Source organism: Umezawaea sp. NPDC059074 (genome assembly GCF_042738955.1).
In the GTDB taxonomy this organism is placed as follows: domain Bacteria; phylum Actinomycetota; class Actinomycetes; order Mycobacteriales; family Pseudonocardiaceae; genus Umezawaea.
This window is the reverse complement of sequence record NZ_JBHYHC010000016.1, coordinates 1-57,671: the sequence shown is the minus strand read 5'-3', so window position 1 is coordinate 57,671 and position 57,671 is coordinate 1. Positions and strand designations below refer to the sequence as shown.

The 57,671-nt window shown below is 73.4% G+C and carries 3 protein-coding genes (1 of these 3 running past the window's edge); all 3 read right to left on the bottom strand.

Features of this window, described 5'->3' with window-relative positions; genetic code table 11:
- On the bottom strand, nt 1-21,072 hold the 5' portion of the coding sequence (locus tag ACFWW9_RS10630; protein WP_390374378.1) for a type I polyketide synthase. The gene continues 621 nt to the left of window position 1, outside the view; only the first 21,072 of its 21,693 coding nucleotides appear in the window; the start codon lies at nt 21,070-21,072; its stop codon lies off the left edge, out of view.
- A 22-nt stretch (nt 21,073-21,094) separates the two neighbouring features.
- The gene (locus tag ACFWW9_RS10625) at nt 21,095-35,881 is read right to left on the bottom strand and encodes a type I polyketide synthase (protein WP_390374376.1); all 14,787 of its coding nucleotides are present in this window, start codon (nt 35,879-35,881) and stop codon (nt 21,095-21,097) included.
- Between the two features lie 182 nt (nt 35,882-36,063).
- Complete coding sequence (locus ACFWW9_RS10620; protein ID WP_390374374.1) at nt 36,064-57,570, bottom strand: type I polyketide synthase; 21,507 nt, start codon at nt 57,568-57,570, stop codon at nt 36,064-36,066.
- Nucleotides 57,571-57,671 lie beyond the last annotated feature (101 nt).

The following is a 57,671-nucleotide window of genomic DNA, read 5'->3' as shown; positions in this document are numbered from 1 at the left end:
CTCGATGTCGACCACGGTCACCGTGGTCTCGCCGGAGCGGATGGCCTTCTCCAGGGCGTTGAGCGTGAGGGCGGGCGACATCGCGATCAGGCCGCGGCGGCGCAGGTGCTCCTCGGTGTCACCGACCGTCGCCATGCCGCTCTCGGCCCACGGACCCCACGAGACCGAGGTCGCGACCAGTCCCCGTGCCCGGCGGGACTCCGCCAGGCCGTCGAGGAACGCGCTGGCCGCCGAGTAGGCCGACTGGCCACCCGAACCCCAGGTGCCCGCGATGGACGAGAACACCACGAAGGCGTCCAGGTCCGCGTCGACCAGCAGCTCGTCCAGCAGGACCGCGCCCGCGACCTTCGCGGACAGGACGTCGTCGAACGTGCCCAGGTCGTGGTCCGCGATGGCCCCGTAGTGGTCCGCACCGGCCGCGTGGACCACGGCGTTCGGCGGGAACTCGGTGAGCAGGCCCGACAGCGACTCGCGGTCGGCCACGTCGCACGCGGCGATGGTGACCTTCGTGCCCAACGCCTCCAACTCGGCGGCGAGCTCGGCCGCGCCGGGGGCGCTGGGGCCACGTCGGGACGTGAGCACCAGGTGCTCCGCGCCCTCGGTGGCCAGCCAGCGGGCGACCCTCGTGCCCAGGGCACCGGTACCGCCGGTGACCAGGACCGTGCCGCGCGGCGACCAGTCGGACAGGCCGGTCGCGGCCGGTGCGTGCACCAGCCGTCGGCCGAACACGCCGGACGAGCGGACGGCGACCTGGTCCTCGGAGCCGACGAGCACGGCCGCGATCCGGTCGAGCGCCTTGTCGGTCAGCTTCTCCGGCAGGTCGACCAGGCCACCCCAGCGCTCGGGGTGCTCCAGGCCGATCACGTAGCCGGTGCCCCAGATCGTGGACTGCGCCGGGTCGACGACGCCGTCGGACCGGCCGGTCGACACCGCGCCGCGGGTCGCGACCCACAGCGGGGCCTCGATCCCGGCGTCACCGAGGGCCTGCACGGTCAGCACGGTCGTGGTGGCCGTGGTCCCGAGGGCCAGCACGCCCTCGGCGGGACCGTCGGTCATCGCCTTCTCCAGCAGGGTGGTCAGACCCACGCGGTCGACGTCGGCGTCCCACTCGACCGGCACGACCTCCACGCCACGGGCGCTCAGGCCCGCCAGCACGGCGTGCTCGGCCTGCCCGGCGGGCACGACGGCCAGCCAGCGGCCGGACGCGCCGGTCTTCTCGGGTGTGACGGACTTCCACTCGACCTGGTAGCGCCAGCCCTCCATGGTGGCGTTCTCGCCGCGCTGCCTGCGCCACGACGCCAGCACCGGCAGGGCGTCGCCGAACGGCGTGGACGGGTCGATGTCCGTGCCGAGCGACGCCAGGTCCTCGCTGTCGACCGCCGCCCAGAACTGGGCGTCGACCTCGCTGACCTCGGTGGACGCGGTCGTGGTCGGCCACGGCTGCGAGTCGAGCCAGAAGTGCTGGTGCTGGAACGCGTAGGTGGGCAGGTCGACCCGCCGCGCGGCGGTCCCGGCGAAGAACGCCGCCCAGTCGACCGCGTTGCCGCGGGCGTGGACCCGACCGAGGGCCGTCAGCAGGGTGCGGACCTCGTCCCGGTCCTTGCGCAGCGACGGGATCAGCACGGCGTCGGTGACGCTGTCGGCCCCCATCGCGGTGAGCACGCCGTCCGGGCCCAACTCCAGGAACGTCTTCACGCCCTGGCCTTCGAGGGTGGTCACGGTGTCGGCGAACCGCACCGCGTCCCGCACGTGCCGCACCCAGTGCTCCGGGTCCGTCACGTCGCCGAGCATCGGGATGGTCGGCTGGCTGTACGTCAGCCCGGAGACGATGGTCCGGAACTCGTCCAGCATCGGCTCCATCAGCGGCGAGTGGAACGCGTGGGACACGCTGAGCCGCTTGGACTTCCGGTCGGGGAACGCCCCGACGACCAGCTGCACGGCGTCTTCCGCGCCTGCGACGACGATCGACGTGGGTCCGTTGATCGCCGCGATGGACACGGCCTCGGTGAGCAGGGGCAGCACTTCTTCCTCGGTGGCCTGCAACGCCACCATCGCGCCACCGGCGGGCAACGCCTGCATGAGGCGACCGCGTTCGCCGACCAGCGTGGCCGCGTCCTCCAGGGACAGGACACCGGCCACGTGGGCGGCGGCGATCTCGCCGATGGAGTGGCCGCCCAGGTAGTCGGGCTTCACGCCCCACGACTCGAAGAGGCGGTAGAGCGCCACCTCGACCGCGAAGATCGCGGGCTGGGTGAACTCCGTGCGGTTGAGGGTCTCCTCGTCGTCGACCCGGACGTCGACCAGCGCGGCGATCTCGTCGAACGCCTTGGCGAACACCGGGAACGCGGCGTGCAGCTCGCGGCCCATGCCGACCCGCTGCGAGCCCTGGCCGGTGAACAGCACCGCCAGCTTGCCCTCGACGACGGCGTCACCGGCGGACACGGTCGCGAGACCGTTGAGCAGCTCGTCCTTCTCCCCCGCCACCACGACGGCGCGGTGGGTGAGACCGGATCGGCTGGTGAGCAACGAGTACGCCAGGTCGGTCAGGTCGACGTCGGTCGACGCCACGTGCTCGCGCAGCCGTTCCGCCTGCTCCTTCAAGGCTTCCGACGACTTCGCCGCCAGCACCACGGGCAGGGCGGGCAGCGTCGTCGTGGCCGTCTCGACCACGACCTCGGCCACCGGCGCCTGCTCGATGATGGCGTGGGCGTTGGTGCCGCTCATGCCGAACGACGAGATGGCGGCCCGGCGCGGACGCCCGGTCTCCGGCCAGGAAGCGGCCTCCGTCAGCAGCTCGACGGACCCGGAGGTCCAGTCGATCTGCGGCGACGGCTCGTCCACGTGCAGCGTCTTCGGGGCGACGCCGTGCTGGAGGGCCAGCACCATCTTGATGATGCCGGAGACACCGGACGCGGCCTGCGTGTGGCCGATGTTGGACTTCAGGGAACCCAGCAGCAGCGGGGTCTCCCGGTTCTGGCCGTAGGTCGACAGGATCGCCTGCGCCTCGATCGGGTCGCCGAGCTTCGTGCCGGTGCCGTGGGCCTCCACGACATCGACGTCCGAAGTGGACAGTCCGGCGGCCGCGAGGGCCTGGCGGATCACCCTTTGCTGCGACGGGCCGTTCGGGGCCGTGAGGCCGTTCGAGGCACCGTCCTGGTTGATGGCGCTGCCGCGGATGACGGCGAGCACCTCGTGGCCGTTGCGCTGGGCGTCGGAGAGGCGTTCGACGACGAGCATGCCGACGCCCTCGCCCCAGGCCGTGCCGTCGGCCGCCGCGGCGAACGACTTGCACGTGCCGTCGACGGCCAGACCGCGCTGGCGGCTGAAGTCGATGAACGCGCCGGGCGTGGACATCATCGAAGCGCCACCGGCCAACGCGAGGTCGCACTCACCGGCCCGCAACGCCTGCGCCGCGAGGTGAATCGCGACCAGGGACGCGGAGCACGCCGTGTCGACCGTGACGGCCGGGCCTTCCAGCCCGAACGTGTAGGACAGGCGACCGGAGACGACGCTCGCCGCCAGGCCGGTGCCGAGGTAGCCCTCGATGCCGGGCGGCAGCTCGAACGTCTGCATCGCGTAGTCCTGGCCGTTCGTGCCGGTGAAGACGCCGGTCCGGCTGCCGCGCAACGACTCGGGGTCGATGCCCGCGCGTTCCATGGCCTCCCAGGACGTTTCCAGCAGCATGCGCTGCTGCGGGTCCATGGCCAGGGCTTCCCTCGGGTTGATCCCGAAGAACGCCGGGTCGAACTCGCCCGCGTCGTGCAGGAACCCGCCTCGGGTCACGTACGAGGTGCCCTCGTGGTCGGGGTCCGGGTCGAACAGGGTCGCCAGGTCCCAGCCGCGGTTGGTCGGGAAGTCCGAGATGGCGTCGCTGCCCGAGGTGACCAGCTCCCAGAGCTGTTCGGGCGTCTCGATCCCGCCCGGCAGCCGCAGGCCCATGCCCACGATCGCGATGGGCTCGTTGGTGAAGCCCGAGGCGACCGCGGTCAACGCCTCCGGCCTGCTGCCGACCAGCTCCTCGCGCAGGAACGCGGTGAGCGTGGCCAGGTTCGGGTAGTCGAACACCAGCGTCGCGGGCAGTCGCAGGCCGGTGACCTCGTTGAGCTTGCCGCGCAGTTCCACGGCCGTGAGCGAGTCGAAGCCGAGTTCGCGGAACGCGACCCCGAGTTCGACGGCCTGCGGCGAGGCGTAGCCGAGCACGTCGGCGACCTGCTGGCGGACCAAGTCCACCAGCAGCGACCGCTGCTCGGCCTCGGCCAGCCCGGTGAGCTTCGCGACGAGACCGGTGTCGTTGGCCGCGGCCGGGGTCTCCAGTGCCGCCACCACGTCCGGCAGCGCGCTGAGCAGCGGGCTCGGGCGGGCGGCGGTGAACGCCGGGGCGAAGCGGGTCCAGTCGACGTCGGCGACGACGACCGTGGCCTCCCCGAGCCCGACGGCCCGGCGCAGGGCGGCGAGCGCCTGCTCCGGCGCCAGCGCGGGCAGTCCGCGACGGCTGAGCGCGTCCCGGCCCTCCTGGGTCATCGCACCCCCGGCCCACGGGCCCCACGCCACCGAGGTGGCGGCGAGCCCGGCGGCGCGACGGCGTTCGGCCAGCGCGTCGAGGTAGGCGTCGGACGCGGCGTACGCGCCCTGGCGGCCGGAACCCCAGACACCGGAGGTGGAGGAGAAGAGGACGAACGCGTCCACGTCGCCGACCAGCGCGTCCAGGTTCGCCGCGCCTTCCACGCGGGCGGCCATGACGTAGGCCAGTTCGTCGGCGTCCATGTCCGCCAGCGCCGTGTCCTGGCCGACGCCCGCGAGGTGCACGACGGCGTTCGGCGGGTACTCGGCGATCACGGCGGCCAGCGCGTCGCGGTCGGTCACGTCGCACGGGACGACCGTCGCGCCGGGGACCTCTCCCCCGCCGCGGCTGACCAGCACGACCCGCTCGGCCCCGGCTTCGGTGAGCCACGCGGTGACGTGGCGGCCGATGGCGCCCGTGCCGCCGGTCACCAGGACCGTGCCGCGCGGCGTCCAGTCGGAGCCGGTCCCGGCGGGGGCCGGGACGAGCCTGCGGGCGTGGACGACCGAGCCGCGCACGGCGACCTGGTCCTCCGTGCCGCCCAGGAGCGCGGCGATCCGGTCGAACGCCCTGGCGTCGAGCGTGTCGGGCAGGTCGACCAGGCCGCCCCAGCGGTCGGAGTGCTCCAGCGCGGCGACCCGGCCGAAGCCCCACACCTGTGCGGCGATCGGGTCGGCGACGGCGTCGGCCGGGCCGGTCGCGACAGCTCCGCGGGTGGCGATCCACAGCTTCGCGGTGTGGGTCTTGACCAGGTCGAGCGCCTCGGTCACGTCGTTGGTCGAGGCCAGCACGCCGTCGAACGGTCCTTCGGCGACGACGTCGACACCGCGCGCCGCCAGGCCTTCGGCCACGGCGGGATCGGTGACCAGCCAGCGGCCGGGCACGACACCGGACGGGGTGACCGGCGACCAGTCGATCCGGTAGCGCTTGCCGTCCACCGCGGGGGCCTTGCTCGGGCTCGGGTCGAGCCAGAAGCGGTCGCGCTGGAACGCGTAGGTCGGCAGGTCCACCTTCCGCGCGCCGGAGCGGGCGAAGGAGGCGGCCCAGTCGACCTTGATCCCGCGGACGTGCAGCGCGGCGAGGGCGCGGACCAGAGTCGGGACCTCGGCGCGGTCCTTGCGCTGCGCCGCGATCAGCACCGCGTCGGTGACGCTGTCCTGCGCCATCGCGGTGAGCACGCCGTCCGGGCCCAGCTCGAGGAACGTGCTGACGCCCTTGGCTTCCAGGGACTTCACGGTGTCGGCGAACCGGACCGCGTCCCGGACGTGCCGCACCCAGTACTCCGGGTTCGTCACGTCGCCGGGCATCGGGATCCTCGGCGCGGAGAACGTGAGTGCGGAGACCACCTCGCGGAAGTCGTCCAGCATCGGGTCCATCAACGGCGAGTGGAACGCGTGCGACACGCTGAGCCGCTTGGACTTCCGGTCGGTGAAGTGCTCCAGCACCTCCTCGACGCCCGCACCGGCGATGACGACGGCGTTCGGGCCGTTGACCGCGGCGATGGAGACCGTGTCGGTGAGGTGCGGCAGCACCTCCGCCTCGGTGGCCTGCAAGGCGACCATCGCGCCACCGGCCGGGAGCGCCTGCATCAGGCGACCGCGAGCGGAGACGAGCGTGGCCGCGTCGGCCAGCGAGAGGACCCCGGCCACGTGGGCCGCGGCGATCTCGCCGATGGAGTGCCCGCCCACGTGGTCCGGCCGCACGCCCCAGGCTTCCAGGGTGCGGAACAGCGCGACCTCGATGGCGAACAGCGCGGGCTGCGTGTACTCGGTGCGGTCCAACGCTTCCGCGTCGCCGAACACGACGTCGCGGAGCGGGCGGTCCAGGTCGAGCTGTGCGCAGACGGCGTCGAACGCGTCGGCGAAGACGGGCACCGTCTCGTACAGCTCACGGCCCATGCCGAGGCGCTGCGAACCCTGACCGGTGAACAGGAACGCCAGTCCACCGTCAGCGGCGGTGCCCCGAACCAGGTTCGGGTTCGTGCCGCCGTCACGGGCGGCGGTCAGGGCGGCGATGGCCGAGTCGCGGTCGTCGCCGAGCACGACCAGGCGGTGCGCAAGGGTGGCGCGGGTCGTGGCCAGCGAGAACGCCACGTCGGTCGAGTCCGCGTCGGTCCACTCCAGCTGCTCGCCGATCCGTCCGGCCTGCTCGGCCAGCGCGGCGGCGTTCTTGGCCGACAGCACGAACGGCGTGACCGCCGGAGCGATCGGTGCGGTGGTGGTGATGTCGGCTTCCGGCGCCTGCTCGATGATCGTGTGGGCGTTGGTGCCGCTGATGCCGAAGGACGACACCGCCGCACGGCGCGGGCGGCCGGTCTCGGGCCACGCCACCTGCGAGGTGACCAGCTCGACCGCTCCGGCCGACCAGTCGATCGCGGGCGACGGCTCGTCCACGTGCAGGGTCTTCGGGACCTGGCCGTGGCGCATCGCCATGACCATCTTGATGATCCCCGCGACGCCCGCCGCGGCCTGCGTGTGGCCGATGTTGGACTTCACCGACCCCAGCAGCAGCGGTTCCCCGCGGTCCTGGCCGTAGGTGGCCAGCAGCGCCTGCGCCTCGATCGGGTCGCCGAGCGAGGTGCCGGTGCCGTGGGCCTCCACGACGTCGATGTCCGAAGTGGACAGACCGGCCGACGCGAGCGCCTTGCGGATGACCCGCTGCTGCGACGGCCCGTTGGGGGCGGTCAGGCCGTTGGAAGCGCCGTCCTGGTTCACGGCCGAGCCGCGCACCAGGGCGAGCACCTGGTGGCCGTTGCGCTGGGCGTCGGAGAGCCGCTCGACGAGCAGCATGCCGACACCCTCACCCCAGCCCGTGCCGTCGGCCGCGGCCGCGAACGACTTGATCCGGCCGTCGGTCGCGAGCCCGCGCTGGCGGGAGAAGTCGATGAACGTGCCGGGCGTGGACATGATCGTCACACCACCGGCGAGCGCCAGGTCGCAGTCCCCGTTGCGCAACGCCTGAACGGCCAGGTGCAGGGCCACCAGCGACGAGGAGCACGCGGTGTCGACCGTGACGGCCGGGCCCTCCAGGCCGAACGTGTAGGAGATGCGGCCGGACGCGATGGCCGCGGAGTTGCCGGTGCCGAGGTGGCCCTCGACGCCGTCCGGGATGTCCTCCAGCAGCGCCAGGTAGTCCTGGCCGTTGCTGCCCGCGAACACGCCGGTCTGGCTGCCGCGCACCGTGACCGGGTCGATCCCGGCCCGCTCGAACGCCTCCCACGAGGTCTCCAGCAGCAACCGCTGCTGCGGGTCCATCGCGGTGGCCTCGCGGGGGCTGATCCCGAAGAACGCGGGGTCGAACCTCGTGGCCCCGTCGAGGAACGCGCCTTCACGGGCGTAGGTCGTGCCCTGGTGGTCGGGGTCGTCGTGGAAGAGGGTCGACAGGTCCCAGCCGCGGTCGGTCGGGAACGGCGTGACCGCGTCACCACCGGCCAGCACCAGGTCCCACAGCTGCTCGGGCGAGGTGATGCCCCCCGCGAACCGGCAGCTCATGGCGACGATGGCGATGGGCTCGTCGGCGTTGACCGCAGCCGTGACCTCGGCGACCTCGACCTGCGAGCCCAGCAGCTCGGTGCGCAGGTGGTTCGCCAGCGTGACGGCGTTGGGGTAGTCGAACACCAGCGTCGCGGGCAGTCGCAGCCCGGTGGCGGTGTTGAGGGTGTTGCGCAGTTCCACGGCCGTGAGCGAGTCGAAGCCGAGTTCCTGGAACGCCCGGTCCTTGTCGACCGCGTCGGACGAGCTGTGGCCGAGCACCGAGGCGACCTGGTCGCGGACGACGTCGACCAGCAGCGCGTGCTGCTCGGCCTCGGACAGCCCGACGAGTCGGGCGGCCAGCTCGGACACCGCGCCGGTCTCGGCGGGGCTGTCGTCGGCGAGCGCCTCGCGCACCTCCGGCAGGTCGCCGATGAACGCGCTGGGCCGGGCGAGCGTGAACGCGGGCGTGAACTTCTCCCATTCCATGTCCACGACGGTCACGGTCGGCTCGCCGGAGCGGATGGCCCGCTCCAGCGCGGTCAGGGTGAGGGCGGGCGGCATCGTGACGAGACCGCGCTTGCGCAGGTGCGCCTCGGTGTCGCCGACGGTCGCCATGCCGCTCTCGGCCCACGGGCCCCACGAGACAGACGTGGCCACGAGGCCGCGCGCCCGGCGGGACTCCGCGAGGCCGTCGAGGAACGCGCTGGCGGCGGAGTAGGCGGACTGGCCACCGGAACCCCACGTGCCGGCGATGGACGAGAACACCACGAACGCGTCCAGGTCCGCATCGGCCAGCAGCTCGTCCAGCAGCACCGCGCCGGACACCTTGCCGGACAGCACCTCGTCGAAGATCGCGAGGTCGTGGTCGGCGATGCCCATCGTGTAGTCGGCACCGGCCGCGTGCACCACGGCGTTCGGCGGGAACTCGGTCAGCAGGGCGGACAGCGCGTCCCGGTCGGCCACGTCGCACGCGGCGATCGTGACCCGCGCGCCCAGTTCCTCCAGCTCGTGGGCGAGGTCCGCCGCGCCGGGCGCGTCGAGGCCGCGGCGGGACGTGAGCACCAGGTGCTCCGCGCCGCCGGTCGCGAGCCAGCGGGCGACCTTGCCGCCCAGCGCGCCGGTGCCGCCGGTGACGAGCACCGTGCCGCTCGGGGACCAGTCGGCGAGCTTGTCGCCCAGCGGGGCGTGGACGAGGCGGCGGCCGAAGACGCCGGACGAGCGCAGCGCGACCTGGTCCTCGTCGCCGGTGAGCACGCCGACCAGCCGGTCGAACAGGCGGGTGTCGAGGGTGTCGGGCAGGTCGACCAGGCCACCCCAGCGGTCGGGGTGCTCCAGGCCGATCACGTAGCCGAGGCCCCAGACCTCGGTCTGGGACGGGACGACCACGCCGTCGGACCGGCCGGTCGACACCGCGCCGCGGGTCGCGATCCACAGCGGGGCCATGACCCCGGCGTCGCCGAGCGCCTGCACCACCACGACGGACGCGGTGGTCGTGCCGACGAGCGCGACCAGCGACAGCACGCCGTCGACCTGGCCGAGGTCGGCGAACGCCGTGGCCAGGGTGGCGCGGTCGGCGAACTCGACCGGCACGACCTCGGCGCCGCGGGCGGTGAGGCCGTCGGTGATCTCGGTGGTGTCGAAGCCGTCCGGGACGACGAGCGCCCAGCGGCCGGTGAGCGTCGGGGCGCCCAGGTCGGTCAGCGGCAGCCAGGAGACCCGGTAGCGCCAGCCGTCGATCTTGGTGTGCGCCCGGCGGGCCTTGCGCCACGACGACAGCGCGGGCAGCACCTCGCCCAGCACGCTCTCGTCCAGGGCCAGGGTGGTGCCGACGAGGCTGAAGTCCTCGCGCTCCACCGCTTCCCAGAACTTGGCCTCCGCCTCGTCGACGTCACCGCCTCCGCTGGTCGGGAAGCCCTGCGTCTCCAGCCAGAACCGCTGCCGCTGGAAGGCGTAGGTCGGCAGCTCGACGCGCCGCGCGCCCGTTCCGGCGAAGAACGCGTCCCAGTCGACGCGGACGCCGCGGTTGTGCAGGGCGGCGAGGGCCGACGTGAGCACGGCGGCTTCCGGCCGGTCCTTGCGCCGGCCCGCCACGAGCACGGCGTCGGTGACGCTGTCCTGGCCCATCGCGGTGAGCACACCGTCCGGGCCCAGTTCCAGGAACGTGCTGACGCCCTTGGCCTCCAGGGTCTTGACCGCGTCGGAGAACCGCACGGCGTCGCGGACGTGGCGGACCCAGTACTCCGGGTCGGTCACCTCGCCCAGCAGCGGGATCGTCGGCTCGCTGAAGGTCAGGTCCGCGACCACGGCCCGGAACTCGTCCAGCATCGGCTCCATCAGCGGCGAGTGGAACGCGTGCGACACGCTGAGCCGCTTGGACTTCCGGTCGGCGAAGTGCGCCAGCACCCGCTCGACCGCGTCCTCGGCTCCGGCGACGACGACGGCGTTCGGCCCGTTGACCGCCGCAATGGAAACAGTGTTATCAATCAGCGGGAGGACTTCGTCCTCGGTGGCCTGGAGCGCGACCATCGCGCCACCGGCCGGAAGCGCCTGCATGAGGCGACCGCGTTCCGAAACAAGCCGGGCGGCGTCCTCCAGCGACAGCACCCCGGCCACGTGGGCCGCGGCGATCTCGCCGATCGAGTGGCCGCCGACGAAGTCGGGCTTCACGCCCCACGACTCGACCAGCCGGTACAGCGCCACTTCCAGGGCGAAGATCGCGGGCTGCGCGAACTCCGTGCGGTCCAGCGTCTCCTGGTCGTCGATCCGCAGGTCGACCAGCGCGGCGATCTCGTCGAACGCCGTCGCGAACACCGGGAACGCGGCGTGCAGCTCACGCCCCATGCCCGCGCGCTGCGAGCCCTGGCCGGTGAACAGGACGGCGAGCTTGCCGTCGGTCACGGCGTCGAGCCCACGGCCTTCGCTGATCGCGGTCAGGCCGCGCACCAGCTCGTCGTGGTCGCTCGCGACCACGGCCGCGCGGTGCGGCATCGGCGTCCGGCCGGTGGCGGAGAACGCCAGGTCGGTCAGGGACACCGCCGGGTCCACGGTCAGCAGCGCGGCGGCCTGGCCCTTGAGGGCGTCGGCCGACTTGGCCGACAGCACCACCGGCACGACCGGCAGTTCAGCCGTCTGACCCGCGACAACGGCGTTGGGCGCTTCCTCGATGATCAGGTGGGCGTTGGTGCCGCTCATGCCGAACGCCGACACCGCGGCCCGGCGGACGCGACCCGTCTCGGGCCACGCCTGGGCCTCGGTCAGCAGTTCGACCGAGCCCGAGGTCCAGTCGATGTGCGGCGAGGGCTCGTCGACGTGCAGGGTCTTGGGCATGATCCCGTTGCGGATCGCCATGACCATCTTGATGACGCCGGAAACGCCCGCCGCGGCCTGCGTGTGGCCGATGTTGGACTTGAGCGAGCCGAGCCGCAACGGGATCTCGCGGTCGCGGCCGTAGGTGGAGAGGAGCGCCTGCGCCTCGATCGGGTCGCCCAGCTTGGTGCCGGTGCCGTGCGCCTCGACCAGGTCGACGTCCTGAGTGGACAGTCCGGCGTTCGCGAGGGCCTGGCGGATGACCCGCTGCTGCGACGGGCCGTTCGGGGCCGTGAGGCCGTTGGAAGCGCCGTCCTGGTTGACGGCGGAGCCGCGGATGACCGCGAGGACCTGGTGGCCGTTGCGCTGGGCGTCCGACAGCCGCTCGACGAGCAGGATGCCGACACCCTCACCCCAGCCGGTGCCGTCCGCGGCGGCCGCGAAGGACTTGCACCGCCCGTCGACCGCGAGGCCGCGCTGGCGGGAGAAGTCGATGAACGCGCCGGGCGTGGACATCATCGACGCGCCACCGGCCAACGCCAGGTCGCACTCACCGGCCCGCAACGCCTGCACAGCGAGGTGAATGGCAACGAGCGAGGCCGAGCACGCCGTGTCGACGGTGACGGCAGGGCCTTCCAGCCCGAAGGTGTAGGAGATGCGGCCGGACACGACGCTGGCCGCGAGACCCGTGCCCAGGTAGCCCTCGATGCCGGGCGGCAGCTCGTAGGTCGAAGCCGCGTAGTCCTGGCCGTTGGTGCCGGTGAACACGCCGGTCTTGCTGCCGCGCAACGACTCCGGGTCGATCCCGGCCCGTTCCACGGCCTCCCACGAGGTCTCCAGCAGCATCCGCTGCTGCGGGTCCATGGCCAGGGCCTCGCGCGGGTTGATGCCGAAGAACCCGGCGTCGAACTCGGCGGCCTGGTGCAGGAACGCGCCCTCGCGCGAGTAGGACGTGCCCTCGTGGTCGGGGTCCGGGTCGTACAGGTTCTCCAGGTCCCAGCCGCGGTCGGTCGGCCAGCCGCCCACGGCGTCCGTGCCGGTGAACACCAACCGCCACAGGTCTTCCGGGGTCTGGACGTCGCCGGGCAGCCGGACGCCCATGCCGACGATGGCGATCGGCTCGTCGAACGCGCCACCGGCGGCGACCGCGGCGGCCACCTCCGGCGCGCTGCCGAACAGCTCGTCCCGCAGGTTCGCGGCGAGCGCGGCGAGGTTGGGGTAGTCGAAGACGAGCGTGGCGGGCAGCCGGAGCCCGGTGGCCTCGGCGAGCTTCGTGCGGAGTTCCACGGCGGTCAGCGAGTCGAAGCCCAGGTCGCGGAAGGCGATGCCGGGGTCGACCGAGTCGGCGGACGTGTAGCCGAGCACCAGGGCGACCTGCTCGCGCACGAGGTCGACCAGCGCGGCCTCCTGCTCGGCGGTCGCCCGACCGGCCAGGGTGTCCGTCAGGTCGGTCTCGGTGGTCTCCTCTGCGGGCTTGAGCGCCGCGACGACCTCGGGCAGGTCGCCGAGCAGCGGGCTCGGCCGGGTCGCGGTGAACGCCGGGGCGAACCGGGCCCAGTCGACGTCGGCGACGACGAGCGTGGACCGGGGGCCCGCGACGGCCTTGCCGAGCGCGGCGAGGGCCGAGGCCGGGGCGAGCGGCGTGACGCCGCGGCGGCGCATCAGGTCCGCCCACTCGGCGTCCCCACCGGCCCACGGGCCCCACGAGAGCGACAGCGCCGCGAGGCCGCGGGCCCGCCGCGACTCGGCGAGGGCGTCGAGGAAGGCGTCACCGGCGGCGTAGCCGCCCTGCCTGCTCGAGCCCCAGACGCCGGACGTCGAGGAGAACAGCACGAACGCGTCGACGTCGCCGACCAGTTCGTCCAGCAGGCGAGCGCCCTCGACCCGAGCCGAGCGGACGTCGGCGAGCAGGTCGAGGTCGGTCTCGGTGATCGAGGCGTCCTGCCCGATGCCCGCCAGGTGCAGCACGGCGGTCGGCGGGAACTCCGCGACCAGCGCTTCCAGCGCGGCGCGGTCGGTCACGTCGCACGCGGCGACCGTGACCCGCGCGCCGAGTCCTTCGAGGTCGGCGACCAGCTCGGGAGCCGCGACGCCGTGCCGGGACGTGAGCACCAGGTGCTCCGCGCCCTCGGTCGCGAGCCAGCGGGCCACGTGGCCGCCCAGCACGCCGGTGCCGCCGGTGACGAGCACCGTGCCGGTCGGCTTCCAGGTCTCGGAGCCGGTGGCGGGAGCGTGGTCGAGGCGGCGGGCGAAGAGACCCGTCCCGCGCACGGCGACCTGGTCCTCGGTGCCGACGAGCGCGATGGCCAGCCGGTCGAGCACGCGGTCGTCCAGGGTCCCCGGCAGGTCGACCAGGCCACCCCAGCGGTCGGGGTGCTCCAGCGCGGCGACCCGACCGAAGCCCCACACCTGGGCGGCGTCGGGGTTCGCGGGCTGACCGTCGAGCGAGACGGCCTCACGGGTGAGAGCCCACAGCGGGGCGGTGGTGCGCTGGACCAGCAGCAGGGTCGACTCGACCCCGCCAGCGGACAAGACGCCGTCGAACTCCTGGTCCGGCAGGTCGGCGACGTCGTCGATCGCCGTCACGTCCAGGCCCCGATCGGCCAGTCCGGTGGCGACCTCCTGATCGCCGACGACCAGCCACCGGCCGTAGGCCATGGCGGTGCCCGGCTTCGCGACCGGCTGCCAGGTGACGCGGTAGCCCGCGGTCTCCTTCGGCTTCGCCGGGGTCACGTCGAACCAGTAGCGCTCCCGCTGGAACGCGTAGGTGGGCAGGTCGATCCGGCGGGCACCGGTGCCCGCGTAGAAGGCGGTCCAGTCCACCGGGACGCCGCGGACGTGCAGGGCTCCGACCGCGCGGAGCAGGGTCGTGACCTCGTCGCGGTCCTTGCGCTGCGCCGCGACCAGTGCCGCGCCGGACACGCTGTCCGCGGCCATCGCGGTCAGCACCCCGTCCGGGCCCAGCTCCAGGAACGTGCTGACGCCCTTGCCCTCCAGGGTCGTCACGGTCTCGGCGAACCGGACCGCACCGCGCACGTGCCGCACCCAGTACTCCGGGTCCGTCACGTCGCCCAGTAGCGGGATCTTCGGCTCGGCGAAGGTCAACCCCGTGACCACGGCCCGGAAGTCGTCCAGCATCGGGTCCATCAGCGGCGAGTGGAACGCGTGCGACACGCTGAGCCGCTTGGACTTCCGGTCCGTGAAGTGCGCCAGCACCGCGGCCACGGCGTCCTCGGCCCCGGCGACGACGAGCGAGGTCGGCCCGTTGATCGCGGCGATGGACACCAGGTCCGTGAGGTGCGGCGCGACCTCGTCCTCGGTGGCCTGCAACGCGACCATCGCGCCACCGGCGGGCAGCGCCTGCATGAGACGACCGCGAGCCGTCACCAGCGTGGCGGCGTCGGCCAGCGTGAACACCCCGGCGACGTGCGCCGCGGCGATCTCGCCGATCGAGTGGCCCGCCACGAAGTCTGGGCGGACGCCCCACGCTTCGACGAGCCGGAAGAGAGCGACCTCCTGGGCGAACAGCGCGGGCTGCGTGTACTCGGTGCGGTCCAACGCCTCCGCGTCGCCGAACACCACGTCCCGCAGCGGGCGATCCAGGTCGAGCTGCGCGCAGACGGCGTCGAACGCGTCGGCGAACACCGGGAACGCCTCGTACAGCTCGCGGCCCATGCCGAGTCGCTGCGAACCCTGGCCGGTGAACAGGAACGCCGACCGGCCCTCGGCCGCGACACCCCTCTCCCCCGTGCCGTTCGCGACGGCGTCCAAGCCCGCGAGGAGTTCGTCGTGGTCCCGCGCGACGATCGTGGCGCGGTGGTCGAGCTGCGCTCGCGTGGTGGCCAGCGAGAACCCGAGGTCGGTCAGGTCGACACCGTCCACAACGGACTTCAGCTTCGCGGCCTGGTCCCGCAGGGCGGCGGCGGTCTTGCCGGACAGCACCACCGGCACGGCCGCCGGCGGAACCCGCCGGGCGACCGGCGCTTCCAGTTCCGGAGCCTGCTCGATGACCGCGTGGGCGTTGGTGCCGCTGAAGCCGAACGACGACACGGCGGCCCGGCGCGGCTGACCGGTCTGCGGCCACTCGCGGGTCTCGGTCACCAGCTCGACCGACCCGGCGTCCCACTCGACCTGCGGGGACGGCGCGTCGACGTGCAGGGTCTTGGGCACCAGGCCGTGGCGCATGGCCATGACCATCTTGATCACGCCACCGACGCCGGACGCCGACTGGGTGTGGCCGATGTTGGACTTGAGCGAGCCGAGCAGCAGCGGCCGTTCGCGGTCCTGTCCGTAGGTGGCCAGCAGTGCCTGGGCCTCGATCGGGTCGCCCAGCGCGGTGCCGGTGCCGTGCGCCTCCACGACGTCGACCTCGGCCGGGGTGAGCCCGGCGTTGCCGAGCGCGTGGCGGATGACCCGCTGCTGCGACGGACCGTTCGGGGCGGTGAGGCCGTTGGAAGCGCCGTCCTGGTTCACGGCCGTGCCGCGCACGACGGCGAGGATCTCGTGGCCGTTGCGCTGCGCGTCGGACAGCCGCTCCACGAGCAGCATGCCGACGCCCTCGCCCCAGCCGGTGCCGTCGGCCGCCGCGGCGAACGCCTTGCAGCGCCCGTCCACGGCCAGACCGCGCTGGCGGGAGAAGTCGATGAACGTGCCGGGCGTGGCCATGACCGTGACGCCACCGGCCAGCGCCAGGTCGCAGTCACCGCTGCGCAGCGCCTGCACGGCGAGGTGAAGGGCCACCAGCGACGACGAGCAGGCGGTGTCGACCGTGACGGCCGGGCCCTCCAGGCCGAAGGTGTACGACACGCGGCCGGAGACGACGCTGGCCGCGTTGCCGGTGCCGAGGTGGCCTTCGAGACCGTCCGGCACCTCCTCCAGCAGCGCGAGGTAGTCGTGGTTGTTGGTGCCCGCGAAGACGCCGGTCCTGCTGCCGCGCAACGAGGTCGGGTCGATCCCGGCCCGCTCGAACGCCTCCCACGAGGTCTCCAGCAGCAACCGCTGCTGCGGGTCCATCGCGGTGGCCTCGCGGGGCGAGATGCCGAAGAACGTCGGGTCGAACTGCGGCGCGCCGTAGAGGAACCCGCCTTCACGGGCGTAGGACGTGCCCTGGCGAGCGGGGTCCGGGTCGTACAGGGCGTCCAGGTCCCAGCCGCGGTCGGTCGGCATCCCCGACACCGCGTCCGTGCCCTCGAACACCAGCCGCCACAGGTCTTCCGGCGACGACACGTCACCCGCGTAGCGGCAGCTCATCGCCACGATCGCGATGGGCTCGTCGGTGTGCGAGGAGGTGGAGACAGCGGCGGTTTCCGCGACCGTGCCCACGAGTTCGGCGTGCAGGAAGTCCGCGAGCACCCCGGCGTTCGGGTAGTCGAACACCAGCGTCGCGGGCAGCCGCAGCCCGGTGTCGGCGGTGAGCCGGTTGCGCAGGTCCACGGCCGTCAACGAGTCGAAGCCCAGTTCCCGGAACGCCCTGCCGGTCTCGATCGCGTCGACCGACGAGTACGCCAGCACCGCGGCGGTGTGCTCGCGCACCAGTTCCACCACGGCGTGGCGCTGCTCGCTCTTGCCCATCCCGGCCAGCGTCCGCACCAGCTCGGACTCGCCGGTCGGCGCGGCGCTCTCCATCGACTCCAGCGCCGCGCGCACCTCCGGCAGGTCGCCGATGAACGGGCTGGGCCGGGCCATGGTGAACGCGACGGTGAACTTCGACCAGTCCATGTCGACGACCGTCACGGTCGGCTCGCCGGACCGGATCGCCTTGCCCAGCGCGCTGAGCGTCAGCTCCGGCGACATCGACGTGAGACCGCGCTTGCGCAGGTGCTCCTCGGTCTCGCCGACGGTCGCCATGCCGCTCTCGGCCCACGGACCCCAGGACACCGACGTGGCCACGAGTCCCCTGGCGCGGCGGGATTCCGCCAGGCCGTCGAGGTACGCGCTGGCCGCGGAGTACGCGGCCTGCCCGCCACTGCCCCAGGTGCCCGCGATGGACGAGAACACCACGAAGGCGTCGAGGTCCGCGTCGGCCAGCAGCTCGTCCAGGTGCGCCGCGCCGTCGACCTTGGCGGCCAGCACCTCGTCGAACTTCTCGACGCCGTGGGTCTCGATCGCTTCCAGGTAGTCCAGACCGGCCGCGTGGATCACCGCGGTCGGCGGGTGTTCCGCCAGCAGCGCGGCGACGGCGTCGCGGTCGGCCACGTCGCACGCGACGACCGAGACCCGCGCGCCCAACGCCTCCAGCTCCGCGGTCAGCTCGGCCGCGCCGGGCGCCGCCGGACCACGGCGGCTCGTCAGGACAACGTGCTCACATCCAGAAGTAGCCAGCCAGCGAGAAACACGTCCACCCAGCGCTCCAGTACCACCAGTGACGATAACCGTTCCGTTCGGTGTCCATCGCGAGTCCTCCGTGTTGAGGGGCGCGTGCACCAGCCTGCGGCCGAACACGCCGGACGCGCGGATGGCGATCTGGTCCTCGCCACCGGTTCCGGCCAGCACGGCCACGAGGCGGTCAGCCGCCCGCTTGTCCATGACTTCAGGAAGGTCCACGACGCCGCCGTAGCGGTCGCCGTGTTCGAGACCCACCACGTACCCGACGCCCCACACCTGGGTCTGCGTCGGCACGACCACGCCGTCGGAACGGCCGGTCGACACCGCGCCGCGGGTCGCGATCCACAGCGGGGCCGCGATCTCCGCGTCGCCCAACGCCTGGACCACGACGACGGTGGCCGACGACGGCGCGTCCAGCGCCACCAGCGACAGCACCCCGTCGACCCGGCCGACACCGCCGAGGGCGGCGGCCAGGGTCTCGCGGTCGGTTCCCGGATCGCACGCGACCCGGACGGTTTCGAGGCCGCGCTCGGCGAGGCCGTCCACGACGTCGTCGTGGCCTCCCCCGAGCACGAGCCAGCGACCGGACGCCGCGGCGGCGCCCAGGTCGGTCAGCGGCAGCCACGAGACGCGGTACCGCCACGCGTCGACCGTGCTGCTCTCCTTGCGGGCGCGCCGCCACTTCGCCAGTGCCGCGACGGCGTCCGCGCCCAGGTCGAGGTTGTCCAACGAGCCGAGGTCGCCGGTGTCGACGGCGGCCCAGAACTCCGCGTCCACCTCGCCGCTCGCGGACACCGAGCGGATCGGCGACATCTCCAGCCAGAAGTGCTCGCGCTGGAACGCGTACGTCGGCAGCTGAACCGGACGAGCGCCCTCGATCAGGGTTGTCCAGTCAACCCGAACGCCCCGGACGTGCAGCTCGGCCACGGCCCGCAGCAGCGTCGCGACCTCGGGACGCCCCTTGCGGAGGCCGGGGACCAGCACCGCCTCGGTGACGGACTCCTGGCCCATCGCGGTCAGCACGCCGTCCGGGCCCAGCTCCAGGAACGTCTTCACGCCCTGGGCTTCCAGGGTGGTGACGGCGTCGGCGAACCGGACCGTGCCGCGTACGTGCCGCACCCAGTACTCCGGGTCCGTCACGTCGCCCAGCATCGGAATGCTCGGCTGGTTGAAGGTGAGCTTCGAGACCACGGCCCGGAAGTCGTCCAGCATCGGGTCCATCAGCGGCGAGTGGAACGCGTGCGACACGGCCAGCCGCTTGGACTTGCGGCCGCTGAACGCCTCCACGACCGCGAGCACCCCGGCCTCGTCACCGGCCACGACGACGGACGACGGCCCGTTGACGGCGGCGAGCGAGACCTGCTCGGTGAGGTGCGGCGCGACTTCCTCTTCGGTGGCCTGCAACGCGACCATCGCGCCACCGGCGGGTAGTGCCTGCATGAGCTTGCCGCGAGCCGCCACGAGCTTCGTGGCGTCTTCCAGCGACAGCACCCCGGACACGTGCGCGGCGGCGATCTCGCCGATCGAGTGGCCGGTCACGAAGTCGGGCTTGACGCCCCACGACTCGACCAGCCGGTACAGCGCGACCTCCAGCGCGAACAGCGTCGGCTGGGTGAACTCGGTGCGGTCCAACAGGTCCTGGTCGTCGAGCTGGACGTCCACCAGCGCGGCGATCTCGTCGAACGCGGCGGCGTACACCGGGAACGCGGCGTGCAGCTCCCGCCCCATCCCGGCCCGCTGCGAGCCCTGGCCGGTGAACACGATCGCCGTGCGGCCGTCGACCGTCCGCCCGGAGACGACGTTCTCGGCCCGCTCCCCCGCGGCCAGCGCGTCCACGCCCCGGCGCAGCTCCTCGGGCGTCGAGCCCAGGACCACCGCGCGGTGGTCGAACGAGGCACGGGTCGTGACCAGCGAGAACGCCACGTCGGCCGGGTCGGCCAGATCGACCGTCCGCAGCCGGTCGGCCTGCGCCTTCAGGGCTTGCTCGCCGCGCCCGGACAGCACCCAGGGCACCAGCCCACCGACAACGCTCGGAGTCGAGTCGGCGACCTCGGTGTCGGGAGCCTGCTCGATGATCGTGTGCGCGTTCGTCCCGCTCACACCGAACGACGACACGGCCGCCCGACGCGGTTTCCCGGTCTCGGGCCACGCCTGCTCGTCGGTCAACAGCCGGATCGCCCCGGCGGACCAGTCCACCTGCGAGGTCGGCTCCTCCACGTGCAGGGTGCGCGGCGCGACCCCGTTGCGGATCGCCATGACCATCTTGATCACGCCACCGACACCGGCGGCGGCCTGCGAGTGGCCGATGTTGGACTTGAACGAGCCCAGCAGCAGCGGGCGTTCGCGGTCCTGGCCGTAGGTGGCGAGCAGCGCGCCCGCCTCGATCGGGTCGCCGAGCCGGGTTCCGGTGCCGTGCGCCTCCACGACGTCCACATCGGACGGTGACAGCTTCGCACTGGCCAGAGCGGCCTTGATGACCCGGCGCTGGGCCGGGCCGTTGGGGGCGGTGAGGCCGTTCGAGGCGCCGTCCTGGTTGATCGCGGAACCCTTGACGACCGCGAGGATCTGGTGGCCGTTGCGCTGCGCGTCGGATAGCTTCTCCAGCAGCAGGATGCCCGCGCCCTCGGCCCAGCCGGTGCCGTCGGCGGTGGAGGAGAACGCCTTGCAGCGCCCGTCCGGGGACAGGCCGCCCTGCTTGTCGAACTCGGAGAACACCGCCGCGTTCGCCATGACCATCACGCCACCGGCGAGGGCGAGCGTGCACTCGCCGTTGCGCAGGGCTTGGGCGGCCAGGTGGATCGCGACCAGCGAGGAGGAGCACGCGGTGTCGATGGTGACGGCCGGGCCCTCGAAGCCGAACGTGTAGGCGACGCGGCCGGAGAACACGCTGGGCGTGTTGCCGGTCAGCAGGTGGCCTTCCAGGCCCTCGGGCACCTCGTCCAGGCCGGAGCCGTAGCCGGTGGCGCTGCCGCCGACGAACACGCCGGTCTGGCTGCCCTTCAGCGACCGCGGGTCGATGCCCGCCCGCTCCATGACCTCCCACGAGGTCTCCAGCAGCAACCGCTGCTGCGGGTCCATCGCCAGCGCCTCGCGGGGCGAGATCCCGAAGAACGCCGGGTCGAACTCGCCCGCGTCGTAGAGGAACCCGCCCGCGGCCACGCCGAACGTGAGGTCGTCGCCCCAGCCGCGGTCGGCCGGGAGGCCGGCGACGGCGTCGCCGCCGGTGGACACCAGGCGCCACAGGTCTTCCGGCGAGCTGACGCCACCGGGGTAGCGGCAGCTCATCGACACGATCGCGATCGGTTCACGGGAGGCGGACGTGAGCTGCTGGTTCTGCTTCCGCAGCCGCTCGGTCTCCTTCAGGGACGCCCGCAGCGCCGCGACGACTTTTTCGTTGGAGGTCATCATGTGCTCCGCACTTCGGGGCTGATCAGGAGTTGCTGCTGTCGAGGGCCATCGAGACGAGGTCGTCGACGTCCATGTCGTCGACCGAGTCCCCGTCGTCGGCGGCGACCGGTTCGGCCTCACCACTCACCAGCCGCAGCAGGGCGTCGAGCAGGCCCGCGTCCCGCAACCGGTCCAGCGACAAGCCCGCAAGCGCTTGGCGCACCTCGGTTTCCGCCGCGTCGCCGAGGAGCTCGGTGCGCAGCAGGTCGACGAGGACGAGCGGGGTCGGGTAGTCGAACACGAGCGTGGCGGGCAGTCTCAGGCCCGTCGCGCCGTTGAGGTTGTTGCGCAGCTCCACCGCCGTGAGCGAGGAGAAGCCGAGTTCGCGGAACGCCCGGTCGGCCTCGATGCCGCCCGCGTCGGCGTGGCCGAGGACGGCCGCGACCTGCTCGCGCACCAGGTCCAGCAGCACGCGGTCGCGGTCGGCCTCCGGGAGCGCCAGGAGCGTGGTCCGCAGCGCGCTGTCCCCGTCGGAGGTCTCGGGGGCCAGCGCCTTGCGCACCTCCGGCAGGTCCGCGAGGAGCGGGCTCGGCCGGGCGGCGGTGAACAGGGCCGCGAAGCGGTCCCACTCGACGTCCGCGACGGTGACGGTCGTGTCGCCGGACTCGACGGCCTGCCGCAGCGCGGCGACCGCCCGTTCCGGCCGCAGGGCGGGGAGTCCGCTGCGCCGCAGCACCTCGTCCTGCTCGCCGCCCGCCCACGGTCCCCACGCCACCGACAGGCCCGCGAGGCCGCGAGACCGGCGCTGTTCGACCAGCGCGTCGAGGAAGGCGCTGCCCGCCGCGTAGGCGGCCTGGTTCGCGCTGCCCCAGACACCGGCCGTGGAGGAGAACACCACGAACGCGTCGAGCGGGGCGTCGCCGAGCAGGTCGTCCAGGTGCGCCGCGCCCATGATCTTGGCCGACAGCACCGAGGAGAACTCGGCGAGGTCGTGGTCGCGCAACGGAGTCGACTGGCTCACCTCGACCGCGTGCACCACGGCGTTCGGCGCGTGCTGGTCGACCACCACGGCGGCTTGGTCGCGGTCGGCCACGTCGCAGCGCACGACCGTGGTCCGGACCCCGTGGCCCGCCAGTTCGGCGAGGAGGTCCGGCGCGTCCGGGGCGTCCGGGGCGGCGGTGAGCACCAGGTGCTCGGCTCCCGCACCGGCCAGCCAGCGGGCGACCTGCCCGCCGAGCGCTCCGGTGCCGCCGGTGACGAGGACGGTGCCGCGCGGGGTCCACGGACCTGTCGACGGCCCGGCGGGCGCGTGCGCCAGCCTGCGGGCCACCACACCGGTGTCGCGGATGGCGACCTGGTCCTCCACGCCCGCGAGGACGCCGACGAGTTGGTCCAACGCGGTGTCGTCGAGGGCTTCGGGCAGGTCGATCAGGCCGCCCCAGCGGTCGGGGTGCTCCAGCGCGGCGACCACGCCGAGGCCCCAGATCTGGGCCTGCGCGGTGCTGAACACCGGGTCGGTCGCGCCGGTCGACACCGCGCCGCGGGTCGCCGCCCACAGCGGGGCGTCGACCCCTGCGTCCCCGAGGGCCTGCACCAGCACGAGGGTGTCGGTGACGCTGTCGGACAGCGTGAGCACGCCGTCCACCGCGTCGACGTCCGCCAGCGCGGAGGCCAGCGCCGCCCGGTCGTCGGACGTGCCGACGGTGACGACGTCGAGGCCGCGCGCGCCGAGGCCGGTGACCAGCTCGGACTCCTCGACACCGGTCGGCGTGACGACCAGCCAGCGGCCGGTGGCCGTGGGGCCGCCGTCGGCGACGGGCGTCCACTCGACGCGGTAGCGCAGGGCGTCCGTGCCGGGGTTCTCGTCGGAGGCGAGCCAGAAGCGCTCGCGCTGGAACGGGTAGGTGGGCAGGTCGATCCGGCGCGCGCCGGAGCCCGCGAAGAACGGCGTCCAGTCCACCGCCACCCCGCGCACGTGCAGGGCGGCCAGCGCGGTCAGGATCGCGGTGACCTCGGGCTTGTCGGCCCGCTGCGACGGGACCGCCGCGGCGTCGACCATCGCGGTGAGGACCGCGTCCGGGCCCAGCTCCAGGAAGGTCGTGACACCGGCTGTTTCGAGGGTGCGCACGGCGTGGGCGAAGCGGACGGTGTCGCGGACGTGGTGGACCCAGTAGTCGACCGAGGTGAGTTCCTCGGTGGTGGCGAGTTCACCGGTCAGCGTGGAGACGATGGGGATGCGCGGCGCGGAGAACGTCAGCTCCTTGGCCACCACGCGGAACTCCTCCAGCATGGCGTCCATGCGCGGCGAGTGGAACGCGTGGGACACGCTGAGCCGCTTGGACTTCCGGTCGCCGAAGTGCGCGACGACCTCCAGCACGGCGTCCTCGTCACCGGCCACGACGACCGACGACGGCCCGTTGACGGCGGCGAGCGAGACCCGGTCGGTGAGGTGCTCAAGCACTTCGCCCTCGGTGGCCTGCAAGGCGACCATCGCGCCACCGGTCGGCAGGGCCTGCATCAGCCGACCGCGAGCGCCGACGAGCGTGGCGGCGTCGTCCAGGCTGAGCACCCCGGAGACGTGGGCGGCGGCGAATTCGCCGATGGAGTGGCCCGCCAGGAAGTCGGGCCGGACGCCCCACGACTCGGTGAGCCGGAACAGGGCGACCTCCACGGCGAACAGGGCGGGCTGCGTGTAGCCGGTCTGGTTCAGCAGCTCGGCGTCCTCGCCGAACACGACATCCCGCAGGGGCAGGTCGAACCGGGCGCACACCGCGTCGAACGCGTCGGCGAACACCGGGAACGCCTCGTACAGCTCACGCCCCATGCCGAGCCGCTGCGACCCCTGTCCGGTGAACAGGAACGCGAGCCTGCCGGTCGTGGTCGACCCGCTCACCACCTCGGGCGCTCCGGTGCCGCCTGCCACGGCCGTCAGACCGCGGTCCAGCTCGTCCGGACCAGCCGCGATGATCACCGCGCGGTGCTCCAGCCCGGCGCGGCCGGTGGCCAGCGTGAGACCGATGTCGGCCAGGTCCTCGTCCACCTCCATCAGGCGGGAGGCCTGGTCGCGCAGGGCGGCCGGGGTCTTGGCCGACAGCAGCACCGGCACCACGGGCACCGGCGCGCGCTCGACCTCGGGCTCGACGGGTGCCTGCTCCAGGATCGCGTGGGCGTTGGTGCCGCTCATGCCGAACGACGACACGCCGACCCGGCGGACGCGACCGGTGACCGGCCACTCGACCGTCTCGGTGGCCAGTGCGACCGCGCCGGACGTCCAGTCGACCTGAGCGGACGGCTGGTCCACGTGCAGCGTCCTGGGCACGATCCCGTGCCGCATCGCCAGGACGGACTTGATGATCGCGGCGACACCGGCGGCGGCCTGCGTGTGGCCGATGTTGGACTTCACGGACCCCAGCAGCAGCGGGGTTTCCCGGTCCTGGCCATAGGTCGCCAAGAGCGCCTGGGCCTCGATCGGGTCGCCCAAGGCGGTACCCGTGCCGTGCGCCTCCACGACGTCCACTTCGGACGGTGCCAGGCCCGCGCGGTCCAGCGCGCGGCGGATGACCCGCTGCTGCGACGGCCCGTTCGGGGCGGTCAGGCCGTTCGACGCGCCGTCCTGGTTCACGGCCGTGCCGCGCACGACGGCGAGGACCTGGTGGCCGTTGCGCTGGGCGTCGGACAGCCGCTCCACGAGCAGCATGCCGATGCCCTCGCCCCACGCGGTGCCGTCCGCGCCGTCGGCGAACGCCTTGCAGCGCCCGTCCACGGCCAGGCCGCGGTTGCGGGAGAAGTCGATGAACGCCCCCGGCGACGACATGATCGTCACGCCACCGGCCAGCGCCAGATCGCACTCGCTGTTGCGGAGCGCCTGCACGGCGAGGTGCAGCGCCACCAACGACGAGGAGCACGCGGTGTCAACGGTGACGGCCGGGCCTTCCAGCCCGAAGGTGTAGGAGATGCGGCCGGAGAACACGCTGGCCGCGTTGCCGGTGCCGAAGAAGCCCTCCAGCTCGGACGGCAGCGACGTGAGCGTGGTGCCGTAGTCCTGGCCGTTGGTGCCCGCGAAGACGCCGACCTGCGCGCCGCGGACGGACGCCGGGTCGATCCCGGCCCGCTCGAACGCCTCCCACGACGTCTCCAGCAAGAGCCGCTGCTGCGGGTCCATGGCCAAGGCCTCGCGGGGCGAGATCCCGAAGAACGCCGGGTCGAACTCCCCCGCCTCGTGCAGGAACGCGCCTTCACGGGCGTAGGACTTGCCCGCCGCGTCGGGGTCCGGGTCGTACAGGTCGAGGTCCCAGCCGCGGTCGGCCGGGAAGCCGGTCACGGCGTCGCGGCCCTCCACGAGCAGCTGCCACAGGTCCTCCGGCGACGAGACGCCCCCGGCGAAGCGGCACGACATGGCCACGATCGCGATCGGGTCGTCGGTCACGGCGGCGGTGACCGGGGTCAGCGCGACCGGCCGTGAACCCACCAGCTCGATGCGCAGGTGCGCGGCGAGCGCGGCCGGGTTCGGGTAGTCGAACACCAGCGTCGCGGGCAGGCTCAGCCCGGTCGCGGTGACGAGGCTGTTGCGCAGCTCGACGGCGGTCAGCGAGTCGAAGCCCAGTTCCTTGAACGCCCGGTCCGGGCGGACGGCGTCGGCGGAGGCGTGGCCGAGCGCCGAGGCGACCTGCGCGCACACCAGCTCCACCAGCGCGTGGGACTGCTCGGCCTCCGGCAGCGCCGCGATCCGGCGGGCCAGCGACGACTCCTCGGCGGCCTGGACGGGCTTCTCCGCGACCTCGGGGAGGTCGGCGAGCAGCGGGCTGGGGCGGGCGGCGGTGAAGACCGGCGCGAACCGGGTCCAGTCGACGTCGGCGACGGTGATCGTCGTGTCGTCGGCGCGGATCGCCTGGCGCAGCGCGGTGATCGCGGGCGCGGTCGCCATGCCCACCACGCCGCGGCGGCGCAGCTGCTCGGCGGCGTCGCCCTCGACGGCCATGCCCGCGTCGGCCCACGGGCCCCACGAGACGGCGAGCGCGGTCAGCCCGCGGGCCCGGCGGGACTCGGCGAGCGCGTCCAGGTGGGCGTTGGCGGCGGCGTAGGCGGACTGGCCGCCACTGCCCCAGATGCCCGCGATGGAGGAGAACAGGACGAACGCGTCGACCTCGCCGACCAGCTCGTCGAGGTGCTGGGCACCGGAGACCTTGCCCGCCAACACCCGCGCGAACGTGTCGAGCCCATGTCCTTCGACGGCCTCGGTGTGGTCGGTGCCCGCGGCGTGGAACACCGCGGTGGGCGGGTGTTCGGCAACGAGCGCGGCGACCGACGAGCGGTCGGCGGCGTCGCACGCGGCGATCGTGACCCGCGCGCCCAGCGCCTCCAGTTCGGCGGTCAGCTCGGCCGCTCCCGGCGCTTCGGCTCCCCGGCGGGAGGTGAGCACGACGTGCTCCGCGCCCGCACCGGCCAGCCAGCGGGCGACGTGCCCGCCGAGCGCGCCGGTGCCGCCCGTGACCAGGACGGTGCCGCGCGGCGTCCACGCCGTGCCGCCGCTGGCGGGAGCGTGGACGAGCCTGCGGCCGAACACGCCGGACGAGCGAACGGCGACCTGGTCCTCACTTCCCGCCAGCACGGCGGCGAAGCGGTCCTTGGCGCGCTTGTCGAGGTCGGCGGGCAGGTCGACCAGGCCACCCCAGCGCTCGGGGTGCTCCAGGGCGACGACCCGGCCGAAGCCCCACAGCTGCGCGGCTTCCGGGTTGCTCGGGCGGTCGGCGCGGCCGGTCATCACGGCGTCGCGCGTCACCAGCCACAGCGGGGCGGCGACGTCGGCGAGCGCCTGCACGGTCAGCAGTGCCTCGGCGACGGTCGTGGGGAACGCGAGCACGCCGTCGACCCGGCCGAGGTCGGCGGGCAGGTCGTCCGAGGAGGCGGTGACGACCTCGACACCGCGCTCGGTCAACGCGGACAGGGACTCATCCGTGCCGATGGCCAGCCAGCGGCCGCGGGCGGTGGCGGTGCCGACGTCGGTCGGCCGCCACTCGACCCGGTAGCGCCAGCCGTCGACCGCGGACTCGCTGCGGGCGTCCCGCCGCCACCGCGACAGCACCGGCAGCACGGCGTCGAACGCCTGCGAGTCCTCTTCGGACAGTGCGGCGCCCAGCGACGCCAGGTCCTCGTGCTCGACGGCGTCCCAGAACCTGGCCTCGATGGAGTCCGGCGCGTACCCGGTCTCGACGGCGGGCTCGAACCACAGGTGCTCGCGCTGGAAGGCGTAGGTGGGCAGGGCGACCCGCTGCGCGCCGCTGCCCTCGTAGAACGTGGACCAGTCGACGCGGACACCGCGGGCGTGCAGGTGGCCGAGTGCCCGCAGCAGGCTCTTGGCCTCGGGCCGGTCGCGGCGCTGCCCGGCGATCAGGACGGCGTCGGTGACGGAGTCCTGGCCCAGCGCGGTGAGCACGCCGTCCGGGCCCAACTCCAGGAACGTGCCGACGCCCGAGGTCTCCAGGGTGCGGACGGCGTCGGCGAAGCGGACGGCGTTGCGCACGTGGCGGACCCAGTAGTCGGGCGACGCCAGGTCCTCCGGGTCGGCGAGCTGCCCGGTCAGCGTGGACACGATGGGGACGCGCGGCTCGTGGAACGTGAGCCGGTCGGCGACCGCGCGGAAGTCGGAGAGCATGGCGTCCATGCGCGGCGAGTGGAACGCGTGCGAGACGCTGAGCTTCTTGGTGCGGCGGTCGGCGAACGCGGCCACCACGGCGTCGACCGCGTCGTCGTCACCAGCGACGACCACGGACGTCGGCCCGTTGATCGCGGCGATCGAGACGCGACCCACCAGTCGAGCGCGAACCTCGGATTCCGTGGCCTGGATGGCGACCATGGACCCGCCGGTCGGCAGGGCCTGCATCAGTCGACCGCGAGCGCCGACGAGCGCGCACGCGTCTTCGAGGGACAGGACGCCGGACACGTGGGCGGCGGCGAGTTCGCCGATGGAGTGGCCCGCGAGGTAGTCGGGCTTGACGCCCCACGACTCGACGAGCCGGTAGAGCGCCACCTCGACGGCGAACAGCGCGGGCTGCGTGAGTCCGGTCTGGTCGAGGGCGTCGGCGTCCGCGCCGAACACGACCTCGCGGACCGGCACGTCGAACTGCGCGCACACCTCGTCGAACACCCTGGCGTACACGGGGAACGTCTCGTACAGCTCGCGGCCCATGCCGAGCCGCTGCGAGCCCTGGCCGGTGAACAGGACCGCGAGGCCGCCGTCCACGACCGCGCCGGTCGGCGCCTGGCCGAGCACCAGTGCGTCCAGGCCTTCGATCAGGTCGTTCCAGTCCTCCGCGACGACGACCGCGCGGTGGTCGAACGTGGCCCGCGTCGCCACGGACGAGTAGCCGACGTCGACCAGCTCGGTGGTCTCGTCGTGCAGGTAGGCGGCCAGGTTCGCGGCCTGCTCGCGCAGCGCCTCGGACGTCTTGCCGGACAGGACGACCGGCACCAGCGGCACCGACGCCCGCTCGACCTTCTTCGGCCGGGCGGCGGGCGCTTCTTCCAGGATCAGGTGGGTGTTCGTGCCCGCGATGCCGAACGCGGACACGGCGGCCCGGCGCGGGCGACCGGTCTCGGGCCACGGGGTGTTCTCGGCCAGCAGCTCGACGGACCCGGCGGCCCAGTCGATGTGCGGCGACGGCTCCTCGACGTGCAGGGTCTTCGGGGCGACGCCGTGGCGCAGCGCCTCGACCATCTTGATGATGCCCGCGAGCCCGGCGGCGGCCTGCGTGTGCCCGATGTTGGACTTCAGCGAGCCCAGCAGGACGGGCCGGTCGCGGTCCTGGCCGTAGGTGGACAGGATCGCCTGGGCCTCGATCGGGTCGCCCAGCCGGGTGCCGGTGCCGTGCGCCTCCACGACGTCGACCTCGGCGGCGGACAGCCCCGAGTTGGCCAGCGCCTGGCGGATGACCCGCTGCTGCGACGGCCCGTTGGGGGCGGTCAGCGTGCTGGACGCGCCGTCCTGGTTGATGGCGGAACCCTTGACGACGGCCAGGACCTCGTGGCCGTTCTTGCGCGCGTCGGACAGGCGCTCCACCAGGAGCATGCCGACGCCCTCGGACCAGCCGGTGCCGTCCGCGCCGGAGGAGAACGCCTTGCAGCGGCCGTCGGGCGACAGGCCGCTCTGCGTGGCGAACTCGGCGAAGACGGACGGGGTCGCGAGGACCATGACACCGCCGACGAGCGCGCTGTCGCACTCGCCGTTGCGCAGGGCCGTCGCGGCGAGGTGCAGGGCGACGATCGAGGACGAGCAGGCGGTGTCGACGGTGAACGTGGGGCCTTCGAGGCCGAAGGTGTAGGCGATGCGGCCGGACATGACGCTGGGGGTGATGCCGGTGAGCACCAGGCCCGCCAGCTCCTCCGGGATGTCCATGCCGTCGCCGTAGTCGGTGGCGCTGCCGCCGATGTAGACGCCGATCTGCTTGCCCCGCACGGACGTCGGGTCGAGCCCGGCGCGTTCGAACGTCTCCCACGTGGTCTCCAGGAGCATCCGCTGTTGCGGGTCCATGGCCAGTGCTTCACGCGGGTTGATGCTGAAGAAGTCGCGGTCGAACGAGGTCGCGGTCTCGACGAACCCGCCGCCGGACACGTCGAACCCGAGCTTGGTGGCCCAGCCGCGGTCGGTGGGGAACGGCGTGATGGCGTCGCGGCCCGTGGTCACGAGGTCCCACAGGTCTTCCGGCGACCGGACGCCGCCGGGCAGGCGGCACGCCATCGCCACGATCGCGATGGGCTCGTCGGAGCCGACCGTGGACGCGACGGCCTTGGACGGCCCGGCGTCGCCGGTGTCGACCAGTTCCTCGCGGAGGTGACCGGCGAGCGCTTGCGGGGTCGGGTAGTCGAAGACGACCGTGGCGGGCAGCCGGAGGCCGGTGGCGGAGCTGAGGGTGTTGCGCAGCTCCACCGCGGACAGGGAGTCGAGCCCCATGTCGACCAGGCCGCGACCGGCCTGGACCTGGTGCGCCGAGGAGAAGCCGAGGACCACGGCGACCTGGCCGCGGACCATGTCCAGCAGCAGTTCGTCCTGCTCGGCGGGGGTCAGCGAGGCGAGCTTCTGGCTCCACTGCGAGGACTCCGCACCACTGCCCGCCGCGGCCCGGCGCACCGGCTGGCGGACCAGGCCGCGCAGCAACGGGTGCAACTCGGTCTTGCTGGTCCGCAGGGCGGCCAGGTCGAGCTTGAGCGGCACGGCCACGGCCGCGTCGAGGGCCAGCGCGGCGTCGAACAGGGCCAGGCCTTCGGGCACCGACAGGGCCGGGATGCCCGCGCGGGCCATGCGGGCGAGGTCCACCTTCGACAGGCCCGCGCCCATGCCCGCGCTCTGGTCCCAGAGACCCCAGTCCAGCGCGATGCCGGGCAGGCCGAGGGACCGGCGGTAGGTGGCGAGGCCGTTGAGGTAGGTGTTGGCGGCGGCGTAGTTCGCCTGGCCGGGCGAGCCCAGCAGACCGGCCGAGGAGGAGAACAGGGCGAACAGCGACAGGTCGCGCTCGCGGGTCAGCTCGTGCAGGTGCCAGGCGGCGTCGACCTTCGGCGCGAACACGGCGTCGAACCGGTCCGGGGTCAGGGATTCGAGGATGCCGTCGTCCAGGACACCGGCCGTGTGCACGACACCGGACAGGTCCGGGATGCCGGACAGGAGGGTTTCCAGTGCCGTGCGGTCCGAGACGTCGCAGGCCACCACGTCGACCTGGGCGTCCAACTCGGCCACGAGGTCGGCCGCGCCGGGCGCGTCCAGGCCACGGCGGGAGGTGAGCACGAGGTGCTTCACGCCCTGGCCCACCAGGTGACGGGCCAGCTCGGCACCGAGACCGCCGGTGCCGCCGGTGATCAACACGGTGCCGTCGACCTTGGCCGGGATCGTGAGGACGACCTTGCCGATGTGCTTGGCCTGCCCCAGGTAGCGGAACGCCTCGGGCGCGCGGTGCAGGTCCCACGTGGTGACCGGCAGCGGGTGCGTCTCCCCCGCCGAGAACCAGTCGTAGAGCTGGTAGAGCATCTCGCGGATGCGGTCGGGCCCGGCCTCGATGAGGTCGAACGCCCGGTAGGTCACGCCGGGGTACTGGGCGGCGACCTCGGCGGCGTCGCGGATGTCGGTCTTGCCCATCTCCACGAACCGGCCGCCGTCGCCGAGCCCGGCCAGCCGCAGCGAGGCGTCCACGAACTCGCCCGCGAGCGCGTCCAGCACCACGTCCACGCCGCGGCCGCCGGTGGCGGTGACGAACTGCTGCTCGAAGTCGGTCGTGCGGGAGGACGCGATGTGGTCCTCGGGGATGCCCGCGGCGCGCAGGACGTGCCACTTGCCGGTGGAGGCGGTGCCGTAGACGTCCGCACCGAGTTGGCGGGCCACCTGCGTGGCGGCCATGCCGACACCACCGGCGGCGGCGTGGATCAGCACCGACTCGCCCGCCTTGAGGCCGCCCAGGTCGTGCAGGCCGTACAGGGCGGTGAGGAACACCAGCGGCACGGCGGCGGCCTCGGCGAACGACCAGCCGACCGGCATCGGGCACACCATGCGGTGGTCCGCCAGCGCGACGGGGCCGAAGGAGGCGTCCATCATGCCCATCACCCGGTCACCGACGGCCAGACGGTCCACATTGGACCCGACCGCGAGCACGACACCGGCGGCTTCCAGGCCCATCAGGCCCGCGTCACCGGGGTACATGCCGAGGGTGTTCATCACGTCGCGGAAGTTCACGCCCGCCGCGCGGACGCCGATCCGGATCTGGTTCGGCTCCAGGTCGCGCTCGGCCTCGGGCCACGGGACGGTGACGAGGTTGTCGACCGTGCCCTGCGCGGTGAAGTCCAGCCGCCACGGGCCTTCCTCGGTGTAGCGGGGAACGGTGCCCGCGAACGCCCGCACCAGCCGGGGCGCGTACGCCTTGCCGCCGCGGATGGCCAGTTCGCTCTCCCCGCTGGCCACCTCGACGCCCAGCAGGCCGTCCGGGGCGTCGACCAGCACGATCCGGTCCAGGTGCTCGGACTGCGCGGTCCGGACCAGGCCGGACACCGTGGCGTGGGCGAGGTTCGTCGTGCGCTCGCCGGGCAGCGCGGTCACGGCCCCGCTCGTCACCACGACCAGCACGGCGTCGGAGTTCTCGTCGGCGAGGAACGCCTGCACCTCCGCCAGCACGGCCGCGGTGACCTCGCGGACGTCGCCGTCCGGGACGACCAGCGTGACGGTGTTGCTGTCGGCTTCCTTGTCCTCCAAGGACAACGGGGTCCAGTCGATGCGGAACAGCGCGTCGGGGTGGCCGGTCGCGGACTTGAGCAACTGGCCGCCGATGGGCCGCAGCACCAGGGAGTCGATGTGCGCGACCGGCGCTCCCGCGCCGTCCGCGACGAGGACCGACACGGCGTCGCCGTGACCGGTCGGGGACACCTTGGCGCGCAACACGGTCGCGCCCGCGGCGTGTAGGCCGACGCCGTTCCAGGAGAACGGCAGCGACCCGCCCTCGCCCCGGCCGGAGTCGAGCGCCAGCGCGTGCAGCACGGAGTCCAGCAGCGCCGGGTGCACGCCGAACTTGGCCGCCTGCCGGTGTTCCGACTCGGGCAGCGCCACCTCGGCGTACACGTCGTCACCCGCGCGCCACGCGGCCTTGAGGCCCTGGAACACCGGGCCGTACTCGAGGCCCGCGCCCGCCAGGTCGTCGTAGACCGAGCCCAGCTCGACGGCCTCCGCGCCGGGCGGCGGCCACGCGGCCAGGTCGAACCCGGCCGGGGCGTAGTCCGCGGCGAGGACGCCGATGGCGTGCGTGGTCCACGCCGTCTCCTCCTCGCCCTCGGGGCGGGAGTACAGCGTGACCGAGCGGCGGCCGGAGGCGTCCGCCTCGGCGACGGACACGCACACCATCACGCCACCGCGGTCCGGCAGCACCAGCGGGGCCTGGAGGAGCAGCTCGTCGAGGTGCCCGCAGCCCACCTGGTCGCCCGCGCGGATGGCGAGGTCGACCAGCGCCGTGCCGGGCACCACGACGGAGCCCGCGACCACGTGGTCCGCGAGCCAGGTGTTGGCGGTGCGCGACAGCCGCGCGGTGAACAGGGCTTCGCCGTTGGGCGACAGCAGGACCGCGCCGAGCAGCGGGTGGTCGGTGGCCCCGAGACCGGCGGACGTCACGTCCTGCTTGAGCTTCGAGCCCTCCAGCCAGAAGCGCTCGCGCTGGAACGCGTAGGTGGGCAGCTCGACCCGGACCGCGCCGGACCCGGCGAAGTAGGCCGACCAGTCGACCCGGACGCCGCGGCTGTGGACCTGGCCGAGCGCGGACACGATGCTCCGCACCTCGGAGCGGTCCTTGCGCAGCGCCGGGACGAGGGCGGCGGACGACGTGGACTCGGCGGCCATCGCGGTCAGCACGCCGTCCGGGCCCAGCTCCAGGAACGTGGCCACCCCGGCGGTCTCCAGGCTCCGGACGGCGTCGGCGAACCGGACGGCCTCGCGGACGTGCTTGACCCAGTAGTCCGGCGAGGTGATCTCCTCGGCCGTCACGGGCTTGCCGGTCAGCGTGGAGACGATGGAGATCATCGGCGCGCGGAACGACAGCCCCGCCGCGACCGTGCGGAACTCGGCCAGCATGCCGTCCATGCGCGGCGAGTGGAACGCGTGCGACACGGTGAGCCGCTTGGACTTCCGGTCGGCGAACTGGGCGACCACCCGCTCGACGGCGTCCTCGTCACCGGCGACCACGATCGAGCGGGGACCGTTGATCGCGGCGATCGAGACGCGGTCGGTGAGGTGCGGGCGGACCTCGTCCTCGGTGGCCTGCACCGCGACCATCGCGCCGCCCGTGGGCAACGCCTGCATGAGCTTGCCGCGCGCGGTGACCAGCGCGGCGGCGTCGGCCAGGGTCAGCACCCCGGCGACGTGGGCGGCGGCCAGCTCGCCGATGGAGTGGCCCGCCAGGAAGTCCGGGCGCACGCCCCACGACTCGACCAGCCGGTACAGCGCGACCTCGACGGCGAACAGCGCGGGCTGGGTGAACTCGGTCCGGTTCACCAACTCCGCGTCGGTGAGAGCCTCGGCGAGGCGGGGGTCCAGGTGCGCGCACACGGCGTCGAACGCCTCGGCGAACACCGGGAACGCCTCGTACAGCTCACGGCCCATGCCGATCCGCTGCGAGCCCTGGCCGGTGAACAGCACGGCCGTGCGGCCGATGACGGCCTCACCGCGCACGAGTCCGGGCGCGCCGGCGTCCTCGGCGAGGGCCCGCAGCCCGGTGAGCAGGTCGTCCCGCCCGTCGGCGACGAGCACGGCCCGGTGGTCCAGGTTCGCCCGCGTGGTGGCCGCGGAGAACGCCAGGTCGGTGAGGTCGATCCCCTGTTCCACCAGCGGGAGCAGGTTCGCGGCCTGCTCCCGCAGGGCCACGTCCGTCTTGCCCGACAGCACCACGGGCACGATCGGCAGCGCGTGCCGCTCGGTCGCCTCGACCTCGACGGCGGGCGCCTGCTCCAGGATCGCGTGGGCGTTGGTGCCGCTGTACCCGAACGACGACACGCCGACTCGACGAGCGTGCCCGGTCTCGGGCCAGGGACGGGTCTCGGTGACCAGCTCGGCCGCGCCGGAACTCCAGTCGATCTGCGGCGACGGCGAGTCCACGTGCAGGGTCTTCGGGATGATGCCGTGCTGGAGCGACAGCACGGTCTTGATCACGGCGGCGACACCGGCGGCGGCCTGCGTGTGGCCGATGTTCGACTTGACCGAGCCGAGCAGCAACGGCGTCTCGCGCTCCGGCCCGTACGCGGCGATCAACGCCTGCGCCTCGATCGGGTCGCCGAGCTTCGTTCCGGTGCCGTGGGCCTCGATGACGTCGACGTCCATCGGCGTCAACCCCGCGTTCTGCAACGCCTTGCGGATCACCCGCTGCTGCGACGGCCCGTTCGGGGCCGTGAGGCCGTTCGACGCGCCGTCCTGGTTCACCGCCGAGCCGCGCACGACGGCGAGCACCTGGTGGCCGTTGCGGCGCGCGTCGGACAGCCGCTCCACGAGCACGAGGCCGACGCCGTCGCCCCACACGGTCCCGTCCGCCCCGGCGGCGAACGACTTGCAGCGGGCGTCGGCGGACAGGCCGCGGGCGCGGCTGAAGTCGATGTACGCGCCGGGCGTGGCCATGATCGTCGCGCCGCCCGCGAGCGCGAGGTCGCACTCGCCGTTGCGGAGGGCCTGGACGGCGAGGTGGAGCGTGACCAGCGACCCGGAGCAGGCGGTGTCGACGGTGACGGCGGGGCCTTCGAGGCCGAACGTGTAGGAGAGGCGGCCGGAGATCATGCTGGCGGCGGTGCCGGTGCCGATGTGGCCCTCGAGACCGGCGAAGTCGCCCTCGGTCACCACGCTGAAGTAGTCCTGGCCGTTGGTGGAGGTGAACACACCGGTGCGGCTGCCGCGCAGGGACTGGGGGTCGATGCCCGCGCGCTCGAACGTGCGCCACGCGGTCTCCAGCAGCAGCCTCTGCTGCGGGTCCATCGTGATCGCTTCGCGCGGGGAGATGCCGAAGAAGCCGGGGTCGAAGTCGGCGGCGCCCTCGACGAAGCCGCCCTCCACGACGTAGGTGGTGCCCTCGTTCTCCGGGTCCGGGTGGTAGAGCGCGTCCAGGTCCCACCCGCGATCGGTGGGGAACGGCACGATTCCGTCGCGGCCTTCGACGACGAAGTCCCAGAGCTGTTCGGGCGAGGAGATTCCACCCGCGAATCGGCAGTCCATCGCCACGACGGCGATGGGTTCCTGCGCTTTCTCCTCCACCTCCTGCAAACGGTGGCGCGTGTTGTGCAGGTCCGCGGTCACCCGCTTGAGGTAATCACGAAGCTTCTGCTCGTTGGACATTCAACGCCACCTCTTCACAGAAACCAGCACGTCTCCGGCACTTCCGACAGACCACTGATTCGAAAACTAACGAGGGGCCGTCAGGGATGACACCCCTGACGGCCCCCTAGGTGACCCCTACGCGCTCACCCCTTACGACAAGGGAAAACAGGTCCCCTTATTCGCTGTGAACGCAATTCGCGTCATACTCCGAACTCCTTGTCGATGAAGTCGAAGATGGCGTCGTCGTCCGCGGTGTTGAGCTGTTCCGCGACGCTCGGGGCCTCTCCGCCGGGCACGTACTTGGCCAGCAGCGCCTGGAGCCTGGCGACCACCCCGGCCTTCTCCTCGGCCCCCAGGTCCGTGCGCGCGGCGGCGCTCTCCAGGAGCCCCAGCTCGTCCAGCACGGGCGTCGGAGCGGCCTCGTCGAGCGCAAGCCTCCCGCGCACGAACGCGGCCAGCGCGGCGGACGTCGGGTAGTCGAAGACGAGCGTCGCGGGCAGCGCCAGACCGGTCGCCGCGCCGAGCGTGTTGCGCAGCTCGACCGCGCTCAGCGAGTCGAACCCGAGTTCGCTGAACGCCCGGTTCGGCTGGACCGCGTCGATCCCGCTGTGGCCGAGGACGGCCGCGACCCGCGTCCGCACCACGTCCAGCAGCATCCGGTCCCGCTCCTTCGGCCCCAGCCCGGTCAGCGTGCCGACCAGGTCCGACCGCACCGGCTCGGTCTCCGTCGCCGCGGCGCGGACCTCGGGCAGGTCGCCGAGCAGCGGGCTGGGCCGGGCCGCGGTGAACACCGCCGCGAACAGCTCCCAGTCCACGTCGGCGAGCGTGAGCGTGGTGTCCCGCTGGGCCAACGCCGTGCGCAGCGCGGCCACCGCCTGCGCGGCGGGCATCGCCGTGACGCCCCGGCGGCGCAACTGCTCCGCCGCGTCGCCGTCGGCCATGCCGCCGTCCGCCCAGGGACCCCAGGCGACCGACAGGGCGTCCAGGCCACGGGCCCGGCGCGACTCGGCCAGGCCGTCCAGCGCGGCGTTCGCGGTGGAGTAGGCGGACTGGCCGCCGCTGCCCCACGTGCCCGCGATCGACGAGAACAGCACGAACGCGTCCACGTCCCCGACCAGCTCGTCCAGGTTCCGCGCCCCGGCCACCTTCGCCGCCAGCACGGCGTCGAACTCGGCCAGGTCGTGGTCCTCCAGCGGCTGGAACAGCTCCACGCCCGCCGTGTGCACCACGGACGTCGGCGGGTGCTCCGCGAGCAGCGCCGCCACCGCGTCCCGGTCGGCGACGTCGCAGGCGGCCACGGTCACCCGTGCGCCCAACGCCTCCAGTTCGGCGGTCAGCTCGGCCGCGCCGGGCGCCTCCGGGCCCCGGCGGGACGTGAGCACGAGGTGGTCGGCGCCCGCGTCCGCCAGCCAGCGGGCGACGTGCCCGCCGAGCGCGCCGGTGCCGCCGGTGACCAGGACCGTGCCGCGCGGCGTCCACTCGCCTGTCCCGCCCTCGGCCGGGGCGTGGACCAGCCTGCGGCCGAACACCCCGGACTCGCGGACCGCCACCTGGTCCTCGGCGCCCGCCAGCGCGGCGACCAGCAGGTCCAGCGTCCGCTCGTCCGCTCCGGGCAGGTCGACCAGACCGCCCCAGCGGTTCGGGTGCTCCAGCGCCACGACCCGGCCCAGGCCCCACAGCCCGGCCTGCACGGGGTCGACGTCCTCGGTCGCCGTCGCCACGCCGCCGCGGGTCACGCACCACAGCGGCGCGTCGACCACGGCGTCGCCGAGTGCCTGCACCAGCACGACGGTCGACCGCGCGTCACCGCCGAGCGACAGCACGCCGTCCACCGGACCGGCGGTGACCAGCTCCTCGGCCAGCCGGTCGCGGTCGGTCGACGCGTCGACCGGCACGACCTCCAGCCCACGGGCGGTGAGGCCCGCGAGCAGCGCGGCGTCGTGGCCGTTCTCCGGCGCGACGACCAGCCAACGCCCGGTGACCGCTCCACCGGTCGTGACCGGCTCCCAGCGGACCCGGTAGCGCCAGCCGTCCACAGTGGACTTGTCACGCCGGGTGCGCCGCCACGTCGACAGCGCGGGCAGCACCTCGCTGAACGGCCGGTCCCCGTCGAGGTCGAGGGTCGCGCCGAGCGACGCCAGGTCGCCGTTCTCCACGGCCTCCCAGAACCGGGCGTCCACCTCGTCCACGACGACCGGCGCGGGCTCGCCCACCAGCCAGAACCTCTCGTGCTGGAACGCGTACGTCGGCAGGTCGATCCGCCGGGCCCCGCTGCCCGCGAAGTACGCGGCCCAGTCGACCGGCACACCCCGCTCGTGGATCCGGCCCAGCGCCGTGAGCAGCGTGCGGGCCTCGGGCCGGTCCTTGCGCTGCGCCGCCACGAGGGCGCCGGTCGTGCTCTCGGCCCCCATCGCGGTGAGCACCGCGTCCGGGCCCAGCTCCAGGAACGTCGACACGCCTTCGGTGTCGAGCGTCCGCACCGCGTCGGCGAACCGCACGGCCTCGCGGACGTGCCGCACCCAGTACTCCGGCGAGCACAGCTCCTCGGTGGTGGCGAGCGCGCCGGTGAGCGTGGAGACGATCGGGATCCTCGGGGCGTTGAAGGCCATGCCCTTCGCGACGACGAGGAACTCGTCGAGCATGTCGTCCATCAGCGGCGAGTGGAACGCGTGCGACACGGCCAGCCGCTTGGACTTCCGGTCCGGGAACGCGCCGATCACCTGCTGGACGGCGTCCTCCGCGCCGGAGACCACGACCGAGGTCGGGCCGTTGACCGCGGCGAGCGAGACGTAGTCGGTGAGGTGCGGTCGCACTTCCTCCTCGGAGGCCTGCAAGGCGACCATCGCGCCACCGGACGGCAACGCCTGCATGAGCCTGCCGCGCGCGGTGACCAGCACGGCCGCGTCCTCCAGGGTCAGCACCCCGGACACGTGCGCGGCGGCCAGTTCGCCGATGGAGTGCCCGGCCAGGAAGTCCGGCCGCACCCCCCACGACTCGACCAGCCGGAACAGCGCCACCTCGATGGCGAACAGCGCGGGCTGCGCGAACTCCGTGCGGTCCAGGGCGTCGTGCCGAACGTCCACCAGCGCCGCGACCTCGTCGAACGCCTTGGCGAACGCCGGGAACGCCTCGTACAGCTCGCGGCCCATGTCGGCCCGCTGCGAGCCCTGCCCGGTGAACAGGAACGCCACTCGGCCACCGGACACGGCCGCCGTCGGCTCGAAGGCCGCCAACCGCCCGACGAGGTCGTCGTGGTCCTCGGCGACGAGCACCGCCCGGTGCTCCAGCCTCGCCCGCGAGGTCGCCAGCGAGAAGCCGAGGTCGGCCAGCTCGGTCGACGGCAGCGCCGCCAGCCGTTCGGCCTGCGCCTTCAGCGCTTCGGGCGTCTTGCCGGACAGCACCACCGGCACCAACGGCAACGACTTCCGCTCGACCACGGGCAGATCGGCTTCGGGCGCCTGCTCGATGATCGTGTGGGCGTTCGTCCCGCTGATGCCGAACGACGACACCGCCGCGCGGCGCGGACGTCCGGCGCTCGGCCACGCGCGCTGCTCGGTGAGCAGCTCGACCGACCCGGACTCCCAGTCGACGTGCGAGGTGGGAGCGCTGACGTGCAGTGTCTTCGGCGCGATCCCGTGCCGAAGCGCCTGCACCATCTTGATCACGCCACCCACGCCCGCCGCCGCCTGGGCGTGGCCGATGTTGGACTTGAGCGACCCCAGCAGCAACGGGGTCTCGCGATCCTGGCCGTAGGTGGCCAGCAACGCCTGGACCTCGATCGGGTCGCCCAGCGGGGTGCCCGTGCCGTGGCCCTCGACCACGTCGACGTCCGAAGTGGACAGACCGGCGTTGGCCAACGCCTGCTTGATGACCCGCTGCTGCGACGGCCCGTTGGGGGCCGTGAGGGTGCTGGACGCGCCGTCCTGGTTGATCGCGCTGCCCTTGACGACGGCGAGCACCTGGTGCCCGTTGCGCCGCGCGTCGGACAGGCGTTCCACCAGCAGCATGCCGACGCCCTCGGACCAGCCCGTGCCGTCCGCTCCCTCGGAGTACGCCTTGGAGCGGCCGTCGGCGGACAGGCCGCGCTGGCGGGAGAAGTCGACGAACGTGTCGGGCGTGGCCATGACCGTGACACCGCCCGCGAGTGCGAGATCGCACTCGCCGGTCCGCAGCGCTTGCACGGCCCAGTGCAGTGCCACCAGCGACGACGAACAGGCCGTGTCGACCGTGACGGCCGGGCCCTCGAGGCCGAAGGTGTAGGAGACGCGGCCGGACACGACGCTGCCGGAGGTGCCGGTGCCGAGGTAGCCCTCGACCTCGTCCGGGATCGTGCCGAGGTTCGTGGCGTAGTCGTGGTACATCAGGCCCGCGAACACGCCGGTCTTGCTGCCGCGCACGGTCGCCGGGTCGATGCCCGCGCGTTCGAACGCCTCCCACGAGGTTTCCAGCAGCAACCGCTGCTGCGGGTCCATGGCCAGGGCTTCGCGCGGCGAGATGCCGAAGAACGTCGGGTCGAAGTCCCCCGCCTCGTGCAGGAAGCCGCCTTCACGGGTGTAGGTCTTGCCGATGGCGTCGGGGTTCGGGTCGTACAGGCCGTCGAGGTCCCAGCCACGGCCGGTCGGGAACCCGGAGACCGCGTCCCGGCCGTCGAGCACGAGCTGCCACAGGTCCTCCGGCGACCGGACGCCGCCGGGGAAGCGGCAGGCCATGGCGACGATCGCGATCGGGTCGTCGGTGGCGGTCTTCGCGGCCACGACCAACTCGGCCACGTCATCCTCGCCCACCAGCTCGGTGCGCAGGTGCGCCGCGAGGGCCAGCGAGGTCGGGTAGTCGAACACCACGGTCGCGGGCAGCCGCAGGCCGGTCGCGGAGCCCAGCGCGTTGCGCAGCTCCACGGCGGACAGCGAGTCCAGGCCCATCTCGACCAGGCCGCGGCCCGGTTCGACCGCGCTCGCGTCCCGGTAGCCGAGGACGGTCGCGACCCGGCCGCGCACCAGGTCCAGCAGCAGCCGGTCCTGCTCCTCGGTCGGCACGCCCAGCAGCTTCCGCGACCACTGCGCCGATTCCGCGGACGCCTTGGCGGCGTTGCGGCGCTTCGGCGCGCGGACCAGACCGCGCAGCAGGGCGGGCACGTCGGCGCTGGTCCGCAGCACGGCCGTGTCGAGCTTCATCGGCAGCACCAAGGCCGCGTCGGCACACAGGGCCGCGTCGAACAGCGCCAGCCCGTCGGCGATCGGCAGCACCGGCATGCCCGCGCGGGCCATCCGCGCGAGGTCGGCGGGCGAGAGGCCCGCGCCCATGCCCGTGGTCTGCTCCCACACGCCCCAGGCCAGCGACACGGCGTTCCGGCCGGTGGCGCGGCGGTGGGCGGCGAGGCCGTCCAGGTAGGTGTTGGCCGCCGCGTAGTTCGCCTGGCCCGGTGCGCCGAGCACGCCGGACGACGACGAGAACAGGACGAACAGGTCCAGGTCGCCGGTCAGCTCGTGCAGGTGGCGGGCGGCGTCGGCCTTCGGCCCCAGCACTGTCGCGAAGCGTTCGGGCGTCAGGGATTCCAGGATGCCGTCATCGAGCACACCGGCGGTGTGCACGATCCCGGTCAGGTCGTCGATGCCCGCCAGCAGCGCCTCCACGGCCGCGCGGTCCGAGACGTCGCAGGCGACGACGTCGACCCGCGCGTCCAGCTCCGCGACCAGCTCGGCCGCACCAGGTGCCGCCAGACCACGACGGGAGGTGAGCACCAGGTGCTCCACCCCGTGCTCCGCGACCAGGTGCCGCGCCAGCTCCGCGCCCAGGCCGCCCGTGCCGCCGGTGATGAGCACGGTGCCGGTGAGGGTCTTGCGCGCTCCCAACGGAAGTCGCGTGAGCCGAGGCACGTACACGGTGCCCGCCCGGACCGCCGATTCCGGTTCTCCCGGTCCGACCGGCAGGGAGTCGTCGGTGTCCACGAGGAAGATCCGGTCGGGGTGCTCCGACTGCGCCGAGCGCACCAGGCCCGCCACGGCGGCGTGCGTGGGCGAGACGTCCTCCCCCGCGACCGACACCGCGCCGGACGTGACCACCACCAGGCGGTCCCGTTCGCCCGCCAGGAACTCCTGGAGGTCGGCCAGCACCCCGGCCACGACGTCGTGCAGGTCGCCGGTCGGCACGACCAGGACCTGCGCGTCCGGGTCCGGTGCCACGTCGTCGGACGGCACCGCGGTCCACTCGACCCCGTACAGCGGGTCGGCAGCCTTGCGGTCGACGCCGCCGATCTCCCGCAGCGCCAACGAGTCCACCCGCAGGACCGGCGCGCCGGTCCCGTCGGCGGCCACCACCGAGACCGCGCCACCGCGGCCGGTCGGCGTGATCCGCGCCCGCAGGTGTGCCGCGCCCGCCGCGAACAGGCTCACGCCCGCCCAGGAGAACGGCAGCGCGCCGGGTCCGGTCTCGCCGAGGCCGAGTGCGTGCAGGACCGAGTCCAGCAACGCCGGGTGCACGCCGAACTCGCCGGTCTGGCGGTGCTCCGACTCGGCCTCGACGTACACGGCGTCGCCGTCGCGCCACGCGGCCTTGAGGCCCTGGAACACCGGCCCGTAGGCCAGTCCACTCGCGGCCAGGGCGGGGTACAGGTCCGTCACGTCCAGCGCGGTCGCCCCGCTCGGCGGCCACGTGGTCAGCTCGAAGTCCGGTGCGGTGACCTGGTCGGTCAGGAAGCCGGTGGCGTGGGTCGTCCACACGACCTCGTCGCCGTCCGGCCGCGACAGCACGGTCACCGCGCGGCGGCCGTCCTCCGCTTCGCCGACCGCCACGTGCAGGCTGACGCCTCCGCGCTCGGGCAGCACCAGGGGTTCTTGCAGCAGCAACTCTTCCAGGTGGCCGCAGCCGACCTCGTCGCCCGCCCGGACGACCAGTTCGACCAGCGCGGTGCCGGGCACGACGACCGAACCCGCGACCACGTGGTCACCGAGCCAGCCGTGCGACGCCACCGACAGCCTCGCCGTCGCCAGCACACCGCCGTCGGGCAGCGGCAGGACCGCGCCGAGCAGCGCGTGCTCGGCCGAGACGAGGCCCGCCGACGTGACGTCGCCGACCGAGCCGGACCCCTCCAGCCAGAACCGCTCCCGCTGGAACCGGTAGGTCGGCAGGTCGACCCGCCGCGCGCCGGACCCGACGAAGTAAGCGGCCCAGTCGACCGCGACACCCCGGCTGTGCGCCTTGCCGACCGCCTCGACGAGGGTCTTGGCCTCGTCGCGGTCCTTGCGCAGCCCGGAGATCAGCACCGCGTCGGTGACGCTCTCCGCGCCCATCGCCGTGAGCACACCGTCCGGGCCCAGTTCCAGGAACGTGGTGACGCCCTTGGCCTCCAGCGTCGTGATCGCGTCGGCGAACCGGACGGCGTCGCGCACGTGCCGCACCCAGAACTCCGGGTCCGTCACGTCACCGAGCATCGGGATCTTCGGGGCGTGGAACGTCAGGGTTTCCACGACGGCCCGGAAGTCGTCCAGCATCGGGTCCATCAACGGCGAGTGGAACGCGTGCGAGACGTTGAGGCGCTTGGACTTCCGGTCCGCGAAGTGCTCCAGCACCGCATCGACGGCGTCCTCGACACCGGCGAGCACGATCGAGGTGGGCCCGTTGACCGCCGCGATCGACACCAACTCGGTCAGGTGCGGTGCGACCTCGTCTTCGGTCGCCTGGACGGCCACCATCGCGCCACCCTCGGGCAACGCCTGCATCAGCCGACCGCGTTCACCGACGAGCTTCGCCGCGTCTGCCAGCGACAACACCCCGGCCACATGGGCAGCGGCGATCTCACCGATCGAGTGGCCCGCCAGGAAGTCCGGTCGAACACCCCACGACTCCACCAACCGGTACAACGCCACTTCCAGCGCGAACAGCGCCGGCTGCGCGAACTCCGTGCGGTCCAGGGAGTCGTGCCGAACGTCCACCAGCGCCGCGACCTCGTCGAACGCCTTCGCGAACACGGGGAACGCGGCGTACAGCTCTTGCCCCATCCCGGCCCGCTGCGACCCCTGACCGGTGAACAGGAACGCCACCCGGCCCTCGGCGGCGGGCGTGGACTCGCCGTCCACGACGGCCGCCAGTTCGGCCCGCAGGTCGTCGGTCACGGCGAGCACCGCGCGGTGCTCCAGCCGGGTCCGGCCTGCCAACGAGAAGCCGAGGTCCAGCAGGTCGGCGGGGTGGTCGAGCAGCGCGGACGCCTGGGCCCGCAACGCCTCCGGCGTCTTGCCGGACAGCACCACCGGAACGACAGCCGGAACGACCCGCTCCACCACCGGCGCGTCGACGACCGGTGCCTGTTCGAGGATCGCGTGGGCGTTCGTGCCGCTGAAGCCGAACGACGACACACCGACGCGGCGGACGCGTCCGGTCTCCGGCCAGGCGACGGTCTCGGTCACGAGGTCGACCAGCCCGGCGGACCACTCGACCTCGTGCGTCGGCTCGCCGACGTGCAGGGTCTTGGGCACGATCCCGTGCCGCATCGCCAGCACGGCCTTGATCACGGCGGCGACACCGGCGGCGGCCTGCGTGTGACCGATGTTCGACTTCACCGAACCGAGCAGCAGCGGAGTCGTCCGGTCCTGCCCGTAGGTGGCCAGCAACGCCTGGGCCTCGATCGGGTCGCCCAACGCGGTGCCCGTGCCGTGCGCTTCCACGACATCGACGTCCGAAGTGGACAGACCAGCGCCCGCGAGGGCCTTGCGGATCACCCGTTGCTGCGACGGACCATTGGGGGCGGTCAACCCGTTGGACGCGCCGTCCTGGTTGATCGCGCTCCCCCGCACCACCGCGAGCACCTCGTGCCCGTTGCGCTGCGCGTCGGACAGCCGTTCCACGAGCAGCATGCCGACACCTTCACCCCACGCCGTGCCGTCCGCGCCCGCGGCGAATGCCTTGCAGCGCCCGTCGACCGCGAGCCCGCGTTGCCGGGAGAAGTCCACGAACGCGCCCGGCGTGGCCATGATCGTCACACCACCGGCCAACGCCAGGTCGCACTCACCGGACCGCAACGCCTGCACGGCGAGGTGCAACGCCACCAACGACGACGAGCACGCCGTGTCGACCGTGACCGCCGGACCTTCCAGCCCGAACGTGTACGAGATGCGGCCGGAGACGACGCTGGCGGCGTTGCCCGTGCCGACGTGCCCTTCGAGGCCGTCGGGAATGCGCGGCAGCAGGTCCAGGTAGTCCTGGCCGTTGGTGCCCGCGAACACGCCGACCTGCCCGCCGCGCAAGGACACCGGGTCGATGCCCGCGCGTTCGAACGCCTCCCACGAGGTTTCCAGCAGCAACCGCTGCTGCGGGTCCATCGCCAGTGCCTCGCGCGGCGAGATGCCGAAGAACGCCGAGTCGAAGCCCGAGACGTCGTCGACGAACGCGCCCTCGACCACGTAGGACGTGCCCTCGTGCTCGGGGTCCGGGTCGTAGAGGCCAGCCAGGTCCCAGCCGCGGTCGGTCGGGAACCCGGTCACGGCGTCCCGGCCCTCGGCCAGCAGCTCCCACAGCTGGTCCGGCGTCGCCACGCCGCCGGGGAAGCGGCAGGCCATCGCGACGATCGCGATCGGCTCGTCCACCGGAACGCCGGTCGTCGAGGCGGACAGCGCCGCCGGTCGGGTGCCGACGAGTTCGGCCCGCAGGTGCTCGGCGAGCACGGCCGGGGTCGGGTAGTCGAACACCAGCGTCGCGGGCAGCTTCAGCCCGGTCGCGGTGCCGATCGCGCCGCGGAACTCCACGGCCGTCAGCGAGTCGAAGCCGAGTTCCTTGAACGCCAGCCCGGATTCCACGACCTGGTCACCGCCGAGCACGGCCGCGACCTGGTCGCGCACGAGGTCCAGCAGTACGCGCCGCTGCTCGTCCTCCGGCAGCGCGGTCAGCCGCGCCACCATGCCGGAGTCACCGGCCGGGGCGGTCGACAGCGCGTGGCGGACCTGCGGCAGGTCGCGGAGCAGCGGACTCGGCCGCACCGACGTGAACAGCGGCGCGAACCGCTCCCAGTCGATGTCGGCGACCGTCAGCACGCCGACGTCCGACCCGACGGCCTTGCGGAGCGCCGTGAGCGCGCGTTCCGGGGCCATCGGCCGGATTCCCCGTGCCCGCAGGTGCTCCTCGGCGTCGCCTTCGGTGGCCATGCCGCCGTCGGCCCACGCGCCCCAGGCGATCGACGTCGCGGTCAGCCCACGGGCGCGCCGCGACTCGGCGAGGCCGTCCAGGTAGGCGTTGGCGGCGGCGTACGCGCCCTGACCGCCCGCGCCCCACGTGCCCGCGATGGAGGAGAACAGCACGAACGCGTCGACGTCGCCGACGAGCGCGTCCAGGTTCGCCGCGCCCGCGACCTTCGCCGCCAGCACGCCCTCGAACTCGGCGAGGTCCTGCTCCGCCAACGGCGAGAAGGCCTCGATGCCCGCCGCGTGCACCACGGCGTTCGGCGGGTACTCGTCCAGCAAGGTCGTGAGGGCGTCCCGGTCGGCCACGTCGCACGCGGCCACCACGACCGGAATGCCCAGCTCGTCCACCAGGTCCTTCGCTCCCGGCGCGTCCAAGCCGCGCCGCGAGGTGAGCACCAGGCGTTCCGCACCGGCTTCCGCCAGCCAGCGGGCGACCCGGCTACCGAGGGCGCCCGTGCCGCCGGTGACCAGGACCGTGCCGCGCGGCGTCCAGTCGGTGCCGCCACCGCGGGTCGGCACGAGCCGTCGCCCGAAGACGCCGGACGCCCGGACGGCGACCTGGTCCTCACTGCCCGCCAGCACGGCGAGCAGCCGGTCCACGGCCTGGTCGTCCAACTCGGGGAGGTCGACCAGACCGCCCCAGCGGTCCGAGTGCTCCAGCGCCGCGACGCGGCCGAGGCCCCAGAGCTGCGCGAGTTCCGGCGTCACCACGACGTCGTCCCGGCCGGTCGTCACGCCGCCGCGGGTCGCTACCCACAGCCGCGCGTCGACGGACCGCACCAGCTCCACGGTCGTGAGCACGTCGGCGACCAGCGAGAGGACACCGTCGAACTCCCCTGGCGGCAGCGCCGACGGCACGGCCGCCACCACGTCCAAGCCGCGCGCGGTCAGGCCCTCGACCAGCGCGGACTCGTCGTCCTCCGACACCACGAGCCAGCGGCCGGTGACCCGGCCCGTCGCCGTGACCGGCTGCCACTCGACCCGGTACGTCCATGCCGAGCCGCTGCGCCGTTCCACCAGCGCGGGCAGCGCGTCCGTGATCGCCGCCAGGTCGCCGTTGTCCACGATGGCCCAGAACTCGGCCTCGTCGACCACCGGCGCGACCCGCGAGTCGAGCCAGAACCACTCGTGCTGGAACGCGTAGGTCGGCAGCGCGGTCCGGCGCGCGCCGGACCCGGCGAAGTAGGCGGCCCAGTCCACGGCCTGGCCCCGCACGTGCAGCGCGCCGAGCGCCTGCACCAGCGCCGTGACCTCGGACCGGTCCTTCCGCAGCCCCGACACCAGCACCGCGTCCCGCACGGAGTCCTGCCCCATCGCGGTCAACACCCCGTCGGGGCCCAACTCCAGGAACGTGCTGACGCCCTTGGCCTCCAAGGTCGTGACCGCGTCGGCGAACCGCACCGCGTCCCGGACGTGCCGCACCCAGTACTCCGGGTCCGTGACGTCGCCCAGCAGCGGGATCTTCGGGGCGTGGAAGGTCAACCCCGAGGCCACGGCCCGGAACTCGTCCAGCATCGGGTCCATCAACGGCGAGTGGAACGCGTGCGACACGTCGAGGCGCTTGGACTTGCGATCGGCGAAGTGCTCCAGCACCTCGGCTACGGCGGATTCCTCACCCGCGACAACGACCGCGTTGGGCCCGTTGACCGCCGCGATCGACACCAACTCGGTCAGGTGCGGTGCGACCTCGTCTTCCGACGCCTGCACCGCGACCATCGCGCCACCGGCCGGGAGCGCCTGCATCAACCGACCACGTTCACCGACCAGCTTCGCCGCGTCCTCCAACGACAGCACACCAGCCACATGGGCGGCCGCGATCTCGCCGATCGAGTGCCCGGCCAGGAAGTCCGGCCGCACACCCCACGACTCCACCAACCGGTACAACGCCACTTCCAGCGCGAACAACGCCGGCTGCGCGAACTCCGTGCGGTCCAGCGAGTCGTCTCGCACCTCGACCAGCGCCGCGACGGCGTCGAACGCCTTCGCGAACACCGGGAAGGCCGCGTACAGCTCACGGCCCATCCCGACCCGCTGCGACCCCTGTCCGGTGAACAGGATCGCCAACCGTCCGCCGACCACGGTCCCGCTGGTCAGCCCTTCAAGCTCCCTGCGCAGCCCGTCGTGGTCGGTGGCGACCACCACGGCCCGGTGGTCGAGCGCGGTCCGGGTCGTCACCGACGAGAACCCGACGTCGGCCAACTCCACCGACGGGTCCAGCGCGGCGAGCAGCCGGTCGGCCTGGGCCCTCACGGCAGCAGCCGTCTTGCCCGACAGCACCACCGGCACAGCGGCCAACGGCGTGCGCTCCACCTTCGGTGCGACAACGACCGGCGCTTGCTCGATGATCGTGTGGGCGTTCGTGCCGCCGATGCCGAACGCGGACACGGCGGCCCGGCGCGGACGGCCGGTCTCGGGCCACGGCGTGGCCTCGGTGAGCAGGGCGACCGATCCGGCGGACCAGTCGACGTGCGGCGACGGCTCGTCGGCGTGCAGCGTCTTCGGGGCGATGCCGCGACGGATGGCCTCGACCATCTTGATCACGCCGCCAACGCCCGCGGCGGCCTGCGTGTGGCCGACGTTCGACTTCAACGCGCCCATCAGCACCGGCCGGTCGCGGTCCTGGCCGTAGGTCGCCAGCACCGCCTGCGCCTCGATCGGGTCGCCCAGCTTGGTGCCGGTGCCGTGCGCCTCGATCACGTCGATGTCCGAAGTGGACAGACCGGCGTTGGCCAAGGCCTGCTTGATGACGCGCTGCTGCGACGGCCCGTTGGGGGCGGTCAGCGTGCTGGACGCGCCGTCCTGGTTGACCGCGCTGCCGCGCACGACCGCGAGGACCTCGTGGCCGTTGCGCTGCGCGTCGGACAGCCGCTCCACGAGCAGCACGCCGACGCCCTCGGCCCAGCCGACGCCGTCCGCCGAAGCGGAGAACGCCTTCGAACGGCCGTCCGCGGACAGGCCGCGTTGCCGGGAGAAGTCGACGAACGTCTCGGGCGTCGCCATCACCGTCGCGCCACCGGCCAGCGCCAGCGAGCACTCACCGGACCGCAACGCCTGCACCGCCAGGTGCAGCGCCACCAAGGACGACGAGCACGCCGTGTCGACCGTGACCGCAGGGCCTTCCAGCCCGAACGTGTAGGAGACGCGGCCGGACAGGACGCTGCCGGACGTTCCGGTGCCGACGTACCCGCTGACCTCCTCCGGGATCTCGGTGAGACCGGTGGCGTAGTCGTGGTACATCAGGCCCGCGAACACGCCGGTCCGGCTGCCGCGCAACGACGCCACGTCGATGCCCGCCCGTTCGACGGCCTCCCACGAGGTTTCCAGCATCAACCGCTGCTGCGGGTCCATCGCGAGGGCCTCGCGCGGCGAGATGCCGAACAGCGCGGGGTCGAACTCCCCGGCGTCGTGCAGGAACCCGCCTTCACGGGTGTAGCTCTTGCCGACCGCGTCGGGGTCCGGGTCGTACAGGCCCTCGACGTCCCAGCCGCGGTTCGTCGGGAACCACGAGATGGCGTCGGTGCCCGAGTCGACCAGCCGCCACAGGTCGTCCGGCGACCGGACGCCGCCGGGGAACCGGCAAGCCATGCCGACGATCGCGATCGGCTCGTCGGTGCCGACGGAGGCGGCGGTGAACTCCTCCGCGACCTCGTCGTCGCCGACCAGCTCGGTCCGCAGGTGAGCGCCGAGCGCGGTGGCGGTCGGGTAGTCGAACACCAGCGTCGCGGGCAGCCGCAGGCCGGTCGCGGAGCTGAGCGCGTTGCGCAGCTCGACGGCGGACAGCGAGTCCAGGCCGAGTTCCACGAGCCCGCGACCGGGGCTGATCTCGTCGGCCGAGCCGAAGCCGAGGACGGCCGCGACCCGTTCGCGCACCAGGTCGACGAGCAGCCGTTCCTGGTCGGCGGAGGCGAGTCCGGCCAGCCGGGCGACCCACGGGGCCGCGGCCGCGCCGGACGCCCCGGCGGCGACGCGCCGCTTCGGGATCCGCACCAGGCCGCGCAACGCGTGCTGCACCTCGCCGGTCGCCTTCAACGCGGGCAGGTCGAGCTTCACCGGCACCACGACCGGCAACCCGGCCCTCAGGCCTTGGTCGAACAGCGCCATGCCTTCGGCGATGCCCAGCGCGGGCATGCCGGAGCGGGCGATCCGGGCGAGGTCGGCGTCGGACAGGGTCGCGCCCATGCCGGAGTGCTGGTCCCACAGGCCCCACGCCAGCGAGACGGCGGGCAGGCCGAGGGAGTGCCGGTGCGCGGCCAGCGCGTCCAACGCGGTGTTCGCGGCGGCGTAGTTGGCCTGCCCCGGCGAGCCGAGGACACCGGAGACGGAGGAGAACAGGGCGAACAGCGCGAGGTCGCCGGTCAGCTCGTGCAGGTGCCAGGCGGCGTCGACCTTCGGCGCGAACACCGCGTCCAAGCGCTGCGGGGACAGGGATTCCACGGTGCCGTCGTCCAGCACACCCGCGGTGTGCACGACGCCGACCAGTGCCGGGATGTCCGCCAGCACGGCGGCCAACGCGTCCCGGTCCGAGACGTCGCAGGCCACCACGTCGACCCGCGCGTCCAGTTCCGCGACCAACTCGGCCGCGCCGGGCGCTGCCAGGCCACGACGGGAGGTGAGCACCAGGTGCTCCACCCCGTGCTCCGCGACCAGGTGTCGGGCCAGCGCGGCGCCAAGCCCGCCGGTGCCGCCGGTGATGAGGACGGTGCCGTCGAGCGCGATCGGGTCGGCGTCGGCGGTCGCCCGCGCCAGCCGTGGCACGAGCGCCTGACCGTCGCGCAGCGCCACCTCGGGTTCGCCGGTCGCCAGCACCGACGGGAGCGCCGCGTGGATCTCGGCGCAGGACCCGGCGTACACCAGCACGATCCGGTCCGGGTGCTCCTGCTGCGCGGACCGCACCAGGCCGGGAACGCCCGCTTGGCCGGGGGTCTCGCCGGTCACCAGCACCAGCGTGCCCTCGCCCGTGGCGAGGAACGACTGGATCTCCACCAGCACGTGACCGGTGACGTCGCGGAGGGTGCCGTCCGGGACGACGAGCACGGTGACGTCGTCCACAGTGGACTCACCGGCGTCGGCGACGGGCACCCACTCGACGTGGAACAGGGAGTCGGTGGCGGCGGCGAACCTGTCGACCGAGATCGGCCGCAGCGCCAGCGAGGAGACGTGCGCGACCGGGTTGCCCTCGCCGTCGGCGACGTCGACCGACACCGCGTCACCACGGCCGGAGATCCGGCCGCGCAGCCGGGTGGCGCCCGCCGCGAACAGGCTCACGCCCGCCCAGGAGAACGGCAACGACGCGGACTGCGCGCCGCCGACGCCGATGCCGTGCAGCACCGAGTCCAGCAGCGCCGGGTGCGCGCCGAAGTCGGCGGCGGCGCGGTGCTCGGACTCGGGGAGTTCGGCCTCGACGTAGACGGTGTCACCGTCGCGCCACGCGGCCGTGAGGCCCTGGAACACCGGCCCGTACGCGAGTCCGGCGGCGGCCAGGTCCGCGTAGGTCGACCCGAGGTCGACCGCCTCGGCCGGCGGCGGCCACGCGGTGAGGTCGAAGTCGGGGGCGGGCGCGGCCTCGGTGAGGACGCCCACGGCGTGCGTGGTCCACTCGCCGCCGTCCGGCCGCGCGGACACCGTGACGCCGCGGCGACCGGAGGCGTCCGCGGGCTCGACGACGAGGTGGACGGTGGCCGCGCCGCCCTCGGGCAGGATCAGCGGGGCTTGGAGCAGCAGTTCGTCGACGTGGCCGCAGTCGACCTCGTCACCGGCGCGGATGGCCAGTTCGAGCAGCGCCGTGCCCGGCACCACGACAGCGCCCGCGACGACGTGGTCGCCCAGCCAGGCGTGCGTGGCGACGGAGAGGCGGGCCGTGCCGAGCACCCCGCCGTCGGGGGTGCGGAGCACCGCGCCCAGCAGCGGGTGCCCGGTCGAGCCGAGCCCGGCCGAGGTCACGTCGCCGACCCGGCCCACGCCGTCGAGCCAGAAGCGCTCGCGCTGGAACGGATACGTCGGCAGGTCGACCCGCCGCGCGCCCGTCCCGGCGAAGTAGGCGTCCCAGTCGACCGGAACGCCCCGGCTGTGCGCCTGACCGACCGCGTGGACCAGGGTCTTCGCCTCGTCGCGGTCCTTGCGCTGCCCGGAGATCAGCACCGCGTCGACCACGCTGTCCGCGCCCATCGCGGTCAGCACGCCGTCCGGCCCCAACTCCAGGAAGGTCTTGACGCCCTGGGCTTCCAAACTCGTGATCGCGTCGGCGAACCGGACCGTGCCGCGCACGTGCCGCACCCAGTACTCGGGGTCCGTCACCTCGCCCAGCAGCGGGATTGTCGGCTGGGTGAACGTGAGCTTCGAGACCACGGCCCGGAAGTCGTCGAGCATCGGCTCCATCAGGGGCGAGTGGAACGCGTGCGACACGCTGAGCCGCTTGGACTTCCGGTCCGCGAAGTGCGTGAGCACCCGCTCGACCTCGGTCTCGTCACCGGCGAGCACGATCGAGGTGGGCCCGTTGACCGCCGCGATCGACACCAGGTCGGTCAGGTGCTCCAGCACCTCGTCCTCGGTGGCCTGCACGGCGACCATCGCGCCACCGGCGGGCAACGCCTGCATCAGCCGACCGCGAGCGCTGATCAGCGTCGCCGCGTCCTCCAGCGACAGCACCCCGGCCACGTGGGCCGCGGCGACCTCGCCGATCGAATGCCCCGCCAGGAAGTCGGGCTTGACGCCCCACGACTCCACCAGCCGGTAGAGCGCCACCTCCAGCGCGAACAGCGCGGGCTGCGCGAACTCCGTGCGGTCCAGGGTCTCCTGGTCGTCGATCCGCAGGTCGACCAGCGCGGCGATCTCGTCGTAGGCGTCGGCGAACACCGGGAACGCGTCGTACAGCCCACGCCCCATCCCGGCCCGCTGCGACCCCTGGCCGGTGAACAGGAACGCGACCCGCCCGCCGACGACCTCGGTGGCCTCGACAGCGGCCAGCTCCCGCCGCAGCTCGTCGACGTCGGACACCGCCAGCACGGCCCGATGCGCGAGCCGCGACCGACCGGTGGCGAGCGAGAACCCGAGGTCCGTCAGATCGGCGTCGGCCTCCAGCAGCGCCAAAGCCTGGGCCCGCACCGCCTCCGGACTCTTCGCCGACAGCACCACCGGCACCACAGCCGGGGTGTTGCGGGCCGTCGCGGCCTCCACGACCACCGGCGCCTGCTCCAGGATCGCGTGGGCGTTCGTACCGCTGAACCCGAACGAGGACACGCCCGCGCGGCGCGGCCGGTCGCCCTCGGGCCACTCGACGCGCTCGGTGACGAGGTCGATCGCGCCCGCCGCCCAGTCCACCTGCGGCGAGGGCGCGTCGACGTGCAGGGTCTTGGGCACGACACCGTGCCGCATCGCCATGACCATCTTGATCACGGCGGCGACACCGGCGGCGGCCTGCGTGTGGCCGATGTTCGTCTTGACGGACCCCAGCAGCAGCGGGGTCTCCCGGTCCTGACCGTAGGTCGCGAGCAACGCCTGCGCCTCGATCGGGTCGCCCAACGCGGTTCCGGTGCCGTGCGCTTCCACGACATCGACGTCCGAAGTGGACAGACGCGCGTTGGCCAACGCCTGGCGGATGACCCGCTGCTGCGACGGCCCGTTCGGGGCGGTCAGACCGTTGGACGCGCCGTCCTGGTTGATCGCGCTCCCCCGGACCACCGCGAGCACCTGGTGGCCGTGGCGCTGGGCGTCCGACAGCCGCTCCACGAGCAGCATGCCGACACCCTCGCCCCACGCCGTGCCATCCGCACCAGCGGCGAACGCCTTGCACCGCCCGTCAACGGCGAGTCCGCGCTGGCGGGAGAAGTCCACGAACGCGGCGGGCGTGGACATGATCGTCACACCGCCTGCCAACGCCAACGAGCACTCACCGGACCGCAACGCCTGCACCGCCAGGTGCAGCGCCACCAACGACGACGAGCACGCCGTGTCGACCGTGACCGCCGGTCCTTCGAACCCGAAGGTGTAGGAGATGCGGCCGGACGCGACGCTGGCCGCCGTTCCGGTGCCGAAGTAGCCCTCGATCTCGGCGGGCAGCTCACCGAGCTGCGTGCCGTAGTCCTGGCCGTTGCTGCCCGCGAACACGCCGACCCGCCCGCCGCGCAGCGAGTCGGGGTCGATGCCCGCGCGTTCGAAGACCTCCCACGACGTCTCCAACAGCAACCGCTGCTGCGGGTCCATCGCCAGCGCCTCACGCGGCGAGATCCCGAAGAACGCCGGGTCGAACTCCCCGGCTTCGTGCAGGAACGCGCCTTCACGGGCGTAGGACTTGCCGGGCGCGTCGGGGTCCGGGTCGTAGAGGCCCGCCAGGTCCCAGCCGCGGTCGATCGGGAACCCGCCGACCGTGTCGACGCCGTCGAACACCAGGTCCCACAGCTGTTCCGGCGACTCGACCCCGCCGGGGAACCGGCACGCCATCGCCACGATCGCGATAGGCTCGTCCGCCGGGATCGCGGTCGACGCGGTGGCGAGCGCGGCGGGCCGCGAGCCCACCAGCTCGGACCGCAGGTGCTCGGCGAGCGCGACGGGCGTCGGGTAGTCGAACACCAGCGTCGCGGGCAGCGCGAGCCCGGTCTCGGCCGCGACGACACCGCGGAACTCCACGGCGGTCAGCGAGTCGAAACCCAGTTCCTTGAACGCTTTGCTCGGCTCCACCGCGTCACCGGAGGAGTGCCCGAGGACGGCGGCGGCGTGCGTGCGGACGAGGTCCAGCACCAAGTGCCGCTGCTCGGGCTCCGCCAGCCCGGTCAACCGGGCGGTGAGGCCGGTGCCCGCCTCGCTCGGCGCAGTGCCCGCGAGCGCGTCCCGCGCCTGCGGCAGCTCGGACAGCAGGGGGCTCAGCCGTTCGGAGGTGAAGATCGGCGCGAACCGCGCCCAGTCGACGTCGGCGACCGTGACCAGGCCGTCGTCCAGCGCGATGGCCTGCCGCAGCGCGGACAGGGCCAGCTCCGGGGCCATCGCCCGGACACCGCGCAGCCGGAGGTGCTCCTCGACGTCCTCGACGGTCGCCATGCCCGCGCCCGCCCACGCGCCCCAGGCCACCGACAGCGCCGTCAGCCCGCGGGCCCGGCGCGACTCGGCCAGCCCGTCCAGGTACGCGTTCGCCGCGCCGTAGGCGGCCTGCCCGCCACTGCCCCACGTGCTGGCGATGGAGGAGAACAGCACGAACGCGTCGATGTCGCCGACCAGTTCGTCCAGGTTCGCCGCACCGGCGACCTTGGCCGCGACGACCTGCCGGAACTCGGCGACGTCCTGCACGTCCAGCGTCACCAGCGAGTCGACGCCCGCCGCGTGCACGACCGCGTCCGGCGGGTACTCGTCCAGCAGGGCCTTGAGGGCGTCCCGGTCGGCCACGTCGCACGCGGCCACGACCACGGGGATGCCCAGCTCCAGCAGTTCCGCCGCGCCCGGCGCGTCCAGGCCACGCCGGGAGGTCAGCACCAGCCGCTCCGCGCCCGCACCGGCCAGCCACCGGGCGACCTGCGTGCCGAGCGCGCCCGTGCCGCCGGTGACCAGGACCGTGCCGCGCGGCGTCCAGTCGCCGACCCCGGTCTTCGCCGGGGCATGGGCCAGCCTGCGGCCGAACACCCGCGCGCCGCGGATCGCGACCTGGTCCTCACCGCCCGCGAGCACCGCGACGAGCCGGTCGAGCACCCGGTCGTCGACCTCGGCGGGCAGGTCGACGAGACCGCCCCACCGGTCGGGGTGCTCCAGCGCGACGACCTTGCCGACGCCCCAGATCTGCGTGAGCGCCGGGTCCACGGCATCGTCTCGACCAGCGGAGACAGCGCCACGGGTCACGCACCACAGCGGCGCGCCGACCCCCGCGTCACCCAGTGCCTGCACCAGCACGACGGTCTCGACCACGTCGGTGCTGAACGACAGCACGCCGTCGAAGGACCCCGCCACGGCGTCCGCCAGCGCGACCCGATCCGTCGACGGGTCAACCCTCACGACGTCCAGGCCGCGTTCCGCCAGCCCGTCCACGTCCCGCGCCGACACGACCAGCCACCGTCCGGTGGCCCGGCCGCCCCCTTCGGGCAACCGGGTCCAGGAAGTCTTGTAGCGCCAAGCGTCCACTGTGGACGAATCCGCACGTCCCCGCCGCCACTTCGCCAGCGCGGGCAGCAGGTCGGCGAGCGCCCCGGAGTCGTCGAGCGACAACGCCGAGGCGAGCGAGTCGAGGTCGCCGCGGTCGACGGCGGCCCAGAAGTCGGCCTCGTGCCGGTCCACGGCGGCGGGCGCGGACCCGCCCGTCAGCCAGAACCCCTCGCGCTGGAACGCGTACGTCGGCAGGTCCACCCGCCGCGCGCCGGTCCCGGCGAACAGCTGCCCCCAGTCGACGCGAACGCCGAGCACGTGCAGCTTGCCGACCGCGCGCACCAGGCCGTCGACCTCCGACCGCCCCTTGCGGACGGTCGGGACCAGGTCGGCGTCCGGCGCGGTCTCGGCGGCCATCGCGGTCAGCACCGCGTCCGGCCCCAGCTCCACGAACGTCGTGACGCCCAGTCCCACCAGCGTGTCCACGGCGTCGGCGAACCGCACGGCCTCGCGGACGTGCCGCACCCAGTACTCCGGCGAGCACAGCTCCTCGGCCGACACGAGCTTGCCGGTGACCGTGGACACGATCGGCAGGCGCGGCGGCCGGTACTTCAGGACCTCGGTGATCCAGCTGAACTCCTCCAGCATCGCGTCCATCAGCGGCGAGTGGAACGCGTGCGACACGGTGAGCCGCTTGGACTTCCGGTCGGCGAACTGAGCCACCACCCGCTCGACGGCGTCCGCGTCCCCCGCGACGACGACGGACGTGGGCCCGTTGACCGCCGCCAGGGACACGGTCTCGTCCAGCAGCGGCAGCACCTCCTCCTCGGAGGCCTGCAACGCCACCATGGCGCCGCCACCGGGCAGCGCTTGCATCATCCGGCCGCGGGCCGCGACGAGCGCGCACGCGTCGTCCAGCGACAGCACCCCGGCCACGTGGGCGGCGGCGATCTCGCCGACGGAGTGCCCGGCCAGGTAGTCCTGCCGCACGCCCCACGCCTCCAGCGTGCGGAACAGCGCGACCTCGACCGCGAACAGCGCGGGCTGCGTGTACTCGGTGCGGTCCAGCAGCTCGGGGTCGTCGCCGAACACCACGGTCCGCAACGGCTGGTCCAGGTGCACGTCGAAGTGCCGGCAGGCGTCGTCGAACGCCGCCGCGAACACCGGGAACTCCCGGTGCAGCTCCCGGCCCATTTCAAGCCGCTGCGAGCCTTGGCCGGTGAACAGGAAGGCGAGCTTGCCGCCCGCGGCCGCACCGCTGATCACGGCGGGCGAGGTGGTCCCGTCGGCGAGCGCGGTCAGCGCCGCCCGGAGGTCGTCCCGCGAAGACCCGAGCACGACCGCGCGGTGGTCGAAGGCGACCCGAGCCGTGGCGAGCGAGAAGCCGATGTCCACTTCGGACAGCTCCGGCCGCTCGTCCGCGTGCGCCAGCAGGTTCCGCGCCTGGTCGCCGAGCGCGTCCGCGCTCTTGGCCGACAACACGTACGGCAGCACCCCGGCGACGCGCGTCGGCTCCACCGGCGCCACCGGTTCGCCGACGTACTCCTCGATGATCGTGTGCGCGTTGGTGCCGCTGATGCCGA

Coding starts and splice junctions, on each gene's coding strand:
- ACFWW9_RS10625 (WP_390374376.1), bottom strand. CDS start 35,881: ATGTCCAACGAGCAGAAGCTTCGTGATTACCTCAAGCGGGTGACCGCG.